Below are 51608 nucleotides of genomic sequence, written 5' to 3'. Positions count from 1 at the left end.
AGGGTGCTGCGGCCGTGAGAACACCTGCTCCGACGGCCCGTCTTCGACCACCTGTCCCCGGTACATGACGACCGTGCGGGCGCAGAGGTTGCGGACAATCGCCAGATCATGGGCAATGAACAGCAGCGTCAGGTTCATCCGGGCCGTCAGCTCGCGGAAGAGCTCGATGATCTGCGCCTGAATGGTCACGTCGAGGGCGGCCACGCATTCATCGGCGATGATCAGGCGCGGATCCACGGCAAGCGCCCGCGCAATCCCTGCCCGCTGGCATTGGCCGCCGCTCATCGAGCGCGGCTTGCGGTTGGCAAATTCCCGGTCAAGTCCCGCAAGGCCGAGCAACTCATCCACCCGCGCGGGGATCCCGGCTTTCGGAACCTTGCCCTGCACGGACAGCACCTCGGCCAGGGTCTGACCGATCGTCAGCCGGGGATTGAGGGCATTGAACGGATCCTGGAAGACCATCGCCGCCTCGCGCCGCAGCTTTGCAAGCGCGGCAACTCTTTGCTGGGCAAGGTCTGTGCCATCAAAGCTGACGTGCCCGGAAGACACCGGAGCCAGGCCGAGGATGGAGCGGGCAAGGGTGCTCTTGCCGCTGCCGGACTCGCCGACGATGCCCACCGTTTCGCCCGGCATGACCCGCAGGCTGACGCCCGAGACAGCGCTGACTGTCTTGAGAAGATCGCCCCTGAACAAGCTCCCCCCAACCGGAAACCGCACATGCAGATCATCGATTTCCAGAAGCGGCCTGACCGCCGTGCCGGCTTGCCGCGCCGCAGGTTGCACCGGCCGGGCCGCATCCGGCAGCGAAGGATGGCTGCGGATCAGCTGGACCGTATAGGGATCCTGCGGGCTGGACAGGACCTGCGTCTTGGCCCCCTGCTCCAGCAGCCGGCCACCGCGCATGACGGCGATCCGGTCGCAGGTTTGTGCCACGATGCCCAGATCGTGCGTGATGAGGATGATCGACAGGCCGTGGCTGGCGCGCAGGTCCATCAGAAGCTGCAGGATCTGGGCCTGGATCGTCACATCCAGTGCCGTGGTCGGTTCATCGGCGATCAGAATTCGCGGCTTGCAGGACAATGCCACACCGATCATCGCCCGTTGCCGCATGCCGCCGGAGAACTCATGCGGATAGCTGTTATACTGGCGCAGCGGATCGGGAAATCCCGTCTGCGCCAGAATGGCCATCGCAGCCTCGCGCGCCTGCCTGCTGCCCAGCCCCTGATGATACCGGATGCCCTCGCAGATCTGGGCACCGATCGTCATCACCGGATCGAGATGGCTTGAAGGGTCCTGGAAGATCATGCCGATGCCGCGGCCGCGCACTTCACGCATGTCCGCATCATTGAGACCCGCAAGGTCACGCCCGTCGAGCAGGATGGAACCGGCCTCCATCTTCAGCCTCGAGGAGGGAAGCAGCCGGATGAGAGAGCGGCAGAACAGGCTCTTGCCGGAGCCGCTTTCACCGACCAGCCCGAGGATCTCGCCCTCGGCAAGATCCAGGGACACATCGTCGAGCAGCCGGCGCGGCGCACCGCCGTCATGCGCCGTAACGGTCAGGCCGCGGACAGACAGAAGCGGGGAGGGAGAGGCCGGAGCGGTCATTCATGCACTCCCAGCATTTCGCCAAGCGCATCCCCCAGAATGCTGAAACCAAAGGCGAGCAGGACGATGGAAAGGCCGGGAAAAAGCGTGATCCACCAGGCCGTCGTGATGAAGCTCTGGCCCTCGGCCACCATGACACCCCATTCGGCAGCGGGAGGCTGGACGCCGAGGCCGAGATAACTGACCGCAGCGCCGCTCAGCAGCACAAGAACCGCATCGGACATGGAAAAGACGATGGAACCGGCAATCGCATTGGGCAGCAGATGGCGGAACATGATGCGCATCCGTCCGAACCCGAGGCTGACGGCCGCAACGGCGTAATCGCTGTTCTTGAGAACCAGTATCTGCGCCCGGATCAGGCGGGCATAGGACACCCATCCCACCAGGGCCATGGCGATGTAGAAGCTGAGCAGGCCCGGCCCCAGAATGGCGATGATCGACAGCATCAGCACCAGGAAGGGAAATGCCAGGATGATGTCGATGATCCGCATGAACACCGCATCAACGATACCGCCAAAGAAGCCGGCAACCGTCCCGGCCACCGTGCCCAGCACGAACGGAAAGAACACCCCGATCAGGGCAATCTGCAGGTCGATCCTTGCGCCCCAGATGATCCTGGACAGGATATCTCGGCCGAAGTTGTCGGTGCCGAGCGGATGCAGCAGGGAGGGTGGCTGCAACCGGGCGCTCCCGTCCTGCAGGATCGGGTCATAGGGCGCAATCAGCGGCGCCAGGACGGCCAGCAGGACGAACATGAGAAGGATCGAGATACCGGCAGCAAACATCGTGCGTCTGCGCAGGAAAACACGCCAGCGGGCAGCCGAGTGGAGAAGGGCGGCGGACTTCATAGCTTCACCCTCGGATCGGCCGCAACCGTGGCAATGTCTGCGAGAAAATTGACGAGCACGGTTGCGCAGGCAAAGACCATGGCAACGCCCTGAACAACCATGTAGTCACGCGAGAAAATGGCGCGCACGAGCAGTTGTCCCATGCCCGGCAGGGCAAAGACACTTTCGACCACGACCGTGCCGCCGATCAGCCAGCCGGTGTTGACGGCCAGCAGGTTGATCGCCGGAACCACCGCATTGGGCACGGCATGGCGCCAGAAGACGATATGTTCCGGCATGCCGCGGGCCCGTGCCGCCGTCGCCAGATCCGATTTCAAGGCCTCGATCATCGCTGCCCTGAGAGAACGCATCAGAACAGCGGAGAGGGACAGGGCAATGGTGAGGCCCGGCAGGATCAGATGCGCCAGCTTCTCGCCCGCCGTTGTGCCGTAACCGGAGACCGGCAGCAGGTCGAGCTTGACGCTGAACAGGATCATCAGCATCAGGCCGAGCCAGAAAGACGGAAAGCCGATGCCAAAGGTCGAGGCGATGCGGACAATATGATCCGGCGCCCTGCCCGCATTGCGCGCGGCCACCGCTGCCATGGGCACCGCGATGAGAAGTGACAGGATGACGCTGAACACAACCAGAGCCAGCGTTGGCTCGATCCGTGTGGCGATGAGTTTCAGAACATCGATCTTGTACAGGATCGACTTGCCCATCTCGCCATTGGCCAGGTTCTTCAGAAAATAGAGATACTGCAGCCAGAGCGGTTCATCGAGCCCGTACTGGGCACGGATATTGGCGATGGCCGCCGGCGTGGCCCTGGTTCCCAGGAGCACCCGTGCCGGATCACCCGGGATCAGCCGCACCAGCACAAAGGTGATGATGCTGATGCCGAAAAGGACCGGCAGGAACTGCAATGGCCGGAAGAGAACGAACCTATAGCGATGCATGCCGGTCTTGCCGCCTCCCCCGCATGATGCTGTCTGCGCCCCGCCTGTGCATCAGCTCATCCTGTTCCGTTCGAGAAAATCGAGAAGCACCGGATAGTAGTCCGCCGGATTCTCGTAAAAGGGCATGTGGCTCGCATTGGCGATCACCTTGAGTTCGGCATCGGGCAAGGCAAGCTTCATCCGCAAGGCGCAGGCCGGTGTCAGTTCGTCATGCTCCCCGCAGATGACCAAGGCCGGAACCGGCAGGCCGGGCAGATCCGGAATGCGGTTCCAGGTCTTCAGATTGCCCGTATAGAGAAATTCATTCGGCCCCTGCATCGTGCCGTAAGGGCCCATGTTCCAGTCATCCAGCGAGCGCTTCACCGGTGCGGGCCATTCCGGCAGCCGGCAGACATGGCGGTAATTCAGGATGGTGATGGCAGCCAGATATTCCGGATGGTCAAACGTGCCCTGCGCCTCATGCTTCTGCATCATTGCGACGGTCTCGGGCCCCAGGGCTGCGCGCAACCGCTCCAGTTCGCTGATCAGATGCGGCATGTCCGCAACCGTATCGGCCAGGATCAGCGTCTGCAGGTTTTCCGGATACGCCAGCGCATAGTCAATGGCCAGCCAGCCGCCCCAGGAATGACCCAGCAAGTGCACCTTGCCGAGCCCGAGCGCCTTGCGTACCGTCTCCGTCTCCTCGACATAGCGGCCGATCGTCCACAGCGCCGGATCGGACGGGCGGCTGGACGCTCCGGTCCCGAGCTGGTCAAAGGCAACCACACGGTATCCCCTGCCCGACAGGCACGAATGGGCTTCGCGCAGATAGTCACAAGGCAGGCCCGGCCCGCCGTTGAGACAAAAAACCGTCTCGGCCCCTTCCCCGAAGCTGTAAACCGCAACCTTGTGGCCATCGACCTCGACCATAAGCCGGGCATCTGGCTCCATCTCACGCCACATTCGCAACTCCGGCAAAGATTTTGCTTGCTCAACATTTGAGCACGGCTAAATTTTTACCCGAAACGCCAGCCGGAACCAGCTATAAGAAGTGATAGGGTCACAACGGCGCGAGCCTGGAGCCAGCAATGATTGACGAGATTGGTGCGATCAGAAGCAAGTTTTCCGCTCAGGACACTCTGGACGGCCGTATAGATCAGATTTTCGAGGCCATGCAGGCCATCGGATTTGAAGCCTTGATCTATGATTACACGCCTGTTCCGTATGATCTCGACGGAAAGATCATGTTTCCCTCGTTGCTCAAGCTGCGAAACATCTCAGATGACATGCACGAGTACTGGTTTGAAAGAGGGTATTTCAGCATAGATCCCGTCCAGCAGGTGGCCTTGCGCACCTCCGCACCCTTCCTCTGGAACTACAGCGCAGATGCGGACACGGTGATCCGCCGCTTCCTGACCGAGGACACGGCGCCCGTCGCCCGCTACCTCCATGAACGGGACATGTCCGCTGGCGTCACCGTGCCTGTGCACATGCCGCGCGGGGACTATGCCACCGTCACCGGCATTCACTTCCGCAGCAGCAAGGCCTTCGAGCGCCATGCCCTGCGTCACATCGCCGACTTCAACCTGCTCGCCCACGTTTTCCATGAAGCCGCCTCAGACCGCTTCGAGGCCGAGACTTTCCGCTCCGGCAAGGTGCGGCTGACGGAACGCGAGCGGGAATGCCTGCGGTATTCGGCCGAGGGATATTCCGCCAAGGAGATTTCGCGCATCATCGACCGCTCGGTCCCGACTGTCGTCATGCATCTGAACGCCGCCGCCCGCAAGCTTGGCGCCAGGAACCGGACGCAGGCGGTGGTGCGCGCCACCCATTACCGGCTTCTCGAAGACCGCCCATCCTATAACTTGTAATAGCTGCCGCAGCCTTTTTGCCAAGGCTATGCTTGTCCATCACCCGGCACAGGATGGAGAAGCACGTGACTGCAATGGCGTCCAGGGAAGCGTTCCTGCCCTTTCGTGAGTACCAGACCTGGTACCGCATCACCGGACCGCTCGGCAACGGCAGGCTGCCGCTCGTCGTCGCCCATGGCGGACCGGGCTGTACCCATGATTATGTTGACAGCTTCAAGGAGATCACGGCAATCGACGGGCGGGCGGTCATTCACTACGACCAGCTGGGCAATGGCAACTCGACACGCCTGCCGGACAAGGGCCCGGACTTCTGGACGCCTGATCTGTTTCTGGAAGAGCTTGATGCCCTGCTGGACCACCTCGGGATCAGCAGCCGCTATGCCTTTCTCGGCCAGTCATGGGGCGGCATGCTTGGGGCCGAGCATGCCGTGCGCCAGCCAAAGGGGCTGAAGGCACTCGTCATCGCCAATTCACCTGCCAGCATGCACACCTGGACCGCAGAAGCGAACCGGCTGCGCAAGGATCTGCCGCAGGAGGTGCAGGACACCCTGGAACGGCACGAGAAGGCCGGCACGATCACCGATCCGGACTATATCCGGGCGGCCCGCGTGTTCTACGACCGTCATGTCTGCCGCGTCTCTCCCTGGCCACCCGAAGTTGCCCGCACCTTCGCCATCATGGACGAGGACAACACCGTCTACCGCAACATGAATGGCCCGACCGAGTTCCACGTCATCGGCACGATGAAAGACTGGACGATCGAGGACCGCCTGCACCTTGTCGAAGCCCCCACCCTGCTTCTGTCCGGCAGGCATGACGAGGCCACGCCGCTTGTCGTCCAGCCTTATGCCCGCAACATCAGAAACTGCGAGTGGATCATCTTCGAAAACTCCAGCCACATGCCGCATGTCGAAGAAAAAATGCCGTGCCTGACGGCCGTTTCAAACTTCCTCTCCCGCTTCGACTGACCGGCAGGTGAACTGCCTCCCATGCCGCCTGAGGGGGCGGTGTTTCTTCCGGCTGAAGCCTCTCATTTCTTCTCCCCTCTTGAGGGGAGGGGGACTGAAACGCCATGCCTTGCGTGAAACCTTGCCAGTTCGCGCGAGGTCGGGGTCTGGCCGGTGAAGATGGTGACATAGGCGGGGATGCGGTGCATGCGGGTGGCGAGGTCTTCGCGGGTCTGCATGGAGATGTAGCCGGTCTGGGTGAGATAGACCGTGCGGGCGCGCACGTCCGCTTCTGCGCCGCTGATGCCGAAGCGGGTGAAGAGGCCCGTCAGCGCCTCCAGCCGCAGGCGGTCGGCCTCCTGCACCTCCCGCAGGATCTCGGGCGATTGCAGCGCCCAGCTGCGCAGCGCAAATTCCAGCCGTGAATCGAACAGCGCCGGGTCGAGCCAGCAGTCGATGACATTCAGCATCGCCTCGGCCAGCGTCTCTGCATAGGCGCCCGTCTGGCGGAGGATGGCGCCGGTGTTCTTCTCCCGCCAGCGCGCCACCAGCGCAGCCAGAAGCGCCTCCCGGTCCTTGAAGAACCAGTAGAAACTGGTGCGCGACAGATTGAGCTTCTTTGCCAGAGGCTGGATCTTCACCGCCTCCACGCCCGCGTCCAGCAGCGCCTCAAGCGCCGCATCCAGCCACAGGTCCGCAGAGCCGCGCCAGCCGGTTTCGCCCGTGATGTCAGTGTCCTGTTTCATCCCGCAAATCTAGCAGATGGCGCAGGCCCGTCAAAGAAAACGACACTCATGCACTGAAACTTGACACCAGTGAACATTTCCACTTTGCTGAAGAAAACCGCCCTTCCAGAGAGGCACAAGACCCATGTCCAGTGACCCGCTTCTTCAGCCGTTCCAGCTCAAGCATCTCACCTTGCGCAACCGGATCATCATCACCTCGCATGAGCCGGCCTATCCGGAAGACGGCATGCCCAAGACCCGTTACCGGGCCTATCACGTGGAGCGGGCGAAGGCCGGGGTGGCCCTGACGATGACCGCAGGTTCCGCCGCCGTATCGCGCGACAGCCCGCCGGTGTTCAACAACATCCTCGCCTGGAAGGACGAGGTGGTGAAATGGACAAGGGAGCTGACCGACGCGGTGCATGAGCAGGGCGCGGCCATCATGATCCAGCTCACCCACCTGGGCCGCCGCACCCGCTGGGACAAGGGCGACTGGCTGCCCGTCGTCTCCCCCTCCCATGCGCGGGAGGCCGCGCACCGGGCCTTCCCCAAGCAGCTGGAAGACTGGGACATCGAGCGGATCATCAAGGACTATGGCGATGCGGCCGAGCGCATGCAGGCCGGCGGCATGGATGGCATCGAGCTGGAAGCCTATGGCCATCTGATGGATCAGTTCTGGTCGCCGCTGACCAACACGCTGGACGGCCCCTATGGCGGCTCCCTCGACAACCGGCTGCGCTTTGCCTTCGACGTGCTGCGCGAAATCCGCAAGCGCACCGGGCCGGATTTCATCGTCGGCATCCGCTACACGGGCGATGAGCGGCTCGACGGCGGGCTGACACCGGAGGACGGGCTGGAAATCTCCCGCCGCCTGAAGGACAGCGGCCTTGTGGACTTCCTCAATGTGGTGCGCGGCCATATCGATACGGATGCGGGCCTGACGGACGTGATCCCCATTCAGGGCATGGCCAGTGCCCCGCATCTGGATTTTGCCGGCAGCATCCGGGCGGAAACAAAGCTGCCGACCTTCCATGCGGCGCGCATTCCCGATGTCGCCACCGCCCGCCATGCGGTGGCCAGCGGCAAGGTGGACCTCGTCGGCATGACCCGCGCCCACATGGCCGACCCGCATCTGGTGCGCAAGATCATCGCCGGGCAGGAAGAGCGCATCCGCCCCTGCACCGGCGCCAACTATTGCCTCGACCGGATCTATCAGGGCGGCCTTGCCTTCTGCATCCACAACGCCGCCACCGGGCGCGAGGAGACGATGCCGCATGACATCGCCCCCGCCGCCCGCCGCCGCAAGGTGGTGATCGTGGGCGCAGGCCCCGCCGGGCTGGAAGCCGCGCGGGTGGCCGGTGAGCGCGGCCATGAGGTGACCGTGTTCGAGGCCGCCGCCCGGCCCGGCGGCCAGATCCGCCTGACGGCGCAGAGCGAACGGCGGCGGGAGATGCTGTCGATCATCGATTGGCGCATGGCCGAATGCGAGCGGCTCGGCGTCTCCTTCCGCTTCAACACCTGGGCGGAGAGCGCCGATGTTCTGGCGGAGGCCGCCGATGTGGTGATCATCGCCACCGGCGGCCTGCCAGATACGGAGGTGCTGAGCACAGGCAATGATCTGGTGGTCTCCGCCTGGGACATTCTCTCCGGCGATGCGAAGCCCGGACGGCAGGTGCTGGTCTATGACGATGCAGGCGACCATACCGGATTGCAGGCGGCGGAACTCATCGCACGGAGCGGCGCCAGCGTCGAGATCATGACCCCGGACCGCAGCTTTGCGCCGGAGGTGATGGCCATGAACCTGGTGCCCTACATGCGCAGCCTGCAGACGCTCGGCACGCGCTTCACCGTCACCTGGCGGCTGCTGGCGGTGGAGCGGCAGGGCAACCTGCTCACCGCCCATCTGGGCAGCGATTACGGCGGGGCCAGCGAGACGCGGACGGTGGATCAGGTCGTCATCAACCACGGCACCCTGCCACTCGCCGATCTCTATTTCGAGCTGAAGCCGCTGTCGTCCAATCTTGGCGAGATGTCGCACGAGGCGCTGATCGCGGGTCAGCCGCAGGACATCACGCGAAATCCGCAAGGCACCTTCCAGCTCTTCCGCATCGGCGACGCCGTCGCCTCCCGCAACACCCACGCCGCCATCTATGACGCGCTCAGGCTGGTGAAGGACATGTGAGGGGTGGAGAACCTGAAATCTGATCATTCCGGCACGGTGTCTCAGCCCCCCTCCCCCTCGTGGGGAGGGGTGAGGGGTGGGGGGAAAGGCCTTACCGTCTGGCAAAGTGTTCAATGATTATGGGCGGCAGCGCCTCCTGATGTGTTTTCAGGTATCTGTCTGTCTCTCATATCGTTCTCGGCCCAGAGCCCCCCACCCCTTACCCCTCCCCACCAGGGGGAGGGGGGCGGAGAGGCTCTGCCACAGATCAGATGCTTCATTGTGGGCTGTGCAGGAAGCTGATGTGTGAACCCAATAACCCCACCAGGGGGATGGGGCTGAAAGGCGGTGCCGTGGACACAACGGCTGCCACTGCAGCCCTCAGGCCTCCCCGCTCCCGTCATTGAACTCCGACAGCCGTTCCAGCCGGTCGAGCAGGTCGGCGATCCAGGCGGCGCCGAAGCGGGCTTCGAGGCTGGCGTAGATCTGGCGGCTTTCCGGGGCCACTTCATCGATGATCCGCAGGCCCTCCTGCGTGAGGCTCAGCATCACGCGGCGGCCGTCGGCCTCGCCGCGCTCCCTGAGGATCAGGCCGCGCTCTTCCAGCGTGCGGATGATGCGCGTCAGCGACGGGGCCAGGATGAAGGCCCGGTCCGCCACTTCGGAGGCATCCAGCGTGCCGCGCTCGCCCAGAACGCGGATCACCCGCCATTGCTGCTCGGTCAGGTCATGCGCTGCCAGCATGGGCCGGAAATGCGCCATCAGCGCCTCGCGCGCCCGCAGCAGGGCGATGGGCAGCGAGCGGCGGGTGTCACGCGGCAGCAGCGCGTCCTGATCAGGGTCGGACGGGGCAGGATCAGCAGGCTTCATGCCCTCTCTATGCGGCAGAAAACCGCCTTTTGCAAACCGGCAGCCGAGTTGCACCGGCACAGCGTTGCAGCTCCCCTCCGCCTCGTGAGGCTATTGCATGCAGACATCGTGCCTGAGGCAGGAGACGGATTGGAGAAAGACTGCAATCTGTGTGGCTGGGCACAGCGTTTCAGCCCCCCTCCCCCTCGTGGGGAGGGGTTAGGGGTGGGGGGAAAGGCCTTTCCGTCTGGCAGGGTATTTATTGATTATGGGCAGCTGCTCCTCCTGATGCCTCATCAGAAAAGGTCAATTTTTCAAATCCTTGCAGACTCAGAGCCCCCCACCCCTTACCCCTCCCCACGAGGGGGAGGGGAGCGGAAGCGTTCTGCCACAGGTCAGATGCTTCATTGCGGGCGGCGTTCAAACCCGATGTGTGCATGCAGTAGCCTCAAGGGCGGAGAGGGGCGCTGCGGCAAGACGAGGGCCCAATCCTGCTCCCTGCACCCGCTGCAAACACTGCCCTGTTGACAGGCACGCAAAATCATTTAACGTGTTAAGTATCAAGCCGGCCGGGAGGAGACCATGCCGCATTTGTCTTTTGACTATTCGGCCAATCTGGAGGCCGGGGTGGATATGCCTGCCTTTGCGGGCTGCCTCTCCGGCGCGCTTCTGGAGACAGGGCTGTTCGAACTGGGGGCCGTGCGTGTGCGCGGGTTCCGCTGCGATGTGCATGTGGTGGCCGACCGGCTGGCTCAGAACGGCTTCATCGACATGTCCCTGCGCATGGGCGAGGGCCGCAGCCTTGAGGACCGGCAGCGCGCCGGAGAGGCCATCTTCGCTGCGGCCTGCGCCTTTCTGGCGCCGCAGTTCGCCAGCCCGCATTTCATGCTGTCGCTGGAAATCCGCGAGATCAGCGCACCCCTCAGCTGGAAGCGCAATGCCATCCACCCCCGCATCCGCCAGATGCAGACCGGAACCGGAGAGTGACAATGCCCTCACTGGAAGACAACATCGCCCGGGCCAGCGCCTTTCTGGCGCGCTTTGAAGCGGGCGTGAAGAACCGCATCGGCGGCGAGGATATGGATGCTTTGGACGGCACGCAGTTCGAGACCATCTCGCCGGTGGATCTCAAGGTGCTGGCCCGCGTCGCCCATGGCAAGGCGGCGGATATCGACCGGGCCGCGAAGGCCGCCAAGGCGGCGTTCCCGGCCTGGGCCGCCCTCTCGGGCGAGGCGCGGCGGGATATTCTCAATCGCATTGCCGCTGCCATCGAGGCGCGGGCGGAGGAAATCGCGCTGGTGGAATGCATGGACACCGGCCAGTCGCTGAAGTTCATGGCCAAGGCGGCGCTGCGCGGGGCGGAGAATTTCCGCTTCTTTGCCGCCCGCGCCCCGGAAGCGCGCGACGGCAAGGCCCTGCAGGCGCCCGGTCAGGTCAACATCACCACCCGCGTGCCGATTGGCCCGGTGGGGGTGATCACGCCCTGGAACACGCCCTTCATGCTCTCCACCTGGAAGATCGCCCCGGCGCTGGCGGCGGGCTGCACCGTGGTGCACAAGCCGGCCGAACTCTCGCCGCTGACCGCCCGGCTGCTGGTGGAAATCGCCGAGGAGGCGGGCCTTCCTGCCGGTGTGTGGAACCTCGTCAACGGCTTTGGCGAAGATGCCGGGCGGGCGCTGACCGAGCATCCGCTGATCAAGGCCATCGGCTTTGTCGGCGAAAGCCGCACCGGCTCGATGATCATGCAGCAGGGCGCGGCGACGCTGAAGCGGGTGCATTTCGAGCTGGGCGGCAAGAACCCGGTGATCGTCTTTGCCGATGCGGATCTGGAGCGGGCCGCCGATGCGGCGGTCTTCATGATCTATTCGCTCAACGGCGAGCGCTGCACCTCCTCCTCCCGCCTGCTGGTGGAAGCCTCGATCCACGACGCATTCACCGCCCGCCTTGCGGAAAAGGCGAAACGCATCAAGGTCGGCCATCCGCTGGACCCGGCCACCGTCATCGGCCCGCTGATCCATCCGGTGCACGAGAAAAAGGTGCTGGACTATATCGCCACCGGCAAGGCGGAGGGCGCAACCCTTGCCGCAGGGGGAGAGAAGGCGGAAGGCCCCGGCGGCGGCTGTTATGTGGCGCCGACGCTCTTCACCCATGCCGCCAATTCCATGCGTATTGCGCAGGAGGAAATCTTCGGCCCCGTGCTGACGGCCATTCCCTTCAAGGACGAGGCGGAGGCGCTGGCGCTGGCCAATGACGTCGCCTATGGCCTCACCGGCTATCTGTGGACCTCGGACGTGACCCGCGCCTTCCGGTTCACTGAGGCGCTGGAAGCGGGGATGATCTGGGTGAATTCGGAGAACATCCGCCACCTGCCCACCCCCTTCGGCGGGGTGAAAAGCTCCGGCATCGGACGCGACGGCGGCGATTGGTCCTTTGATTTCTACATGGAAACCAAGAACATCGCCTTTGCCACCGGCGCCCACGCCATCCCGAAGCTGGGCGGCTGAGCCGCCCGCCGCCGCCGTTTACGCCAGATATCCGCAAGACCGGGAGGAGACCCGTCATGCCCGTTCCCGCACCCAACCTTTATCCGCCGTTCAACATCGTGCGCCTCAGCCACGTGGAATTCGCCGTCACGGATCTTGCCCGCTCCCGCGCCTTTTACGTGGACACGCTGGGGCTTCAGGTCACCGATGAGGACGCGGGCTGCATCTACCTGCGCGCCATGGAAGAGCGCGGCCACCATTGCATCGTGCTGCGCCAGTCGGACGAAGCCTCGGCCCGGGATCTGGGTTTCAAGGTGTTTTCGGAGGAGGACCTTGACCGGGCGGCACAGTTCTTCAAGGGCAAGGGCCTGCCGGTGGAATGGGTGGAGCGGCCCTACCAGTCCCGCACCTTCCGCACGCGCGATCCCTTCGGCACGCCGCTGGAATTCTACGCCCGCATGGACCGGCTGCCGCCGATCCACCAGAAATATGCGCTCTACCGGGGCGTGAAGCCGCTGCGCATCGACCATTTCAACTGCTTCTCGCCCGATGTGGACGCCTCCGTCGCCTTTTACAACGAGCTGGGTTTCCGGGTGACGGAATATACCGAAGACGAGGAGACGGGCCGGCTCTGGGCCGCCTGGACGCACCGCAAGGGCGGCGTGCATGACATGGCCTTCACCAATGGCCGCGGCCCGCGCCTGCACCACACCGCCTTCTGGGTGCCGACGCCGCTCAACATCATCGATCTTCTCGACCTCATGTCCACCACCGGCTGGGTGTCCAACATCGAGCGCGGACCCGGCCGCCACGGCATTTCCAATGCCTTCTTCCTCTATATCCTCGACCCGGACGGGCACCGCATCGAGATCTACTGTTCCGACTATCAGACGGTTGATCCGGATCTGGAGCCGATCAAGTGGGACCTGAAGGACCCGCAGCGCCAGACCCTCTGGGGCGCCCCCGCCCCCCGCTCCTGGTTCGAACACGGCAGCCTCTTCTCCGGCACCACCCCGCAGGAACCGCTTCTGAAGGCCCAGCCGATCATCGCGCCGTGAAGGCACAGCGCCTCGGCCCCTCTCGTGGGGGCTACTGGATTCACACATCAGGTTCGGACACTGCCCGCAGTGACGCATCTGATCTGTGGCAGGGCCTCTCCGCCCCCCTCCCCCTCGTGGGGAGGGGTGAGGGGTGGGGGGGTGGGGGGTGGGGGGCTCTGAGCCGAAAACGATATGGAAGACAGTTAGATACCTGAAGAGGCATCGGAGGATGCAGCTGTATGAAATCAATGAATACTCTGCCAGCCGGAAAGTCCTTCCCCCCACCCCTAACCCCTCCCCACGAGGGGGAGGGGGGCGGAGGCGCCGTGCCAGAACGACCGGACTTCAGGCTCTCCCCTCAAATACGATCTGTTCATGCAGTAGCCACCAGGGAGAGGGGCAATACACTCGCCTTTTGCCGCAGCGCCCCTCTCCCCCCTTGAGCTACCGGATCACACATCGAGCTCGGACACCGCCCGCAGTGATGCATCTGGTTCAGAGCACAGCGTCTCAGCCCCCCTCCCCCTCGTGGGGAGGGGTGAGGGGTGGGGGGCTCTGAGCCCACAAACGGCTGAGAGATAAACAGTTTCCAGAAACGCCATCAGAACAAAGCGCCACTGGAAATCGGCCACTTCTCTGCCAAACCGGGAGGCCTCCCCCCACCCCTACCCCCTCCCCACCAGGGGGAGGGGGGCGGAGAGGCCTCAGTTCAGCAGCCAGCAACACCATGACCAGAACCACGAGGACAAACCAGCCATGACCCAGCCGCGTTTTCTGAGTTTCCGCACCGCAGGCAACCGTGAGGGCTTCGGTCTTGTAGCCGGAGATGGGGTGATTGATCTGTCCGCGCGGCTGAAGGGCCGGTTTTCCAGCCTGATGGACATCATCGCGCAGGGCAGCCTGACGGAGATTGCCGAAAGCTACGGCGGGTTCTCGCCGGACATGAGCCTTGCAGAGATCACCTTCACCATTCCGGTGACCCGGCCGGAGAAGATCATCTGCACCGGCGTCAATTTTCCCGACCGCAACGAGGAATACAAGGACGGCAAGGAGGCCGCCGCCTATCCCTCGCTGTTCGTGCGGTTCGCCGGGTCCTTCACCGGCCACGGCCAGCCGCTGGTGCGCCCGCCGGAGAGCCATCAGCTCGACTATGAGGGCGAGATCGCCGTGGTCATCGGCAAGGCGGGGCGGCGGATTGCGGAGGCGGACGCGCTGGCCCATGTGGCGGCGCTGACCCTGTGCAACGAGGGAACCTTGCGCGACTGGGTGCGCCATGCGCGTTTCAACGTCACGCAGGGCAAGAATTTCGATGCCTCCGGCTCCATGGGCCCCTGGCTGGTGCCCCTCACCTCCCCCGCCCAGATCGAGGACATCAGCCTGCAGACGCGGGTGAACGGGGAGTTGCGGCAGGAGGACAGGACGGGGCGGATGCTGTTCCCGGTGCCCCGGCTCATCAGCTACATTTCCACCTTCACCACGCTGGCGCCGGGCGATGTGATCGTGACCGGCACGCCGACGGGCGCAGGCGCGCGGGCCGAGCCGCCCGTGTGGCTGAAGCCGGGCGATATGGTGGAGGTGAGCGCAGACGGGCTTGGCACGCTGCGCAACACCATCGCGGATGAAATGCCGGATGCGGCAAGGGAGGCGTGAGATGCTGAGCGCAACACAGATTGAGGAGGCCGCCACAAAGCTGGACGAGGCCGAGCGCAGCCGCATCCAGACCGGGCTGCTGTCGCTCGCCCATCCGGGCATGACCATGGATGATGCCTATGCCATTCAGGCCGCCTGGGTGCGGCGCAAGCTGGCGGCGGGGCGGCGCGTCATTGGCTGGAAGATCGGCCTCACCTCCAAGGCCATGCAATATGCGCTCAACATCAACATCCCCGATTCCGGCGTGCTGCTGGATGACATGCTGTTCGAGGATGGGGCGCAGATCCCGCCAGAGCGCTTCATCCAGCCGCGCATCGAGGCGGAAATCGCCTTCATCATGAAGGCGCCGCTGAAGGGGCCGGGCGTCACCGTCTTCGATGTGCTCAACGCCACGGATTACGTCACCCCGGCCATCGAGATCCTCGACACCCGCATCCTGAGGATGGACCCGCAAACGAAACAGACGCGCAATGTCTGCGACACCATCGCCGACAATGCGGCGAATGCGGGGATCGTCACCGGCGGGCGGGCGCTGCGGCCGGACCAGACCGACATGCGCTGGATGGGCGCCATCGTCAGCCGCAACGGCGAGGTGGAGGAAACCGGCCTTGGCGCGGGCGTACTCAACCAGCCTGCGCGCGGCGTCGCCTGGCTCGCCAACCGGCTGGCGCAGTATGGCGAGGGCATCGAGGCCGGGCAGATCGTGCTCGCCGGCTCCTTCATCCGCCCGGTCGAGGCCCGGCCCGGCGACACGGTGAGCGCAGATTTCGGCCCGCATGGCAGCGTCAGCCTGCATTTTGCCAAGGGAGACGCCTGATGCCCGCGCCCGTCAACCCGTTCAAGAAGGCCCTCAGCGAAGGGCAGTTGCAGACCGGCCTGTGGCAGGCGATCGGCAGCGAGGCCGCCGTCGAGATCTGCGCCGGCACCGGCTATGACTGGCTGCTGCTGGATGCCGAACACGCGCCCAATGACGTGCCACGGCTCGCCGCACAGCTGCGCGCCATGCGCGGTTCGCCCTCCCATGCGGTCATCCGCCCGCCCATGGGAGAGGCCTGGATGATCAAGCAGATGCTCGACATCGGCGCGCAGACCCTGCTCATCCCCATGGTGCAGGATGCGGATCAGGCCGCTGCCCTCGTGCAGGCTGTGCGCTATCCGCCGGCCGGCATCCGGGGTGTGGGCGCGGCGCTGGCGCGGGCCTCGGATTACAACCGGGTCGAGGGCTATCTGGAAACCGCCAATGACGAGATCTGCCTGCTGGTGCAGGCCGAAAGCGTGATGGCGCTCAAAAATCTCGAAGCCATCTGCGCGGTCGAAGGGGTGGACGGCGTCTTCATCGGCCCGTCGGATCTGGCCGCAGACATGGGGCTTCTCGGCCGCCCCGGCGCGCCGCAGGTGCAGGCGGCGGTGTCCGATGCCATCGCCCGCATCGTCGCCTGCGGCAAGGCCGCCGGCGTGCTGAGCACCGACCTTGCCCTTGCCCGCACCTACCGGCAGATGGGCGCCAGTTTCATCGCCATCGGCCACGACGTCGGCCTGCTCGCCACCGGCGCCCGCCAGCTGCTTGAGCGGTTCAAGGAAGAGGCGGAGGGATAAGCCTCCCTCAAACGCAAGGCGCCCCGCTTGTGGCGGGGCGCTGCGTGGTGTGGCCTGATGGCTTGATCAGCCGCCGAAGCCGAAGCCCTCGGGCATGTCGGTCAGGGTGATGCCGAAGGGCTCAAGGCTCTTCAGGATCCAGGTCTGGTTGTTGCCGATGCGGCGGTTGTATTCGGCCCAGGCGGAGACGAAGCTCTTGAAGGTTTCGTCGGTGCCATAGTTCAGCGCGATCACGGAAGGGGTCGAGAGCACCGGCACCGGAACCTTCACGGTGCCGACAGCCGGGGCCTTCTTCGAAATCACCAGACCGTTCAGCATGGTGTTGACGAGGCCATCCGCCTTGCCGGTGGTGACTGCGATGATCGCCTCATCGCGCGTCTTGAAGCGCAGAATATTGGCATTGGGCAGATACTGCTGGGTAATCAGGTCCTGCGCCGATCCCATGTCCACCGCGAAGGTGTACTGGGGGTCGTTGAGATCCTGCCAGGTCTTGCCCGTCAGCTCGTCCTTGGCCGACACGATGATGAAGCTGTTGTAATAGGTCGGGTCCGAGAAGGACACGGACATGGCGCGGACCGGCGTTGCGGTGACGGCGAAAGCCATGTCCACCTTGCCGCTCTGCACGTCAAGGATGGCGTTGGACCAGCTCGATTCCACCACTTCCAGCTTCACGTCCAGCGTCTTGGCGATGTCGCTGGCCATGTCGATGACGAAGCCCTGCCATTCACCGGTGCGCGGGTCCTTGTTGAAATAGGGCACCTCATTGAGGATGGCCGGAATGCGCAGGACACCGCGGGCGCGAATATCGTCAATCGTACCGGCACTGGCTGCTGCGGTTCCCGCTGCCAGCGCCATGGCGGCGATGCCGCAGAGTTTTGCAAGAAAGTTCATGTTGTCGGGCCTCCGTTGTTCCCCTGGAATTGCTTTTGCCTGCTCCACATCTTCTAGTGGAACGGCAGCACTACTGGCCGGGTTTCAGCCTAGCCGGGGCGCGGAATTGAACAATGCTAAGGAAGAGGCCGCCCTTATCCTGTTTTTTATATGTGCAGCGCTGCCTGAGCCAGAGCCTCACCATATATTCAGCGCCGTCCCGGACGAAGCGGAGCGGAGATCCGGGAACCACTCGCTTGCAGAGCGGAAAGGTTGAAGCGCAGCGCGGATGCTTGCTCCGGGCCGGGAGCCTGCCGCCGCACTCAGGACAACGGAATCCCTCTGCAAACGAGTAGGCCCCGGCTCGCGCTGCGCTTGGCCGGGGTGACCCAGTGCCAGTTACCCGGTTGTGGGGCTTGCCGCCAAAGCCAGAGCTGCGTCAGTGACCAAGGCGAAGCCAGCGACAGAAACACTGTCCTCACCACCCCCTCGGCGTCGTCCCGGACGAAGCGGAGCGGAGATCCGGGAACCACTCGCTTGCAGAGCGATGAGGTTGAAACACAGCGCGGAGGCTTGCTCCGGGCCGGGAGCCTGCCGCCGCACTCAGGACAACGGCATCCCTCTGCAAACGAGTAGGCCCCGGCTCGCGCTGCGCTTGGCCGGGGTGACCCAGTGCCAGTTACCCGGTTGTGGGGCTTGCCGCCAAAGCCAGAGCTGCGTCAGTGACCAAGGCGAAGCCAGCGGCAGAAACACTGTCCTCACCACCCCCTCGGCGTCGTCCCGGACGAAGCGGAGCGGAGATCCGGGAACCACTCGCTTGCAGAGCGGAAAGGCTGAAGCGCAGCGCGGCGGCTTGCTCCGGGCGGGGAGCCTGTCGCCGCACTCAGGACAACGGCATCCCTCTGCAAATGAGTAGGCCCCGGCTCGCGCTGCGCTTGGCCGGGGTGACTCTGTGCCGTTTACCGGCCACAGTGCCCAACGGAGAGGCTGAAGCGCAGCGCGGAGGGGCGGCGCGGAGAGGTGGATCTGCCGCAGCGTGGCGCGGGCGCCCTGAATGCCGGTCCGTCCTACGGCACCGGATAGTTGAGCTCGCTGCCGCGCGGCGCCTCCAGGATCGGGCCGACCAGTTCCTTGCGGCAGTCATCAAACAGCTGCTGCACGGCCTGATGTTTCTGCAGGAAACCGGCCGTGCCGAAATAGACCCGCACCTCCGGCAGGTTGGTGAGGCGCAGGCTGGTGATGCCCTGGTCCTCGGGCAGCAGGCACCATTCGGGGATGATCGAAAAGCCCAGCCCCTCCTCCACGCAGCGCTTGACGCTGGAACTGCCGGAGGCGGTGATCGTGGGCTGGACGTTGGCCCCGTCGCGGCTGAGAAAATCCATCGTCAGATTGCGCAGGGTCTGGCCCGGCTCGAAGGTGATGAAGGGCTTGTCCCGCGCCCAGCGGGGAATGTCGCGCACCTCGGGCGGGGCGCCCCAGGACTGCGGATAGACCAGACTGAGCCGGTAGGTGCCGAGCTGCCGCTGCGGCACGACGGGATCGCCGAAGTAGCGTTCGGAGATGCAGATGTCGAGACTGCCGTTCTTCACCAGCTCGGCAAGCACCGTATCGCGCTCGTAGACGGCGAATTCCATGTCGGGGAACTGGGCGCGGAAGCGGCTCAGCACCTTCGGAAACAGGTAGAAGAAGATCGCCTGCGGCATGCCGACCCGCAGCGCGGTCCGCTGGTTCTCGATCAGCTTCGTCAACCGCTCCAGCATGATGTCGAGTTCCGGATAAAGCAGGTTGTAGAGCATCACCCCCCTTGGCGTGAGGATGATCCGCTTGGCGCCCTGCTCGGTCTCGATCAGCCGTCCGTTCAGCAGCTGCTCCAGCCGCCTCACATGATTGGCGGCGGACTGATAGCTCAGATTGAGCTCCCGCGCTGCGCCCGAAAACGAGCCATGGCGGGCGACTTCGTAGAATGTCTGAATGAGTGTCAGGCTGATCTTGGCCATGCTGGTCTACCTCTCTCTCTCCGCCATAATGGCCGGAAATGAGTTAGCCGATACAAAATTCAGGAACAGGGAATGCTGTGTTCTTGTATCGACGCTGCCCCGTCTGCCGCCTCACACTTGGGCGCAAGTCAGAACAAGGGGACCAGACGGTGGACACGCCGCTCGCGCAGACTTCTCCCATCATCATCGCCGGGGCCGGCATTGCCGGGAGTGCGGCTGCCTATTTTCTCGCCCGGCAGGGCCTGAACGTCGAAGTTCTCGACGCGGCAATGCCTGCGGCCGGAGCCTCGGGCGCGTCGGATGGTGCGGTCTCCGTCGCCAGCAAGCGGCCGGGCCCGCTGATGAGCGCGGCCCTCAAAGGCATCGCGCTCTACCGGTCACTGGCGCAGGAAGGGCTGCTGGCCGCCGAATTCCACGAGCGCTCCACCTTCATCGTGGCCTCCACCGCCGAAGAGGAAGCCGTGCTGGAGCGGCACGGGGCCGCCCTTGCCAGCGCCGGGATCAGGGTCACTGCCTTCTCCGGCCCCGCGATCGTCCGCCGGTTCCCCGCGCTTTCGCCCGCTGCCTGCCTTGTGCTGGAAGTGCATGGCGAGGGCCACGCCATCGGCTATCAGGTCGTCCACCGGCTGCTGAGCGCATCGCGGGCCACGGTTCACCGCAATTGCAAGGTGGAAGGCCTCCTGACCTGCGCCGATGGCAGCCGCATCACCGGCGTGCACACCAGCAAGGGCACCCTGGATGCCGGGGCGCTGCTGATCGCCACCGGCAACGGCACTTCCGCCCTGCTCGGCCTTTCCGGTGTGCTGACCCCGCGCAAGGGCCAGCTTCTGGTCACCGAGCGGGACCGGGCTTTGAGTGCCGGCATGCCGGGCTCGATCATGTCGGGCCGCTATCTCCTGTCGAAAGGCAGCCAGAAGGCGGCAGGCGCCAGGGATCAGCGCGGCTTCGGCCTTGTCATCGACCCGCTGCGGACAGGACAGTTTCTCATCGGCGGCACGCGTGAGGACCACGGCGACACCCGCCAGACGGACCTTGAGGCCGTGAGCACCATGCTGCGGCAGGCCGCAGATCTGGTGCCCGGCCTTGCGCACCTGCGGCTGCTGCGCAGCTTCGCTGGCGCACGCACCGCCGTTGCCGATGCCCTTCCACTTGCCGGGCGCCTGCCCGGCTGCACCAATGGCTACATTCTCACCGGCTTTGAGGGCGACGGCATCTGCCTTGGCCCGGTGGTGGCCAAGGCCATGGCAGCGCTCATCTGCGGCCGGGAGCCGGAGCTGGATCTGGCCCCCTTCGCGCCGGACCGCTTCGCCAGCCTGAGGTTTGCCGCATGAGTGGCCCGAGCTTTTTCTGGTGCGGCGAGACCGTCTCCTTCCGTCCGGGCGAAACCATTGCAGCGGCGCTGACAGCGGCCCGCATTCTGCACCTCGGCACAGACGCAAACGGCCAGCCCGCCCGCTATTTCTGCGGCATCGGTGCCTGTCAGGCCTGTGCCGTGCTGGTTGATGGCACCATCCGCGAGGCCTGCCTGACCCCCGCCCGCAGCGGCAGCGAGGTCCGGCCGGTGACGCCTGCCAGCGCAGGAGGCAATGATGCAGGCTGACGGCCAGTCCTTTCACGATGTCATCGTCATCGGCAGCGGCCCGGCGGGAATGGCCTGCGCCCTCACCGCAGCGCGCGGCGGCGCCAGCGTGCTGCTGGCGGACCAGCGGCCCGGCCCCGGCGGCGCCATCTTCCGCAACGCCATTCCCGGCGTGCGGCCCCTGTCCCTGGCCAGAGCGCAGAAGCGCCTGCGGGACCGGCTGTTTGCGGGTCTTGAAAACACACCCGCGATCCAGCGCCTGCCGGAACACCTCTATCTTGGCCTCGATGCGGACGGCCTCGTCATGCTGGAGGACCGGAAGGCCGGTCAGGTGAAGACCTTCCGCTGCCGCATCCTGTGCCTTGCCACCGGGGCCGTGGAGCGCGTGCTGCCGCGCCCCGGCTGGACGCTGCCCGGTGTGGTGACGGCCGGCGGGCTGCAGGTGATGATGAAGGAAACGGGCAGAGCCCCGGCCGGGCGCACCGTTCTGGCCGGATCCGGCCCGCTGCTGCTGGCCGTGGCCGCCCAGCTTGCCCGCCTTGGCACCCCGCCGCTGGCCGTCATCGAGGCGGGTGATCCCTTGCGGCAACTCAGCGCGGGGCTCGGCCTGCTGCGCTGGCCCGGCCTCTGTCTGGAGGCCGGCGGCTATGTGGCCTCCCTTCTCACCGCCCGTGTGCCCTGGCACCGGGGTGCAAGGCTGACCGGCATCGAAGCGGCGGCAGACGGCCTTGCGGCGCAGTGGCAGGACCGGCATGGCAGGGCGCACACGCTGGCCGCAGACCGCGTCGCGCTGCATGACGGCCTTGCCGAAAACAGCTTCGGCCTTGCTCCTTCAGGCAGTTCGCAAAATGCGCCCGGCCATCCGCTGGTGCTGCATGCCGGGGATTGCCGGGAGGCCCTCGGCGCCCCTGCCGCCGCGTGCAGCGGAGAGACCGCCGGAGAGATCTGCCTTCACGTGCTCGCGGGCCGGACAGAGCCTGCGGAGCGCCTGCAGCAGCGGCTGAAAACCGCGACAAGCCGATACGGGAAGATGCAGGACCTCATCGCCCGCGCCTTCTCGCCGCAAGGCGGAGCACAGCACTTCACCGCCCTGCCGGATGACACGGCGCTCTGCCGCTGCGAAGGCAGGACAATGGGCGATCTGCGCAAGCTTTTCACCGCAGACCCCGGCCTCTCCGGCCGTGAGCTGAAGCTGAACGGGCGCTTTGCCATGGGCGCCTGCCAGGGCCGGTTCTGCGCCGCCAACACCGCTGCCGCAGTGGCCGAACTGACCGGCAGCAGCCTGCCCGTTTCCACGATCACCGGCCACCGCTGGCCTGTCCGCCCCGTTCCCATTTCCAGCCTGATCCGGCTTGAGCCCGGCAAGGCTGACCACGCTGAAGAGGCCACACAATGACACTGCCGGTCCAGACCGCCCCAACCCTCTCTCCAACTCTCTCCTCTGCCAGCGCTGCTGCCATCGAGGTGCGCAACCCCTTTGATGGGGCACTCGCAGGAGAAGTTCCGGTCAGCACCGGGGCGGAGGTTCTCGCCGCCCTCGCCCGCGCCCGCAAGGCACAGGCCGACTTCCGGCACTCCACCCCGGCGCTGCGCCGCAAGCTGCTGGAGGCCCTGGCCGCGCAGATTGCCGCCCATGCGGAGGAACTCGCCCGCACCATCTGCAACGAGATGGGCAAGACGATCACGGAGGCCCGCAATGAAGTGCGCCGCGCCCAGAACACCCTGCGGCTCTCGGGCGATGCAGCCACCTTCCTTGACGGCGAGGCGCTGCATTGCGCCATCGTCGAGGGCGGCGCCGACCGGCTGGCCACCATCACCTATCAGCCGGTGGGCGTTGTCGGGGCCATCACGCCCTTCAACTATCCGCTCAACCTCTTGTGCCACAAGCTGGGGCCGGCCATTGCCGCGGGCAATGCGGTGATCGCCAAGCCCTCGCCCAAAGCCCCGCTGGCCGCTGCCATGCTCTGTGATCTCGCCGCAAAGGCGGGCTGGCCGGACGGGCTGTTCCAGGTGGTGCATGGCGGCGCTGAAACGGCCCTATCGCTGGCCCGCGCGCCCATCGACCTTCTGTCCTTCACCGGCGGCCCGGCGGCCGGGCTTGCGCTGAAGGCGGCCAGCGGACTGGTGCGGTGCCTGATGGAACTGGGCGGCAATGACCCCTTGTTCGTGCTGCCGGATGCGGATCTCGACCAGGCCGTGGCGACGGCCATCGGCCACCGCTTTGAAATCGCCGGTCAGAGCTGCGCTGCGGTGAAGAAGCTCTACCTGCATGAGGACATCGAAGAGGAATTCACCGCCCGGCTGCTGGGCGAAGTCGCACGCATACGCACAGGCGATCCCCGGCTGGCGGACACGGTGATGGGCCCGGTCATCGACGAGGCAGCTGCCGCTCTGGTGGAGAGCCGGATCAGCCAGACACTTGCAGGCGGCGCAAAGCTTCTGGCCGGTGGCACCCGTGAGGGCACGCTCGTGGCCCCAACGGTCCTGCGCAATGTGGCTGCCGATGCTCCGGTCATTGCCGAGGAAACCTTCGGGCCGGTCATCGCCATCCGCAGCTTCCGCGATCCGGCGGCCGCCATCTGCGAGGTGAATGCGGGCGACTATGGCCTGCAGGCCGGGGTCTTCACCAATGATCATGCGCTGGTGAAGCTGTTCTCCCGCGAGCTGGCGGTGGGCGGTGTCATGATCAACGAGGGACCGGACTTCCGCGCCGAACATGTGCCCTTCGGCGGCATCAAGCGCAGCGGGCTGGGCCGCGAGGGGGTGCGCATCACCTTGCGGGAGATGTCCGAAACCAAGGTGGTGATCGACTGACGCCAGCCCGCGCGAGGCATGAGCAATTTCAAGGCATGATGCGCCAGCATCGCCAGAGCTGGCAGGAGGAGCAGGAGCAATGCGGATCTCGATCTTCGGAGCATCCGGCCGTGTCGGCACACAGCTGGTGGAACTGGTGCTGGCCAGTCCGGGGCTGGAGCTGGTGGCCGCGCTTGTCTCGCCCACCTCACGCCATGTGGGGCAGCCGGTGGCGGGCGGCGCATTGGAATACCGGCCCGCAGAGGCGGCCATGAACACCCGCTGCGATGTGATCATCGACTTCTCGGCCCCTGCCGCCTCGCTCTGGCTGCAGGAGCAGATCGGCCGCAGCCCGCTGCCCTGCGTCATCGGCACGACGGGCTTTTCCAAGGCGCAGGAGGATCAGCTGACCGGCTGGTCCGCCCACCGGCCGATGGTGATCAGCGCCAATTTCGCCCTTGGCTTTGAGGCTTTCCGCCAGTGCGCGGCACGCTTTGCCAGCACCATGCCGGGCGCCGAGGCCACGGTGCGGGAGGTCTATCACGCCCGCAAGAAGGCCGAACCGTCCGGCACCTCCCGCTGGCTGGCGGAAACCGTGCGAAAGGCGCGGAGCAAGGCCATGGGCTTTGCAGCGAGCGAACCGGACATCACCGTCAACCGCGAGGGCGATGTCACCGGCATCAACGAGGTGCGCTTTGACCTGGGGTCCGCCGGGCTGACGCTCTCCTATCAGGTTCACACACTGGCAGCCTATGCCGAAGGCGCAATGGCTGCCGCCAGCTGGCTCCGCACGGCCAGACCAGACTGCGGGCGTTACACGCTCGCCGACACCCAGACCACATGACGTCCACGGGAGAGCCCCATGACACAGCTTTCTGACCGTTTCCGCGGTGTCTTCACCGCCCTCGTCACCCCGTTCCGCAACGGCGGCATCGACCATGATGCCTATGCCGCCCTGGTGGAACGCCAGCTTGCAGCCGGGGTCACGGGCCTTGTGCCCGTGGGCACCACCGGCGAAGCGGCAACCCTGTCCGATGCGGAAGCCGAAGACCTGATCCGCCGGACGGTGGAACTGGCCCGGGGCCGCGCCTTCATCCTCGCGGGCGCAGGCGCCAATGACACGGCAAAGGCCGTGGAAAAGGTGCGCCGGGCGGAAGCAGCCGGGGCCGATGGCGTGCTCGTCGTCACCCCCTATTACAACAAGCCGGGACAGGCCGGGCTCACCGCCCATTACAGCGCCGTGGCGAAGGCAACCTCCCTGCCGGTGGTGCTCTATTCGGTGCCCGGCCGCTGCGGCGTCGAGATTGCCCCGGAAACCTGCGCCGGGCTGATGGACATGCACGCCAACATCGTCGCGATCAAGGAAGCGGGCGGGTCACCGTCACGCGTCACGGAGCTGCGGCAGGCCTGCGGCAGCCGCCTCATCATTCATTCGGGCGACGATGGCCTGACGCTGCCATTCCTGTCGCTCGGCGCCTGCGGTGTCACCAGCGTCGTCTCCAACATCGCCCCGCGCGAGATGGTGGAACTGGTGAAGGCGTGGGAACAGGGCGACACGGCCCGTGCGCTGGCGGTGCATGAACTGGTCGCGGAGCTTGCCGGCAGCATGTTCATCGAGTCCAATCCCGGTCCGGTGAAGGCGGCGCTCGCCCTCGCCAATCTCGCCGGACCCGAGATGCGCCTGCCGATGGTGCCCGTCTCCGACCGGAGCCGCCAGACCATTGCCGCCGTTCTGAGCCGTTTCGGCTCGGCATCCGGCAGCTTTTCCGGCAGCACCTGCTGACCCGGCAAAGCGCCTGCCATGCCCGGCGGCGGAAAGACCGCCAGGCGGCCAAGAAACACAAGAACCGGAAGAACCAGAGGGACCAGAATGACTGACACATCACATGCGCCGGCCCCCGGCAGAACAGGAGGCGGATCGTGACCTACACCTGGGATTTTCACTCCGCCTGGCAATACAGGGATCTGTTCCTGTGGGGGCTCTGGATCAGCGTCCTCTACACGGCAGGCTCCATCCTGTTCGGGGTGCTGATCGGCTTTCTCACCTGCGCCATGCGCCTGTCCGGCTGGAAGGTGCTAGACCTCACCGCCCGCACCTATCAGGAAATCTTCCGCTGCACGCCGCTTCTGGTTCAGCTGCTGTGGTTCTACTACGCCTTCCCGCTGCTGGTGGGCGGAACCATCGACAACCGGGTGGCCGCCATGCTGACCCTGTCGCTCTATGTCGGGGCCTTTTATGCGGAGATCTTCCGGGGCGGCATCGTCTCGATCGACCGGGGCCAGCGCGAGGCGGCCGCCGCGATCGGCATGAGCCCCTGGCAGTCGATGCAGCGCATCATCCTGCCGCAGGCGCTGAAGCGGATGCTGCCGTCCTTCATCAACCAGTCCGTCATCCAGTTCAAGAACACCTCGCTGGTGTCGGTGATCTCGGTGGCCGACCTGGCCTACATGGCGGCCGTCGTCAACGGCCAGACCTACCGCCCGCTCGAATCCTACACGGTCATGGCCGTCCTCTACATCGCGGTGCTGCTGCCCGTGACGCAGATCGCCGACCGGGTGGAAAAGCGGCTGCGCGTGAGCGATTGAAGGAGAAGGGCATGACCAGCGAAATCAGCCGTGCCGCCGCAGGCCCGGTGATCGAAGCCTCCGGGCTGCAGAAGAGCTATGGCAATCACCACGTCCTCAAGGGCCTTGATCTCAGCCTCAGCCGCGGCGAAGTGGTGGCCCTGATCGGGCCGTCAGGCTCGGGCAAATCCACCTTCATCCGCTGCCTCAACCGCATGGAGCATCCGACCGGCGGCGAGATCCGTTTCCGTCAGCAGCCGGTGGGCGACAGTTTCCGCGACAGTGCCGGCAAGATCGGCATCGGCACCTTGCGCCGCCATGTCGGCATGGTGTTTCAGCACTTCAACCTGTTTCCGCACATGACCGTGCTGCAGAACGTGACCGAAGGGCCGGTCACCGTCTGCCGCAGGCCGCGCCGGGAAGCCGAAGAGCTGGCCATGGACCTGCTGGCGAAGGTCGGCCTTGCCGAAAAACACGCGGCCTACCCCAACCATCTCTCGGGCGGGCAGAAGCAGCGGGTGGCCATTGCCCGGGCCCTGGCCATGGAGCCGGAGGTTCTGCTGCTGGACGAGGTGACCAGCGCCCTTGATCCGGAACTCGTCAGCGAGGTTCTGGCCGTCATCCGCTCGCTCGCCGAACAGGGCATGACCATGGCCATCGTCACCCACGAAATGGCCTTCGCCGCCGAAGTTGCCGGACGGGTGCTGTTTCTCGACCAGGGCGTCATCGCCGAAAGCGGCACGCCGGACAGCGTCATCCTCAACCCGGAAAATCCCCGTCTCCAGGCGTTTGTGGCCCGTTTCCGGCCCTGACAGAAAGGCAAGAAAGCCATGTCCGGCTTCAAGATCTCTATCGTGGGTGCAGGGCGGGTGGGCACGGCCCTTGCCGCCCTGCTGGCACAGGATGCCGGCTTCCGGGTGCGGGTGCTTGACCGCTCCGAGGATGCGCTCGACGGCTTGCGCCACGCAACTGCGCCGCTGGAAACACGCCTCCTGTGCCATGGGGAGGAGCTGCACACGGTTCTGGCGGGCGAGGATCTCGTGGTGGCCGCCGTGCCGGACAGCGCCGTCGCCGCCGTGGCAGAGGCTGCCCGGCGCGCCCGCGTCCACTATCTCGATTTCATCGCCACGCCAGCAGCGGCCCGCCAGCCGCTGGAGGAGCTGGCGGCAACCCGCGCCGTGCTGCCCGGCTGCGGCGTGTCGCCCGGCCTTGCCGGAACCCTCGCCTGCGCCCTGCTGAAACGCTATGCGCCGGTGTCCGATCTCATCATCCGCGTCGGCGCCCTGCCCCGCTATCCCGCCAACCGGCTGGGCTATGGCCAGATCTGGCATGTGGACGGGCTGATCGACGAATACACCCGCCCCTGCACCGCCCTGCGCGAGGGCCGCAGCACGGAACTGTCGCCGCTGGAGGATTACGAGCGCCTCAACATCGATGGCGTCGCCTTCGAGGCCTTCACCACGTCGGGCGGGCTGGGGGATCTGGATGCGGTGGCCCGGTTCTCCCCGCGCAGCGTCACCTTCAAGACCCTGCGCTATCCCGGCCATCTGGACTACATGCGCTTTCTGCTGGATGACCTTGGCCTGCGCCAGCGCCGCGACATGCTGAAGTCGCTGCTCTGCAACGGGCTGCCGGTGGTGGAGGATGACGTGCTGCATGTGATGCTGACAGTGAAGGCCATGCGCGGCCGCCAGCCGGTGGAGCGGACCCAATGCCTGCGCTTCGGCCCCCCGCATGGCCCCCTGTTTGGCCCCGCAGGCTTCGGCACACGTGAAGGGACAGACAGCGGCACCCGCCCTGCAATGGTCAACGCCCTCACCGCCACGGCCACCGCCTATGCCGCCACGCTGATCAGCGGCCTTGCCAGCGGCAAACTGGCCGCAACGGGCATGCTCGACCCGGCCTCCCTCGACGTGGACACCATGCTCACCGGCCCCTACCTCGCCCCGCTGCTCAACGGCAGCGCTGCCGGGTCATATTAGCGGTCAAGCGTGACATGGGTGACGACGGCGCGCGCCCGTCCCGCTCCGTGATGCTGCCTGCCAGATGACGCTCGTAGAAAAGCTGCAAGGCTCAGCTCCTCACAAGGGCGGAAGCGGACTGGGGGAGGTTTGCAGCGGGCCTGCCAGCAGCGCGCCGATGCGCAGGCCGAGCGCTTCGGCGGCGGCCAGCGCGGGGCCGAGATGGCTGGTGCCCTTGCCCCGCTCCAGCTCGCTGATGAAACGGCGGTTGGTGCCGATCATGCCGGCAAGATCTGCCTGCGTATACGCCAGCGCCTTGCGCCGCGCCCGGATGGCTGCGCCAAACTCCCGTGCCAGCCGCTCTTCTGCCGGAGACAATGCCATCTGCACCTCACCAATCTGCTACACATCTGTAGCATCATGAGCTGAGCACCACAAGATGATACCTTTCTGTAGCATTGATGTGGGATATGCAAAAAAGATACAGAAAGGTATCTTTCTTCTGCTCTACATCTTCAACGATACCGTTCTGTACCATCACCCGCGCAAGCGGCCGGTTTGACAGCGGCGGGCAAAATTGGCAGCACTGTCGCCAGAGACGGGGAAAGCTTTCATGGCGAAACGTGGCGAAGGGCAGACGAGGCTGGATGATGCGGCAAGGGCCGGCTGGCTCTATTACGTCGCGGGCCGCACCCAGGACGAAATCGCCGCCGCCATGGGCATCTCGCGCCAGAGCGCGCAGCGGCTGGTGTCGCTGTCGGTGGCCGAACGGCTGATCAAGGTGCGCCTCGATCACCCGATCGCCGCCTGCCTGGAACTGGCCGAAGCGGTGAAGGCGCGCTGGGGCCTCAAGGATGTGGAGATCGTGCCCACCGATCCGGCCGCAGAATCGGCCACGGTCGGCGTTGCCGAGGCCGGTGCCGCCCAGCTGGAGCGCTGGCTGAAGCAGAGCGAACCGCTCGTCATTGCCATGGGCACGGGGCGGACACTGCGCGCCGTGATCGATCAGCTGCCGCCGCTGGACTGCCCGCAGCACAAGATCGTCTCGCTCACCGGCAACATCAGCCCGGACGGCTCGGCCGCCTATTTCAACGTCATCTTCTCCATGGCCGATGCGGTGAAGGCACCGCATTTCCCCATGCCGCTGCCGGTGATCGTTTCCTCTCCGGCAGAACGCAAGCTGCTGCACAGCCAGCCCCTCGTCGCCCCGACCATCGCCCTCGGGCACTGCAGCGATGTCACCTTCGTCGGCATCGGCGAAATGAACATGAGCGCACCGCTGCTGGTGGACGGTTTCCTGAAACCGCAGGAGATGGAAGACATCCTGCGCGCGGGCGCTGCGGGCGAGATCTGCGGCTGGATCTTCGGCGCGGATGGCAAGCTGCTGGATCACCCGGTCAACGAACGGGTCGCCAGCCTCGAAATCCCCTCGCGCCAGACCTCCACCGTCACCGGCATCGCCCGGGGCAAGCGCAAGCATGCGGCGATCCTCGCCGCCGTGCGGGGCGGGCATATCAACAGCCTCATCACCGATGAAGAGGCCGCCCGGCACCTTCTTTCCCGGACGTAAGATTTTTTTCCCAAGCCATATCAATTTCTTACCTGATCCTTGCGGCATCGCAGCATGGAATCCGGATTGACATTTTGCGCGCTCAAAGTGAGTAATTGCCCACGAGCAAGGCGAATGCTCATTTTCTTCTGGGAGGAAGACATGCACTTGAAGACGATTCTGCTGGGCGCGGGCTCGCTGCTGGCCCTTGCCGGCATGGCCTCGGCCGAAACCCTGACGATTGCGACGGTCAACAACGGCGACATGATCCGCATGCAGGGCCTCACCTCCGAATTCACGGCGCAGAATCCGGACATTCAGGTCCAGTGGGTGACGCTGGAGGAGAATGTCCTGCGCGAGCGTGTCACCACCGACATCGCCACCCGGGGCGGCCAGTATGACATCATGACCATCGGCACCTACGAGGTGCCGATCTGGACGAAGCAGGGCTGGCTGCTGCCGCTGGAAAACCTCGGCGCGGACTATGACGTGGACGACCTCTTGCCGGCCATCCGCTCGGGCCTGACCGGCGAGGACGGCAAGCTCTATGCCGCACCCTTCTATGGCGAGAGCTCTTTCGTCATGTACCGCAAGGACCTGATGGAAAAGGCCGGGCTGACCATGCCGGACGCCCCCACCTGGGACTTCATCGCCGATGCGGCGCGCAAGATGACCGACCGGGCCAATGGCATCAACGGCATCTGCCTGCGCGGCAAGGCGGGCTGGGGCGAGAACATGGCCTTCCTGACGGCCACGTCCAATGCCTTCGGCGCCCGCTGGTTTGACGAGAACTGGCAGCCGCAGTTCGATCAGCCGGAATGGAAGAACACCCTCGACTTCTATGTGAAGCTGATGAATGACGCCGGTCCGCAGGGCGCCTCCTCCAACGGCTTCAACGAGAACCTGGCGCTGTTCCAGCAGGGCAAGTGCGGCATGTGGATCGACGCCACCGTCGCCGCCTCCTTCGTGACGAACCCGCAGGACTCCACCGTTGCCGAACAGGTGGGCTTTGCCCTGGCGCCCGACACGGGCCTCGGCAAGCGCGGCAACTGGCTCTGGGCCTGGAACCTCGCCATCCCGGCCGGCACGCAGAAGGCGGAAGCGGCGGAAAAGTTCATCGCCTGGGCAACCGGCAAGGCCTATCTGGAGCTGGTCGCCTCGAAGGAAGGCTGGGCCAACGTTCCCCCCGGCACCCGCACCTCGCTTTATGAAAATGCCGAGTACCAGGCCGCAGCGCCCTTTGCGAAGATGACGCTGGACTCCATCAACGCCGCCGACCCGAAGAACCCCACCGTCAAGCCGGTGCCTTATGTGGGCGTGCAGTTCGTGGCCATTCCCGAGTTCCAGAGCCTCGGCACCTCGGTCGGCCAGCTCTTCTCGGCAGCCCTCGCCGGCCAGATGTCCGTCGATGACGCGCTCGCCCAGGCCCAGACCATGACCGTCCGCGAAATGACCCGCGGCGGCTACATCAAGTAAGCAGCGGGGGTTCTGCCACGTGACTGCAGTGAGGCCTCAGCTTTCCGGCACGGCCTTTCAGTCCCCCTCCCCCTTGAGGCCACCGGATTCACACATCAGGTCCGGACACCGCCCGCAACGATGCATCTGCTTTCCGGCAGAACCTCTCCGCCCCCCTCCCCCTCGTGGGGAGGGGTAAGGGGTGGGGGGCTGAGCCTGCAAGGGTTTGAAAAATGGAACTTTTCCTGAATAGGCACCGGAGGGGCAGCTGTATGAAATCAATGAATGCCCCGCCAGACGGAAAGGCCTTTCCCCCCACCCCTAACCCCTCCCCACGAGGGGGAGGGGAGCTGAAAGACCGTACCTGAGTGACCAGACTTCAGGCTTTCCCCAAGCTGTCTCCGGCTTCAAACACGATGTGTGCATGCGGTAGCCCCCTCAAGGGGGGAGAGGGGCACTGCAGTGAAAGGAGGGAGCTTGCCTCCTCCTTGCAGCCGTCAAGAAACACTGGCGGCAGAGCTTAACAAGACAGGCTCAGCCCCCATCGTCCACTCCCCCGTCCGGGCCTCTCATGAGGGGTCCGGGCGGGCTCCCCGGGTCCTTGCGGCCTCTGGCGCAGCGCTCATCAGGGCAAGATTTCATCATGGCTACTCAGAACACACGCACACTGGCACGTCTGATGATGGCACCCTCCGTCGGGCTGCTGCTGATCTGGATGATCGTGCCGCTCACGATGACGCTGTGGTTCTCGTTCCAGAACTACAATCTGCTGAACCCGGCCAATGTCAGCTTCGCCGGGCTGTTCAACTACCGCTATTTCTACACGGATCCGGCCTTCTTCCAGTCGGTCTGGAACACGCTGCTGATCGTCGGCGGCGCGCTGTTCATCACCATCGTGGGCGGCCTGCTGCTGGCGCTGCTGCTGGATCAGCCCATGTTCGGGCAGGGCATTGTCCGCATTCTGGTGATCTCGCCCTTCTTCGTCATGCCGCCGGTGGCGGCGCTGGTGTGGAAGAACATGATCATGCATCCGGGCTACGGCGTGCTGGCGGATATCAACCGGGCGCTGGGGCTCGATCCGGTGGACTGGTTCGCACAATATCCGCTGCTGTCGATCATCATCATCGTCGCCTGGCAGTGGCTGCCCTTCGCAACGCTGATCCTGCTCACCGCGCTGCAGTCGCTGGATGTGGAGCAGAAGGAAGCGGCGGAGATGGACGGGGCGAATGCCTTCAACCAGTTCCTCTATCTGACGCTGCCGCATCTGGCCCGCGCCATCACCGTGGTGATCCTGATCGAGACGATCTTCCTGCTCAGCGTCTATGCCGAGATCCTCGTCACCACCAATGGCGGGCCGGGCTATGCCTCGACCAACCTTGCCTTCCTGATCTACCGCACGGCGCTGCTTGGCTATGACGTGGGCGGCGCATCAGCAGGAGGCATCACCGCCGTCATCCTCGCCAATATCGTCGCCATCTTCCTGATGCGCGCCGCCGGCAAGAACCTGGACCGGTAAGGAGACACGCACATGGCCCGCGCCACCAGCACCCGCCGCAAGATCACGGTCACGCTCATCGCCTGGACGGTGGCACTCGTGATCTTCTTCCCCATCCTCTACACGCTGATCACCAGCCTGAAGACCGAGACCGAAGCCATCCGTGGCTTCAGCCTGATCCCCAGCTTCACGCTGGAGAACTATGTCACGGTGCAGACCCAGCGCGACTACATCAAGCCCTTCCTCAATTCGGTGGTCCTCGCCGTGGGCTCGACGGTGCTGGCGCTTCTCGTTGGCATTCCCGCCGCATGGGCCATGGCGTTTTCGCCGACGAAGCGCACCAAGGACATCCTGATGTGGATGCTCTCCACCAAGATGATGCCGGCCGTCGCCGTGCTGGTGCCGATCTACCTCATATTCCGCGACTTCGGCCTGCTCGACACGCGCACCGGCCTCACCGTGATGCTGACGCTGATCAACCTGCCGATCGTCATCTGGATGCTCTACACCTATTTCCGCGAGATCCCGGGCGAAATCCTGGAGGCGGCGCGCATGGACGGGGCCTCGCTCTTCAACGAGATCGTGCATGTGCTCACGCCCATGGCCCTGCCGGGCATCGCCTCGACGCTGCTGCTCAACATCATCCTGGCCTGGAACGAAGCCTTCTGGACGATCCGGCTGACCACGGCCAATGCGGCACCGCTCACGGCCTTCATCGCCTCCTTCTCCAGTCCGCAGGGCCTGTTCTGGGCAAAGCTTTCCGCCGCCTCGACCATGGCCATCGCGCCGATCGTGATCCTCGGCTGGTTCAGCCAGAAGCAGCTCGTGCGCGGTCTCACCTTTGGCGCCGTCAAGTAAGGAACCCCGCTGATGGGCAGCATCAAACTCGAACAGCTTTCCAAGTCCTTCGGCGAACATGCCGTCATTCCGGGGATCGACCTTGAGATCAACGATGGCGAGTTCGTGGTCTTCGTCGGCCCCTCCGGCTGCGGCAAGTCCACGCTGCTGCGGCTGATCGCAGGCCTTGAGGATGCCTCCGGCGGTCGCATCCTCATCGACGGCAAGGACCAGACCCGCACCCCGCCCGCGCAGCGCGGCCTGGCGATGGTGTTCCAGTCCTACGCGCTCTATCCGCACATGAGCGTGCGCTCCAACATCGGCTTTCCGCTGAAGATGGCGAAAGCCGATCCGGCGGAAATCAAGCGCAAGGTGGAGGAAGCCGCGCGCATCCTCAATCTCACCGACTATCTGGAGCGCCGTCCCGGCCAGCTGTCCGGCGGCCAGCGCCAGCGCGTCGCCATTGGCCGCGCCATCGTGCGCAATCCGCGCTGCTTCCTGTTTGACGAGCCGCTGTCGAACCTCGATGCGGCGCTGCGCGTCGCCATGCGGCTGGAAATCACCGAGCTGCACCAGAAGCTGAAGGCTACCTCGATCTATGTCACCCACGACCAGGTGGAAGCCATGACCATGGCCGACAAGATCGTGGTGCTGAACAAGGGCCGCATCGAACAGGTGGGCTCACCGCTGGAGCTGTACCGCACCCCCGCCAATCTCTTCGTCGCCGGCTTCATCGGCTCGCCGAAGATGAACCTGATCAGCGGCCCCACCGCCGCTGAGCACGGGGCCCATACCATCGGCATCCGGCCCGAGCATGTCACCCTCTCGCTCGACAGCGGGCTGTGGCAGGGCAAGGTCACCGTGGCCGAGCATCTGGGCTCCGACACTTTCCTGCATGTGGAGGTGGAGGGCGCGGGCACCATCACCACCCGCACCGGCGGCGAATTTCCCGTCCGCCACGGAGATACCGTGCATGTGACGCCGGATCTCACACGCCTGCACAGGTTCAACGGCGAGGGACAGGCCCAATGAGCGGCAGACTGGAGGGCAAGTCCGCCCTGATCACCGGATCGGCGCGGGGCATCGGCCGGGCCTTTGCCGAAACCTATGTGCGCGAGGGCGCAACCGTTGCCATTGCCGACATCGACTTCCTCCGCGCCACCGAAACCGCCGCGGAAATCGGCAGCGCCGCCTATCCGGTGAAGCTTGATGTGACCAGTCAGGCCTCGATCGACGCCGCGGTACGGACGGTCGAGGAGCGGCAGGGCGGGCTGGATATCCTCATCAACAACGCCGCCCTGTTCGATCTTGCCCCCATCACGGAGATCACGCGGGAAAGCTATGACCGGCTTTTCGCAATCAACGTGGCCGGCACGCTGTTCATGCTGCAGGCGGCGGCGAAGTCGATGATTGCACGCGGCAAAGGCGGCAGGATCATCAACATGGCCAGCCAGGCCGGGCGGCGCGGCGAGCCGCTGGTCGCCGTCTATTGCGCCACCAAGGCTGCGATCATCTCGCTCACCCAGTCCGCCGGACTCGACCTCATCAAGCATGGCATCAACGTCAATGCCATTGCCCCCGGTGTCGTCGATGGCGAGCACTGGGACGGGGTGGATGCCCTGTTTGCGAAATACGAGAACCGGCCGCTTGGCGAGAAGAAGAAGCTGGTGGGCGAGGCCGTGCCCTTCGGCCGTATGGGCCGGGCGGAAGACCTGACCGGCATGGCGGTGTTCCTCGCCTCGCCCGAGGCCGCCTACATCCTCGCCCAGACCTACAATGTGGACGGCGGCAACTGGATGAGCTGAGGGCCGCATGGCCCTCCCGCCCCTCCCCCGCCAGTCAAGGACTGCACTCATGACGACGAAGCTCTCGCTCGCAACGCTCGCCAGCCTCAAGGGCCGGGCCGCCCTGCCCGCCTACCGCCGCGAAGACCTCACGCCCGGTATCCTGCATTTCGGCACCGGCAACTTTCACCGCGCCCATATGGCGGTCTATCTGCATGAGCTGTTCAACACGGGCCGGGATCTGGGCCGGGATCTCGGCTGGGGCATCATCGGCGCCGGGGTCATGCCCTCCGACCGGCGCATGCACGAGGTGCTGAAGGGGCAGGATTTCCTCACCACCGTGGTCGAGCAGGATGCGGACCGTTCCGGCGCCACCGTCACCGGGCCGATGCTGGACATGATCACCGCACCGGACTTTGCCCGCATCATCGACACACTGGCCTCCCCGCAGATCCGCATCGTCTCCATGACGATCACCGAAGGGGGCTATTTCATCGACCCGGCCACGGGGACGTTCGATGCCGCCCATCCGGCCATCATCGCCGACGCAAAGGACCCGGAGCACCCGCAGACCGTGTTCGGGCTGATCATCGCCGGGCTGAAGGCGCGGCGGGCGGCGGGCATTCCCCCGTTCACCGTGATGTGCTGCGACAACATCCCCGGCAATGGCGAGGTGACGGAGGCCACCGTCTGCGGGCTGGCGCGCCTCTCCGACCCCGGTTTCGCGGACTGGATCCACGAAAACGTCGCCTTCCCCAATTCGATGGTGGACCGCATCACCCCGGCCACGGGCGAGCGGGAAATCCGCATGACGGCGCAGGCCTATGGCATCGAAGACGGCTGGCCGGTGTTCTGCGAGGGCTTCAAGCAATGGGTGCTGGAGGACCGGTTCCCGCTGGGCCGCCCGGCGCTGGAGCTGGCGGGCGTCACCTTCGTGCCCGATGTGGCGCCTTACGAGCTGATGAAACTCAGGATCCTCAACGGCGGCCACGCGGCGATTGCCTATCCGGCGGCGCTGATGGACATCCATTTCGTCCATGAGGCCATGGAAAACCCGTTGATCCGCAGCTTCCTTGCCAAGCTGGAGCATGAGGAAATCATCCCCGTGGTGCCGCCCGTGCCGGACACACGCCTTGAGGATTATTTTGCGCTGATCGAGAGCCGCTTCTCCAATCCCAAGATCGGCGACACCATCCCGCGCCTCGCGCAGGACGGATCGAACCGGCAGCCGAAATTCATCCTGCCCTCCACCGCCGACCGTCTGGCACAAGGGCTCGACGTGCAGGGCCTTGCCCTCGTCTCCGCCCTGTGGTGCCGCTATTTCGAGGGCACCAGCGATGGCGGCAAGCCGATTGCCTTCAATGATCCGGCCGCAGAGCGGCTGCATGCCGCAGCCCTTGCCTCGCGCACCGATCCGGACGCCTTCACCGGCCTGGCCGATATCTTCGGGCCCGTGGGTCTTGATCCGCGCTTCCGCCAGCGCTTCGGCGAGGCGCTGGCCAGCTTGCGGGCGCATGGCACGGCAGATACGTTGCGGCGCTATCTGAATGGAACCCTTGCGAGCTGACTATCCATGACCACGCAGCAGATCCGGCTGGTGATTTTCGATTGTGACGGCGTGCTTGTCGACAGCGAGGCCATTGCGCTCGACGTGCTGATCGGGGCCCTTGCGGAAAAGGGCATCCGCCTTGATGCGGATGGCGCCGCCCGCCGGTTTCTGGGCCGCAGCCTCGGCTCGCTGAGCGAAACGGTTGCGGCCGAATTCGGCGTGGAGATCGATCCGCCGTTTCTCAGCCGCATGCGCGAGGTGCTGTATGACCGCTTCCGGCAGGAGCTTCAGCCCATCGCAGGGGTGGCGGCGCTGATCGGCGCGCTGAAGGACAATGGCATCGCCTGCTGTGTCGCCTCGTCCAGCCAGCGCGAGCGCATCGAGTTCTCCCTCTCCCTCACCGGCCTCCTCGGCGGGCTCGCGCCGCATATCTTCAGCGCCACCATGGTTGAGAATGGCAAGCCCGCGCCGGATCTTTTCCTGCATGCGGCCGCCGCCATGGGCGTGGAGCCGCCGGCCTGCCTTGTCATCGAGGACAGCCCCGCCGGAATCATGGCTGCACAGGCCGCGGGCATGGGCGTGATTGCCTTCACCGGCGGCGCCCACACCCGCCACCCCTCCTACACCGCCGCGCTGAAGGACCTTGAGCCCGATGCACGGTTTGACGGCATGCCGGAATTGCTTCAGTTTGTGCTCCCAGCGAGGAGACCGGAAGACATAACGGATGCCTGACCACATCTTGGCCGTGGACGTTGGTACGGGGAGCGCGCGTGCCGGTGTGTTCGATCTTCGCGGCCAGCAACTCGCCCGCTGCGTTGTGCCGGTGTCGCTGCACACACCCCAGGCCCGGCACATGGAGCAGGACAGCGGAGAGATCTGGTCCGCCGTCTGCCGCGCGGTCCGCGCTGCCTTGAACGAAGCCGGTCTTGCGGGCGCAGATATTCTCGCCATCGGCTTTGACGCCACCTGCTCGCTGGTGGTGCGGGACACACAGGGCCAGCCGCTTTCCATCTCCACCACGGGCACGGCCACCCGCGACACCATTTTGTGGATGGACCACCGCGCCATCGCGGAGACGGACCAGTGCAACGCCATCGAAGATCCGCTTCTGGCCCGGTTCGGCGGCAGGCTTTCGGTGGAAATGCAGATCCCGAAGCTCCTCTGGCTGAAGCGGAACCTGCCGGAGATCTGGCGCCGGGCCGGTCTCATCTTCGATCTTGCCGATTACCTGACCTGGCGGGCCACAGGCGCCACCACCCGCAGCCATTCGCCCATGGCCTCCAAATGGGGCTACAGCCCGGAAGCGCCCGGCACGCCGCCGCAGGGCTTTCTGGTACAGGCGGGCCTTGAGGATCTGATGGAGCGCGCGGGCCTGCCGCCGCAGTCGCAGCCCATCCATCAACCGGTGGGCCATCTCTCAGTGGAAGCGGCGGAAGCCCTCGGCCTCACCACTGCCTGCCTCGTGGCGCCGGGGCTGATCGATGCCTATGCGGGCGCCCTCGGCCTTTTTGCCGCCGGGGAGCGCGAGCCAGCGCCGCTTGCGCAGGAAGCGGCCTTCATCGCGGGCACATCCAGCTGCATCATCCGGCTGACGCAGGCGCCCGTGTCCGGCCCCGGCTGCTGGGGCGGCTTCGAGGGCGCGGCCACTCCGGGGCTGTATCTGCTGGAATCGGGGCAATCGGCCTCCGGTGCCTTTCTCGACCATGTGCTGAAAACACACCCCGGCGGCGGCGAACCCTCGCAGGCGCGGCACCGGGCCATTCTGGATGCCATCGGCGCGCGGCTGCAAAGCCAAGGCCGGGATTTCGGCCTGCCCATCGCCGTGCTGCCGGATATCCACGGCACCCGCTCGCCCGTCTCCGATCCCCGCCTGACGGCCAGCCTCGCCGGGCTGGATCTGGACTCCTCGGAAGAGGGCCTGCTGCGGCTTTACTGGCGCAGCTGCGTCGCACTCGCCTGCGGCATCAGCCATATTCTCGACCATCAGCCCACTGACGCAGGCAGGCCGGAGCGGCTTCTGCTCGGCGGCGGCTTTGCCGGGCACGCGCTGCTGGCCCAGCTCCATGCCGATGCCACGGGCGCAAGCGTGCATGTTCCGGCGAACTGCGATGCGGTGCTGCTCGGCACCGCCCTGCATGCCGCCGTCGCCGCCGGGGCTTTCCCCTCTGTCCATGAGGCGGGAGAGGCGATGCGCTTTGCCATGCGGATCTTCACGCCGCAGCCGGAAGCCGCCGCCGCGCTCCACCGCGACAAGGCCCTCCACACCACCATGATGCGCCACCGCGCAGAACTCACCGCGATCATGGCCGGATGACAAAAAAGGCCGCAGGGGTGATGCCTGCGGCCTGTGTCTTTTTGCGCCGTTTTGCGGTTACTGGACCGAGGCGATGAAGGCGTCGACGTCTTCGAGCGGGATGTAGCGCTCTTCCTTCGTGCCTTCGGCGGTGAAGCCCCAGATGACCGCCGGGGCGGAGACGTCGCCGTTCTTGTCGAACTTCACGTTGCCGGTTGCGCCCTGGTAGAGCACGGTGCCGCCGCCTGCGAGGATCTTCTTCGCTTCCGCAAAGCCTGCGGCATCGGCCGTGACGGGCGTGCCGGCCGGGTCCGTGACCTTGGCCACCGCTGCGGCGATTTCGGGGCCCTTGGCGTCCTTGCCGGCCGCTTCCATTGCCAGCAGGGCGATCATCGCCGCGTCATAGCTGTTGGCAAGGCCGGGGCCGTTGGGCTGGCTGCCGAATTTCTCCTGATAGCGGGTGACGAAGGCAGCAGCCGACTCGGTGCGCGGCGAGGCGGTGTCCGTGCCCGACGCATTGGCGAGATATTCCAGCCCGACATTGTTGCGGAAGTCATCGGACTTCAACGAGTTGGCGAGGATCATGTTCTGCGTGCCGCCCAGCGACAGCCATTCGCGCACCACCGCCGTGCCTTCGGTGGGGTAGAGCGCCAGATAGACCGCTTCCGGCGCGCCGGAGAGCGCTTCGGTCACTTCGGCGCGGAAGGAGGGCTGAGCGTCGTTGATGGCAACGAGGCCCGTCACCTTGATGCCGAGCTTTTCGAGGTTGGCGGCAACGATGCGGCCGATGTCCTGGCCCCAGTCGTCATTCTTGTAGAGCACGGCAACGGACTTGTAGCCCTTGTCGCGGGCGACCATGGCGCCCACGGCGGCCTGAACGCCGGAGGTGGCGAAGGTGCGGAACCACAGGCCGTCCGTCTTGCCCTCTTCCGCCAGCTTGGTGAAGGCGGAGGAGGACGAGCAGCAGGACATCTGCATCACCTTGCCCGGCACGGTGACCGAGGTGAGGATGGGCATAGAAACGCCGCTCGACACGGAGCCCAGCAGCACCGGCACCTGATCGATATCCACCAGCGCCTTGGCCGCATCGACGCCGACCTTCGGGTCGGTCTGGTCATCGCGCAGCACCATGTCGATCTGGCAGCCCTGCACGCCGCCCGCTTCGTTCACCTGCTCGACCACGAATTTCGCCGTCTCGGCAATGGGGCGGCCCCAGTCCACGGAGATCGGCAGCACCGCGCCGATCTTGCGGGTGCAGGCCTGCGCTGCCGCATCGCCGGCAAATTGCGGGGCGGCCAGAGCGCCCATTCCGAGGGCCAGACCGAGGCCTGCCCGCTGCAAACTCCGCTTCATCGTCATTTCAATCCCCTCTGGTTATACCAAGGCTTTCGATGCTGACGCATCGCGCCTTGAACTTGCTCATGCGCCGCACCGGCTTGACCAGCACGCAAGGAGGCAAGCTCCTTGCGTGCTGGTTTCAGTGCCCGGGTTTTCCCGATTGCGATACGGTCAGCCGCTCCGCGAAGAGCCCCTGCGGGCGCCAGAGCAGCATGCCGACGATGACCAGCCCGATCAGGATGAACTGAATGGAGCCGGTATAGAGTTGCGCCTCGGCGGGCGCGAAACGGGACAGGGCCCAGCCGCTGGCCGTCCAGGCGGCCCAGATGAGGAAGGCCCCGGCGATGGCGCCCCGGTTGTTGCCCGCCCCGCCGACGATCAGCATGGCCCAGATCTGGAACGTCAGCGTCGGCAGCACATCCTGCGGGCTGACGAAGGCATAGAAGGTGCCGTAAAGCCCGCCCGCCAGCCCCATGATGGCCGAGCCGGTGACAAAGGCGGTGAGGCGCACCCGCGACGGCTGCTTGCCGAGCGAGCGGGCCGCCTCCTCATCCTCGCGGATGGCGCGCAGCAGCCGCCCGAAGGGCGAGGCCGTCAGCCGCTCCAGCATCAGATAGACCAGCACCAGCAGCGCCAGCACGAAGGCGAGATAGGCCAGGTTGTAGGTGAAGCCATCGCCCAGCAGGCCGCGCAGGGGCCGCTCGAAGCCGCGCACGCCCTTGGCCCCACCGGTCAGCCATTCCGCATTGCGCATGACGTTTTCAAAGGCGACCGCAATGCCGAAGGTGGCAATAGCCAGATAATCATGCCGCAGCTTCAGCGTCAGCACGCCCGCAATCCAGGCCAGAAGCGCCGCCGCGCCCACGCCGCCCGCCAGCGCCAGAAGATATGGCAGGGCAAAGCCGCCCAGATGATCGTCCTGCGGCAGGCCGCCGAGGATCAGCGTGGCATAGGCCCCTGCCCCGAAGAAGGCCGCCACCCCGCCGTTGAACAGCCCCGTGTTGCCCCATTGCAGATTGAGGCCCATCACCGCGATGGCGAGAATGGATGCCAGCGTCGTGAAGAAGACGAGATAGGAGATGACCCCGATCATGACCGCGCCTCGCCGAAAAGACCGTTGGGGCGGACCAGCAGCACCGCCAGAATGATGAGGAAGGGCATGGAGGGCGAGTAACCCGAGGGCACGATCAGCAGCGCAAGGCTGGAGGCAATGCCGACCAGAAAACCGCCGAGCGCCGCCCCGTGGATGCTGCCGATGCCCCCGGCAATCGCCGCTGCAAAGACCGGCAGCACCATGTCGCGGCCCATGACGGGCGAGAGGTGATTGGTCATGGCATAGAACACACCGGCGAGCGCCGCCAGACCGCCGCCGATGACCCAGATCAGCGTCACCATGCGCTTCAGCGAAATGCCGTTAACCTGTGCCAGCGACGGGTTTTCCGCCACCGCCCGCAGCGCAAAGCCGAAGGTGGTGCGCGTCAGCACCAGATGCAGCACCACCATCACCAGCAGCGTGGCGCAGAGGACGAAGACCTGATCCGGCTTGATCATCAGCAGCGGATCGCGGCTCAGCACCACGGCAAAGGCGATGCCCCTGGAGTAAAGCTCCGTATGCAGGCCGAAGCTGAGGCCTATGACGCTGCGCACGATCAGCGCCACGCCGAAGGAGGCGAAAACCATGGACAACTCGCCGCCCTTCTCCCGCACCCGGCGGAAGATCAGCCGGTCGATCAGCACCGCGCTTGCCGCCGTAACCGCCATCGCCAGCACCATGGCCAGCAGCAGGGAGAGCGTGAGCGACAGCGGCGCAAGCTTCTGCCCCAGAGAGCCATGGATCGCCTGAAACAGCCGGTCGAAGACCAGCGCCACATAGGCGCCGATGGTCAGCAGCTCCGCGTGGGCGAAGTTGGCAAAGCGCAGCATGTGCATCACCATGGTGAGGCCGATGGCGCCCAGCGACAGCACCGATCCGACGAGAATTCCGTCCACGAGCGCCTGGATCATGATGCCCTCAACCTCTTGCCGCCGAGATAGATTTCCCCCACCACCGGGTCCGCCCGCAGGGCCTCTGCCGCCCCGTCAAGCTGGTTGCGCCCGTCGGCGAGGATGTAGCAGTGATCGGCGATGCGCAGTGCCTGCTTCACGTTCTGCTCCACCAGCAGGATGGTGACACCCTGCTGCGTCAGGTCCCTTGCCAGCCCCAGCACCTCTTCCGCCGCCCTGGGCGACAGCCCGGCGGAAGGCTCGTCCATGAGAATGAGCGAGGGCTTCACCGCCAGCGCCATGGCGACGGCCAGAAACTGCCGCTGCCCGCCGGACAGGGCCCCGGCCCGCTCCTTCTGCTTGGCGGCAAGCGGGGGAAAGCGGGTGAACAGCTCGTCCAGCCGCGCCTTCGCCGCGCTGCCTGCATTGCGCAGCGCCAGTTCCAGGTTCTGGCGGATGGTCAGCGTGCGGAAGATGTTGTCCGTCTGCGGCACATAGGCGATGCCGTGGCCGGCCATCCGGTCGGGCCGCAGCCCCGTGATGTCCTGCCCCCGGTAACGCACGCTGCCACCGCTGACCGGCACCAGCCCGGCCACCGCCTTGATCAGCGTCGATTTGCCCGCGCCATTGGGGCCGATGATGACGGTGACCTTGCAGGCCTCCGCCGTCAACGCCACGTCCTTCAGGATCGGCAGATCGGGCACATAGCCGGCGAAAAGCCCGCGGATGACGAGTTCGCCGTCACGTCCGGCTTGATCTGGTTGGGTCACGTCAGGCATCGGCCATGCTCCCCAGATAGGCATCCAGAAGCACCGGATTGGCCTGCGCTTCCTGCGCCGTTCCCTCGAACACCACCTTGCCCTCGGCAAGCGCTATCACCGGATCGCAGTGGCGCATGATGAAATCCATGTCATGCTCGATGATGACGAAGGTCTTGCCCTGCCGGTTCAGCTCCTCGATCTTTTCGATGAGAACGCCGGTCAGCGTTGGGTTGACGCCCGCCGCCGGTTCGTCCAGCAGGATGATGGCGGGATCGCCCATCAGCACCCGCGCCAGTTCCAGCAGCTTCATCTGCCCGCCGGAGATCTTGCCCGCCGGATGATCGGCGAGCTTTGCCAGCGTCACGAATTCCAGCACCGCCATCGCCCGCTCCCGGTTGCGCCGTTCCTGCGCGGCGACACGGCCAGAGGCGAAGAGCGGGCCGAAGAGGCTTTCCCCCGTCTGGGCGGGCGGGGCCATCATCACGTTTTCCAGCACGCTCATGCGCGCAAAGGGGCGCGGGATCTGGAACGTGCGCCCCAGCCCCTTGCGGAACAGGGCATCGGGCGCAAGGCCGGTCACATCCCTGCCCGCCAGCGTCACCGTGCCGGAGGTGGGCTTCAGCGTGCCGGTGAGCAGGTTGAACAGGGTGGACTTGCCCGCCCCGTTCGGCCCGATGAGGCCGGTGATGGTTCCCGCCCGGATGTCCAGCGATACGCTGTCCACCGCGCGGAAGCCGTTGAAGTCGCGGGTCAGACCCTTGGTGGACAGCAGCACCTCAGCCATGGGCAGCCGCCGCCAGCACCTGATCATCAGGCTTGGTGTTGAGATTGTACTTCATGATGCGGCCATGGCGGCTGGTGCGGTCGCCCTCAAGGCCATAGACCGGCCCCTGCGGCCCGCCCGCCTGCGCCAGCACCGCGCCGATGGCTGCCCGGTCCGCCGCGTCCAGCTCGAAGCCGAAGACTTCCATCGTCTTGGGCAGATGCCGCGCATAGCGCGCCCCGACGATGCCCGCCGCCACCTGCGGCTGGTCCAGCACCCAGCGGGTGGCAACGCTGGAGAGGGACACACCATGCCGCTCGCCCACTGCCTTCAGGGTGGAGAGCAGCGTCTGGAACAGGTCCCAGGAGCCGAACTCGTCAATGATGAGCCGGTATTTGATCAGCGAGCGGTTCTCGAAGGCAAAGCCCGGATCGGCCTGGCCCAGCCAGTTTTCTGTCAGGAACCCGCCCGCCAGCGTGCCGTAGCACAAAAGCTGCACATCATGTTCACGCGCCCAGTCCGAGAAGGCCCCGGCGGGGCGCCGGTCCAGCACGGAATATTGCACCTGCGCCGAAACCACATCAAAGCCTGCATCCGTGAAGAGGCTCATCTGCGCCTCGTTCCAGTTGGTGGTGCCGAGGTTTGCTATCTTGCCCTTCTCCTGGCAGCGCTTGAGCACTTCCAGCGCGGACACCGCGTTGCCGATGGTCAGATCCCACCAGAAGAACTGCACCAGATGCAGCCGCTCGATCTGCAGCCGCTTGAGCGAGCGGTCGATGATGGCTTCCACCTCGTCCGGACGGATGTCGGCAAGGCGGGAGAGGTCCGGCACCAGCTTGGTGTGCACGATCACCCGGTCTGCCCCCTCCCCGCCCCGGCGGCGGCGCACATCCGCGATGAAGTTGCCGATCATCTCCTCCACGCCGGTGTAAATGTCGGCGCAGTCGAAGGTGGTGATGCCCGCATCGAGGAAGGCTTCCATATCCGCGATGGCGGCCTCGCGCTCCACCGGGCCATGGTCGCCGGCAAGCTGCCAGCCGCCCTTGATGACGCGGGAAATGCGGTGGCCGGAGCGCAGGTCTGCGGTTTCAGCGGCGGTCATTCGGCAGGGCCTCCCTCGGCCTTTTTCCAGTATGGGGTGTCGCGGGCCTCGGGCAGGCCGGTGGTTTCGCTGTGGCGGAAGTACCGCTTGCCAAGGCGGGTGACGCGGAACCGGCCGCCGCAATGGGGGTCGGGGCAGGCAATCTCCGCGTCGGTGGACATCCAGTCATTGGCATGGGTTTCGCGCTGCTTGGCCGGCAGCAGCGGCAGCAGCGCGGCCAGCGCATACATGGACACCCGCTGCCCGGCGCCGAACACCAGCGCCTCGCCTTCCACGGTGAAGGCCTCGCCCTCCACATGGCGGCAGACGGGGGTGCGCCCGCCCAGCACGGTCTCGACCTTCAGGTCGTAGAGCCAGAAGCCGTCTTCCCTCTTCGCTGTCTCATCCGCACTCATGTCCGGCTCACGCTCATCTGGAAGGCTCCTTTGAAGGAGGCTTGTTATCTGTGATATTTGATCATAGGTTTGGGATATTCCGATTGTCAATCAGCCTAAGGTGGTTAAACTTCAGGCAGGTTTAACATGCAGGCAGCACGCCGGGACAGAACCATGACCGCCCCACGCATTGCGCGGATCGACCAGTCGAAACTGCGGGAAAACGTCTATTTCGCCCTGCGCGATGCCTTCACCAGCGGCGGATTTGCGCCGGGCGACACCGTCAGCCTGCGCGACCTTGCCGAACAGCTGGGCACCTCGATGACGCCGGTGCGCGAAGCGGTGCGCCGCCTTGTGGCCGAGGGCGCGCTGGTCGATACCCCCAGCCGCACGCTGCAGGTGCCGCCCTTTGATGCCAACCGGATGCAGGATCTGAAGCGAGCGCGGCTGGCGCTGGAAACGCTGGTGCTGGACCTCGCCATGGACCGCATGACGGCGGAAACCGTTGCGGAGCTGGAAGCCGTGCTCAACGCCCCGCCCGCGCCGGACAGAACACTTCCGGACCTGAAGCAGAATTACGATTTCCACTTCACCCTCTACCGCGCCAGCCAGTCCGAAGTGCTGGTGCCGCTGGTGGAGGGGCTGTGGGTGCAATACGGCGCCTATCTGAACCTCATCATCAAGACCGAAGATGCCCTGCGCATGCCCGAGCACAAGCACCACGAGGAAATCATCGCTGCGCTGAAGGCCGGGGACCGGGAAGCGGCAAAGGCCGCCCTTGTCAACGACATCGAACGCAGCTTCCGCGTCATCATCCCCTCCGCATGACCCGGGATTCCTATTCCGCCAGCGACTGGATTGAGGCGCCGGGCGCGGAGACATTCAGGGCTTGTTCCTTCCTTTCGCCGCAGCGCCCCTCTCCCCCCTTGAGGGGGAGATGTCAGCGCAAGCTGACAGAGGGGGGTGGCAGCACCTCCGCACGGCATCACCTTTCGTATGAAAGGACAGTCCCTCACCCCCCTCTGCCCCCTGACGGGGGCATCTCCCCCTCAAGGGGGGAGAGGAATTGGTGCCTCACTGCCCAGTCAACCAGACTGCAGTCCTTCCCAAAACCCTGAACCTCGTCCAGCACGATCCGTGCATCCAGCAGCCGCGAAACCCGAGAGCCAGCCGATGACCGCACCCCTTTCCCGTCCCGACCGCTTCCGCCTGTCGCCCCGCCTTGAGATCAGCCGGGCGCTGACGGGGCTGTGGCAGGTGGCCGATATCGAACGCAAGAGCGGCGCCATCGACCCGGAGACCGGCGCGGACTGGCTGGACGCCTATGTGCAGCAGGGCTTCGACACCTTCGACATGGCCGACCATTACGGCACCTCGGAAATTCTGGCAGGCCGGATGCTGTCCCGCCACGCAGGCAAAAGCCCCCGTCCGCTTGCCTTCACCAAATGGTGCCCGGAGCCGGGGCCGATGACGGCGGAGATTGTCCGCGCCGGCGTGCAGGAGCGGCTGGACCGGCTGGGATTAGCCAGCGTCGATCTGCTGCAATTCCACTGGTGGAGCTTCGAGCATCCCGGCTGGCTGGACGCACTGCATGAACTGGCGAAGTTGCAGCAGGAAGGGCTGATCGGCGGCATCGGCGTCACCAATTTCGATGCGGCGCATCTGCATCTGGCGCTGGCCGACGGGGTGCCGCTGCTGACCAATCAGGTTTCCTTCTCGCTGGTGGACCGGCGCGCCGCCGGGCCGCTGGCGGAAGTCTGCGCCGCGCACGGGGTGCATCTCTTCGGCTATGGCACGCTCTGCGGCGGCTTCCTGTCGGACAGGTGGCTGGGCCAGCGCGAGCCGCTGGACATCGATGACTGGAGCAAGATGAAGTACAAGCGCTTCATCGACGTGACCGGCGGCTGGGATGCCTTCCAGACCCTGCTGTCCGCCGCCCGGCAGATCGCGGACCGGCACGGCGTGTCCATTTCCAATGTTGCCACCCGCTGGGTGCTGGAGCAGCGGCAAGTGGCGGGCGTGATCATCGGCGCAAGGCTGGGCGAGGCCATGCACACGGATGGCAACCTCAGGCTCTTCTCCTTTGCCCTCGATGCTGAGGATCATGGCAGGCTGGCGGAGGCTTTTGCACGGATGCAGGCCGTTCCGGGCGATTGCGGTGATGAATACCGCAAGCCGCCGTTCCTCACCGCCTCGGGCGATCTCAGCCATCATCTCGACCAGATGCCGCTGGCCAATACGACCGAGGCCGTGCCCCATCGCCCCGGCGCAACGCGGGTGCTGACCGGATCGGAGTGGGAGGATATCGCGGGCTATTGCCGGGCGCAGCGCATCGGCGACCGCATTCTGGTGTCCGGTACCACCGCCACCGCCGGCAGCAGCCGCCCGGTGGCACCGGGCGATGCCGCCGCGCAGACGACCTATATCCTCGACAAGATCCTCGCCGCGCTGACAGCCCTTGGCGCCAGCGCCGAGGACGTGGTGCGCACGCGCGTCTATCTCACCGACCCGGACGACGCCCTGCCCGTCTCCCGCGCCCATGGCCGCATCTTCGGCCCCATCAAACCCGCCAACACCCTGCTGGCGGTGGCAAAGCTCATCGGCGACTACAAGGTGGAAATCGAAGCCGAAGCCATCCTGCGCGGCTGAGCGGCGCCCCCTCGCCTGCACCCCCAGCTTCACTCCAGCCGCGCGCTGAAGGCCGGGCGGGGGACGGGGCCGGTGACGGCGGGCCAGAAGGCGCAGGTGAAGCAGGCCCAGCCGAGGACCCAGGCGAGCGCGGCCGCTTTCACCGCCCCGTCAAACGCGATGCCCGCAGCCAGAACCCGCAGCAGCGCCGAGATCTGCACCAGCATCAGGGCGGCGGTCATCAGCGGTGTCATGAGCAGGCGCCGGTCATGCCGCCGCATTGCCGGGCGCAGCATCACCGCCATCATCATGCCACCCATGGCGCCCATCGTCAGGGCATGGCGGGCAGAAGCCGGATCAATCAGCTCCGGCCACCAGATGGCCAAAGCCTGAAGCAGGAAGGCGGCCGGGAGCCAAGCATAGGCAATGTGCAGCCAGAAGAGCGCCGGATAGCGGAAGGTTCTAAAGGTCTTCCAGGACGGCAGGCGCACCAGCACGAGCCCCGCAGCGGCGAGCCACAGCGAGCCTGCCGCCACCCGCCAGCCGGACCATTCGAGCAGGCTGGCGGCGGCGATGACGGGCAGCAGGGGAACCGGGGCGAGGAGCTGAGGCGGGGCAGCGGCGGCGGATATCCGCGCCAGCCAGACGCCCGTGAAGGCAGGCACCGCCCTGCCGCCCACGTGGGCCAGCAACAGGGTGAAGGGCAGTATCAGGATGGCGGCAGGCCCGTGCCCGAAGCCGGAGAGGCCTGCACCTGCCGCAGCCGCCAGCATCAGCCCCGCCGCAATCCAGCCCCGGCCCGCCACTCCGGCGCGGGCCAGCGTTCCGGCACGGGCCAGCGGCACCGCCACAGCCATGGCCACGAACAGAAAGTAAAGCGCATTGGCAAGGCCCGCGATCCGGCCGCCTGCGGGTAGCACGGCCATCAGCTCCAGGCCCGCCGCCCCCCGCGCCAGACACCACAGGAGCACGGCGCCCGCTGTCACGCGGAGCGGGGCAAGCGGCCCCTGTGTCCAGGCGGGCAGGGATGTCAGCAGATAGCCGCCCGCCGCTGCCCCTGCCATGCCCAGAAGAAGCTCGCGCGCATGCCAGATCCCGCGCTCCGGCAGCCATCCGGCCGGAAGCAGCCAGACCAGCGGCACGAGCGCTGCCCAGAGACCGGCCAGCAGAAACAGCGGCTGGCACGGCAGCAGGGGTGCAGAAGCGGGCGTGAGTTCGGGAGAAGGCGGCGCAACGTCACGGGACATGCGCCGGACTTTAGCAGCGCCCGCGCCTCCCGAGTTTGTGCCCGCACAAAGAAGCAGCGCCCCGGCCCTGTCAGGATCTGCCTGATTCTGCAAGACAATGCCCGGAGGCCCGCATGACCGTTCCGCAGTTCGAGACCATCCCCGCCATCGATGTCTGCGGCCTGCCCTGCGTCATCCGCCGTGCGCTTGTGTGCGAGACCTTCGACGCCCTGCAGCCCGGCGGCTGCTTCGACCTCGTCAACGACCGCGACCCCTCGCCCCTCAAGGCGCAATTCGCCCAGCGGTCCGTCGCGGGCTTCACCTGGGACATTCTGGAAAGCGGCCCGCAGATCTGGCGGGTGCGGATCGGCAGGCCATGACCTATCAGATCATTCCCCCCGTCACAGGTAAGCCAATAGCTGCAAAGCCAATCCCAGCAAGGCCGCCCCGGCCGCAGGGCCTGCCCGCCGCAAATGGCACCCGCGTCATTCCGCAGGCGGTGAAGGGCAAGTTCCGCACGCTGAAATGGCGGCTGCTGGTTCTGTGCCTTGCGGTCTATTACGTGCTGCCCTTCCTGCGCTGGGGGCGCGGGGCCGGCCAGCCGGATCAGGCCATCCTGTTTGATCTCGCCAATCTGCGCTTCTACGTGTTCTTCATCGAGATCCGGGCGCAGGAGTTTTATTACCTCACCGGCCTTCTGGTGCTGGCAACCCTCGTTCTGGTGCTGATGAATGCGCTGGCCGGGCGCGTCTGGTGCGGCTTCTTCTGCCCGCAGACCATCTGGACGGATCTTTTCCTGCTGGTCGAACGCAAGTTCGAGGGCGACCGCCGCCAGCAGATGCAGGCGCTGAAGCAGCCGCTCACCCTTTCGAAGCTTTGGCGCAAGACGGCCAAGCACGTGGTCTGGCTGGGCATTGCGGCGGCCACGGGCGGTGCCTTCGTGCTCTATTTCGCCGATGCCCCCACCCTGCTGCGCAGTCTTGCTTCGGGCGACGCGCCGCTGCTCGCCTACAGCATGGTGCTGACGCTCACCTTCACCACCTATTGCCTCGCGGGCCTTGCGCGGGAAAAGGTCTGCACCTTCATGTGCCCCTGGCCGCGCCTGCAAGGGGCGATCTGGGATGCGCAGGCGCTGACGGTGAACTACCGCCCGCAGCGGGGCGAGCCGCGCATGTCGGCCAAGAAGGCCGTCACCGCCCGCGAGATGGGCCTTCCGGCGGGCGATTGCGTTGACTGCAATGCCTGCGTTGCCGTCTGCCCCATGGGCATCGACATCCGCCAGGGGCCAAGCATTGCCTGCATCAACTGCGGCCTGTGCGTCGATGCCTGCGACAGCACCATGTTCCGCCTCGACCGGCTGCGCGGGCTGATCGACTACGAGAGCTGGACCAACATCGAGCGGGAGATGCAGGGCAAGCCACGCCAGCCCGTGCGCCTGCTGCGGCCCAAGGTGCTGGCCATTGCGCTGGCCGCGCTGGCGCTGGCCGCCGGCATGGCCATCCACCTGTCGGGCCGTGCCACGCTGGCCCTTGCCGTGATCCACGAGCGCACCCCCGCCGCCGTGCAGCTCAGCGATGGCCAGATCCGCAATGCCTATGAGCTGCGCATCACCAACACCACGGGCGAGGCAGCACTCATCCGCCTGTCAGCCACGGGCACTGCCCCTCTCACCCTCGCCTCCCCCGGACTTGAGCCGGATGAAGACGGCAGCCTCGCCGTGGACCTTGCCGCCGATGGCAGCCGCAAGCTGCGGGTGACGCTGACCGCAGGGCCAGAGCTTGCCGGAAACATCCGCTTCACCCTGCAGAGCCTGACGAGCGGCGGGGAAGCGGCAACGCAGAGCCGGTTCTTCCTGCCATGAGCCGGGTTTGCAGTGGAGGCAGTGAGGCATTCGGCCTGTGGCAAGTCCTCTCCGTCCCCCTCCCCCTCGTGGGGCAGGGTTCACAACGGACTGCCAGTCAGGCTCCCCGGTTATGGTTTGAGGAAAGCCTGCGTTCTGGTCATTCTGGCACGGCGC

48 protein-coding genes are annotated in these 51608 nt (G+C 65.7%); 31 read left to right on the top strand and 17 right to left on the bottom strand.

Going from position 1 to position 51608, the window contains the following annotated elements:
- From AC0CMF_RS23780 to AC0CMF_RS23765, 4 genes are all read right to left on the bottom strand, one after another.
- Nucleotides 1-1605 (bottom strand): dipeptide ABC transporter ATP-binding protein (locus AC0CMF_RS23780; RefSeq protein WP_472482493.1); only part of this gene is annotated, 1605 nt, incomplete at its 3' end.
- A complete protein-coding gene (locus AC0CMF_RS23775; protein ID WP_058900973.1) occupies nt 1602-2453 on the bottom strand; it encodes an ABC transporter permease in 852 nt (283 codons plus the stop codon). The genes AC0CMF_RS23775 and AC0CMF_RS23780, both read right to left, overlap by 4 nt.
- Complete coding sequence (locus tag AC0CMF_RS23770) at nt 2450-3388, bottom strand: ABC transporter permease (RefSeq protein WP_472482492.1); 939 nt, start codon at nt 3386-3388, stop codon at nt 2450-2452. Before AC0CMF_RS23770 ends, AC0CMF_RS23775 begins: the two co-directional genes overlap by 4 nt.
- A gap of 51 nt (nt 3389-3439) precedes the next feature.
- Nucleotides 3440-4330: a proline iminopeptidase-family hydrolase gene (locus AC0CMF_RS23765; protein ID WP_058900971.1), complete on the bottom strand. Its 891-nt coding sequence runs from the start codon at nt 4328-4330 to the stop codon at nt 3440-3442.
- 125 nt (nt 4331-4455) lie between these two features.
- Here AC0CMF_RS23765 and AC0CMF_RS23760 point away from each other — a divergent pair, with 125 nt between their 5' ends.
- Both AC0CMF_RS23760 and AC0CMF_RS23755 read left to right on the top strand, forming a co-directional pair.
- Nucleotides 4456-5238 carry a LuxR family transcriptional regulator gene (locus tag AC0CMF_RS23760; protein WP_050473755.1) on the top strand — a complete coding sequence of 261 codons (783 nt, stop codon included), beginning with the start codon at nt 4456-4458 and terminating at the stop codon, nt 5236-5238.
- A gap of 53 nt (nt 5239-5291) precedes the next feature.
- A complete protein-coding gene (locus AC0CMF_RS23755; RefSeq protein WP_050473754.1) occupies nt 5292-6206 on the top strand; it encodes a proline iminopeptidase-family hydrolase in 915 nt (304 codons plus the stop codon).
- Between the two features lie 62 nt (nt 6207-6268).
- Here the strand turns inward: AC0CMF_RS23755 and AC0CMF_RS23750 are convergent, their stop codons facing one another.
- On the bottom strand, nt 6269-6931 hold the full coding sequence (locus AC0CMF_RS23750) for a TetR/AcrR family transcriptional regulator (protein ID WP_472482491.1): 663 nt from the start codon (nt 6929-6931) through the stop codon (nt 6269-6271).
- A 124-nt stretch (nt 6932-7055) separates the two neighbouring features.
- On the opposite strand from AC0CMF_RS23750, the gene AC0CMF_RS23745 reads away from it, so the two are divergent.
- Nucleotides 7056-9092, top strand: coding sequence for an oxidoreductase (locus AC0CMF_RS23745; RefSeq protein ID WP_472482490.1), 2037 nt, complete (start codon nt 7056-7058; stop codon nt 9090-9092).
- 360 nt (nt 9093-9452) lie between these two features.
- Here AC0CMF_RS23745 and hpaR read toward each other — a convergent pair whose 3' ends face one another.
- Nucleotides 9453-9941 carry a homoprotocatechuate degradation operon regulator HpaR gene (hpaR, locus tag AC0CMF_RS23740; protein WP_374630151.1) on the bottom strand — a complete coding sequence of 163 codons (489 nt, stop codon included), beginning with the start codon at nt 9939-9941 and terminating at the stop codon, nt 9453-9455.
- Nucleotides 9942-10502: 561 nt separating this feature from the next.
- On the opposite strand from hpaR, the gene AC0CMF_RS23735 reads away from it, so the two are divergent.
- The 6 genes from AC0CMF_RS23735 (at nt 10503) to AC0CMF_RS23710 (ending at nt 16689) form a co-directional block, all read left to right on the top strand.
- Complete coding sequence (locus AC0CMF_RS23735) at nt 10503-10907, top strand: 5-carboxymethyl-2-hydroxymuconate Delta-isomerase (protein ID WP_374630150.1); 405 nt, start codon at nt 10503-10505, stop codon at nt 10905-10907.
- Between the two features lie 2 nt (nt 10908-10909).
- Nucleotides 10910-12424, top strand: coding sequence for a 5-carboxymethyl-2-hydroxymuconate semialdehyde dehydrogenase (gene hpaE / locus AC0CMF_RS23730; RefSeq protein ID WP_374630149.1), 1515 nt, complete (start codon nt 10910-10912; stop codon nt 12422-12424).
- Nucleotides 12425-12480: 56 nt separating this feature from the next.
- Nucleotides 12481-13461: a 3,4-dihydroxyphenylacetate 2,3-dioxygenase gene (hpaD, locus tag AC0CMF_RS23725; protein ID WP_123195904.1), complete on the top strand. Its 981-nt coding sequence runs from the start codon at nt 12481-12483 to the stop codon at nt 13459-13461.
- A gap of 738 nt (nt 13462-14199) precedes the next feature.
- A complete protein-coding gene (locus AC0CMF_RS23720; RefSeq protein WP_472482489.1) occupies nt 14200-15093 on the top strand; it encodes a fumarylacetoacetate hydrolase family protein in 894 nt (297 codons plus the stop codon).
- 1 nt (nt 15094) lies between these two features.
- The gene (gene hpaH, locus AC0CMF_RS23715) at nt 15095-15910 is read left to right on the top strand and encodes a 2-oxo-hept-4-ene-1,7-dioate hydratase (protein WP_472482488.1); all 816 of its coding nucleotides are present in this window, start codon (nt 15095-15097) and stop codon (nt 15908-15910) included.
- On the top strand, nt 15910-16689 hold the full coding sequence (locus AC0CMF_RS23710; protein WP_472482487.1) for an aldolase/citrate lyase family protein: 780 nt from the start codon (nt 15910-15912) through the stop codon (nt 16687-16689). Before hpaH ends, AC0CMF_RS23710 begins: the two co-directional genes overlap by 1 nt.
- Before the next feature lie 66 nt (nt 16690-16755).
- On the opposite strand, the gene AC0CMF_RS23705 is transcribed toward AC0CMF_RS23710, so the two are convergent.
- Nucleotides 16756-17580, bottom strand: a complete 825-nt coding sequence (locus tag AC0CMF_RS23705; protein ID WP_472482486.1) for a transporter substrate-binding domain-containing protein — start codon at nt 17578-17580, stop codon at nt 16756-16758.
- 1046 nt (nt 17581-18626) lie between these two features.
- Nucleotides 18627-19556 (bottom strand): LysR family transcriptional regulator, encoded by a 930-nt coding sequence (locus AC0CMF_RS23700; RefSeq protein ID WP_050473744.1) that lies wholly within the window; start codon nt 19554-19556, stop codon nt 18627-18629.
- A gap of 149 nt (nt 19557-19705) precedes the next feature.
- On the opposite strand from AC0CMF_RS23700, the gene AC0CMF_RS23695 reads away from it, so the two are divergent.
- The 9 genes from AC0CMF_RS23695 (at nt 19706) to AC0CMF_RS23655 (ending at nt 28475) form a co-directional block, all read left to right on the top strand.
- Nucleotides 19706-20887: an NAD(P)/FAD-dependent oxidoreductase gene (locus AC0CMF_RS23695; protein WP_374630930.1), complete on the top strand. Its 1182-nt coding sequence runs from the start codon at nt 19706-19708 to the stop codon at nt 20885-20887.
- Nucleotides 20884-21156, top strand: a complete 273-nt coding sequence (locus tag AC0CMF_RS23690) for a 2Fe-2S iron-sulfur cluster-binding protein (protein WP_374630928.1) — start codon at nt 20884-20886, stop codon at nt 21154-21156. The genes AC0CMF_RS23695 and AC0CMF_RS23690 overlap by 4 nt, the downstream gene beginning before the upstream one ends.
- Entirely contained in the window at nt 21146-22531 is a 1386-nt protein-coding gene (locus tag AC0CMF_RS23685; RefSeq protein WP_472482485.1) for an FAD-dependent oxidoreductase, read from the top strand. Before AC0CMF_RS23690 ends, AC0CMF_RS23685 begins: the two co-directional genes overlap by 11 nt.
- Nucleotides 22528-23949, top strand: coding sequence for an aldehyde dehydrogenase family protein (locus AC0CMF_RS23680; RefSeq protein WP_374630924.1), 1422 nt, complete (start codon nt 22528-22530; stop codon nt 23947-23949). Before AC0CMF_RS23685 ends, AC0CMF_RS23680 begins: the two co-directional genes overlap by 4 nt.
- A gap of 79 nt (nt 23950-24028) precedes the next feature.
- Entirely contained in the window at nt 24029-24772 is a 744-nt protein-coding gene (locus tag AC0CMF_RS23675) for a 4-hydroxy-tetrahydrodipicolinate reductase (RefSeq protein WP_374630922.1), read from the top strand.
- 18 nt (nt 24773-24790) lie between these two features.
- On the top strand, nt 24791-25711 hold the full coding sequence (gene dapA, locus AC0CMF_RS23670; protein ID WP_374630920.1) for a 4-hydroxy-tetrahydrodipicolinate synthase: 921 nt from the start codon (nt 24791-24793) through the stop codon (nt 25709-25711).
- Between the two features lie 137 nt (nt 25712-25848).
- Nucleotides 25849-26514 carry an amino acid ABC transporter permease gene (locus tag AC0CMF_RS23665; protein WP_058900953.1) on the top strand — a complete coding sequence of 222 codons (666 nt, stop codon included), beginning with the start codon at nt 25849-25851 and terminating at the stop codon, nt 26512-26514.
- Between the two features lie 11 nt (nt 26515-26525).
- Nucleotides 26526-27305: an amino acid ABC transporter ATP-binding protein gene (locus AC0CMF_RS23660; protein WP_374630918.1), complete on the top strand. Its 780-nt coding sequence runs from the start codon at nt 26526-26528 to the stop codon at nt 27303-27305.
- Nucleotides 27306-27323: 18 nt separating this feature from the next.
- Complete coding sequence (locus AC0CMF_RS23655; RefSeq protein ID WP_374630916.1) at nt 27324-28475, top strand: saccharopine dehydrogenase family protein; 1152 nt, start codon at nt 27324-27326, stop codon at nt 28473-28475.
- A 99-nt stretch (nt 28476-28574) separates the two neighbouring features.
- Here the strand turns inward: AC0CMF_RS23655 and AC0CMF_RS23650 are convergent, their stop codons facing one another.
- Nucleotides 28575-28838: a helix-turn-helix domain-containing protein gene (locus AC0CMF_RS23650; protein ID WP_186392322.1), complete on the bottom strand. Its 264-nt coding sequence runs from the start codon at nt 28836-28838 to the stop codon at nt 28575-28577.
- 229 nt (nt 28839-29067) lie between these two features.
- Between AC0CMF_RS23650 and AC0CMF_RS23645 the strand changes: the two genes are divergently transcribed.
- From AC0CMF_RS23645 to AC0CMF_RS23605, 9 genes are all read left to right on the top strand, one after another.
- On the top strand, nt 29068-30024 hold the full coding sequence (locus AC0CMF_RS23645; RefSeq protein WP_374630914.1) for a sugar-binding transcriptional regulator: 957 nt from the start codon (nt 29068-29070) through the stop codon (nt 30022-30024).
- Nucleotides 30025-30165: 141 nt separating this feature from the next.
- Complete coding sequence (locus AC0CMF_RS23640) at nt 30166-31479, top strand: ABC transporter substrate-binding protein (protein ID WP_374630912.1); 1314 nt, start codon at nt 30166-30168, stop codon at nt 31477-31479.
- Between the two features lie 622 nt (nt 31480-32101).
- Nucleotides 32102-32974 (top strand): carbohydrate ABC transporter permease, encoded by an 873-nt coding sequence (locus AC0CMF_RS23635; protein WP_374630910.1) that lies wholly within the window; start codon nt 32102-32104, stop codon nt 32972-32974.
- A gap of 12 nt (nt 32975-32986) precedes the next feature.
- The gene (locus tag AC0CMF_RS23630) at nt 32987-33811 is read left to right on the top strand and encodes a carbohydrate ABC transporter permease (protein WP_050473731.1); all 825 of its coding nucleotides are present in this window, start codon (nt 32987-32989) and stop codon (nt 33809-33811) included.
- 12 nt (nt 33812-33823) lie between these two features.
- Nucleotides 33824-34822 carry an ABC transporter ATP-binding protein gene (locus AC0CMF_RS23625; protein WP_374630908.1) on the top strand — a complete coding sequence of 333 codons (999 nt, stop codon included), beginning with the start codon at nt 33824-33826 and terminating at the stop codon, nt 34820-34822.
- On the top strand, nt 34819-35595 hold the full coding sequence (locus AC0CMF_RS23620; protein ID WP_374630906.1) for an L-iditol 2-dehydrogenase: 777 nt from the start codon (nt 34819-34821) through the stop codon (nt 35593-35595). The genes AC0CMF_RS23625 and AC0CMF_RS23620 overlap by 4 nt, the downstream gene beginning before the upstream one ends.
- Nucleotides 35596-35644: 49 nt before the next feature.
- Nucleotides 35645-37141, top strand: coding sequence for a mannitol dehydrogenase family protein (locus tag AC0CMF_RS23615; RefSeq protein WP_374630905.1), 1497 nt, complete (start codon nt 35645-35647; stop codon nt 37139-37141).
- 6 nt (nt 37142-37147) lie between these two features.
- Nucleotides 37148-37855 carry an HAD family hydrolase gene (locus AC0CMF_RS23610; protein WP_374630903.1) on the top strand — a complete coding sequence of 236 codons (708 nt, stop codon included), beginning with the start codon at nt 37148-37150 and terminating at the stop codon, nt 37853-37855.
- Complete coding sequence (locus tag AC0CMF_RS23605) at nt 37848-39437, top strand: FGGY family pentulose kinase (protein ID WP_374630901.1); 1590 nt, start codon at nt 37848-37850, stop codon at nt 39435-39437. Before AC0CMF_RS23610 ends, AC0CMF_RS23605 begins: the two co-directional genes overlap by 8 nt.
- A gap of 57 nt (nt 39438-39494) precedes the next feature.
- On the opposite strand, the gene AC0CMF_RS23600 is transcribed toward AC0CMF_RS23605, so the two are convergent.
- The 7 genes from AC0CMF_RS23600 to AC0CMF_RS23570 form a co-directional block, all read right to left on the bottom strand.
- Nucleotides 39495-40775, bottom strand: coding sequence for an ABC transporter substrate-binding protein (locus AC0CMF_RS23600; protein ID WP_374630899.1), 1281 nt, complete (start codon nt 40773-40775; stop codon nt 39495-39497).
- 118 nt (nt 40776-40893) lie between these two features.
- A complete protein-coding gene (locus AC0CMF_RS23595; RefSeq protein ID WP_374630898.1) occupies nt 40894-41847 on the bottom strand; it encodes a branched-chain amino acid ABC transporter permease in 954 nt (317 codons plus the stop codon).
- Nucleotides 41844-42758, bottom strand: a complete 915-nt coding sequence (locus AC0CMF_RS23590; protein ID WP_122521661.1) for a branched-chain amino acid ABC transporter permease — start codon at nt 42756-42758, stop codon at nt 41844-41846. Before AC0CMF_RS23590 ends, AC0CMF_RS23595 begins: the two co-directional genes overlap by 4 nt.
- Nucleotides 42755-43516, bottom strand: a complete 762-nt coding sequence (locus AC0CMF_RS23585; protein ID WP_122521659.1) for an ABC transporter ATP-binding protein — start codon at nt 43514-43516, stop codon at nt 42755-42757. Before AC0CMF_RS23585 ends, AC0CMF_RS23590 begins: the two co-directional genes overlap by 4 nt.
- Nucleotides 43509-44282: an ABC transporter ATP-binding protein gene (locus tag AC0CMF_RS23580; protein WP_122521658.1), complete on the bottom strand. Its 774-nt coding sequence runs from the start codon at nt 44280-44282 to the stop codon at nt 43509-43511. Before AC0CMF_RS23580 ends, AC0CMF_RS23585 begins: the two co-directional genes overlap by 8 nt.
- Nucleotides 44275-45363: an aldo/keto reductase gene (locus AC0CMF_RS23575; RefSeq protein ID WP_374630895.1), complete on the bottom strand. Its 1089-nt coding sequence runs from the start codon at nt 45361-45363 to the stop codon at nt 44275-44277. Before AC0CMF_RS23575 ends, AC0CMF_RS23580 begins: the two co-directional genes overlap by 8 nt.
- The gene (locus AC0CMF_RS23570) at nt 45360-45758 is read right to left on the bottom strand and encodes a TIGR04076 family protein (protein ID WP_122521653.1); all 399 of its coding nucleotides are present in this window, start codon (nt 45756-45758) and stop codon (nt 45360-45362) included. Before AC0CMF_RS23570 ends, AC0CMF_RS23575 begins: the two co-directional genes overlap by 4 nt.
- Before the next feature lie 153 nt (nt 45759-45911).
- Between AC0CMF_RS23570 and AC0CMF_RS23565 the strand changes: the two genes are divergently transcribed.
- Together AC0CMF_RS23565 and AC0CMF_RS23560 are read left to right on the top strand one after the other, a co-directional pair.
- Entirely contained in the window at nt 45912-46565 is a 654-nt protein-coding gene (locus tag AC0CMF_RS23565) for a GntR family transcriptional regulator (RefSeq protein WP_122521874.1), read from the top strand.
- Nucleotides 46566-46910: 345 nt separating this feature from the next.
- The gene (locus tag AC0CMF_RS23560) at nt 46911-48386 is read left to right on the top strand and encodes an aldo/keto reductase (protein WP_374630892.1); all 1476 of its coding nucleotides are present in this window, start codon (nt 46911-46913) and stop codon (nt 48384-48386) included.
- Between the two features lie 29 nt (nt 48387-48415).
- Here the strand turns inward: AC0CMF_RS23560 and AC0CMF_RS23555 are convergent, their stop codons facing one another.
- Entirely contained in the window at nt 48416-49612 is a 1197-nt protein-coding gene (locus AC0CMF_RS23555; RefSeq protein WP_374630891.1) for an NnrS family protein, read from the bottom strand.
- A 113-nt stretch (nt 49613-49725) separates the two neighbouring features.
- Here AC0CMF_RS23555 and AC0CMF_RS23550 point away from each other — a divergent pair, with 113 nt between their 5' ends.
- Complete coding sequence (locus tag AC0CMF_RS23550) at nt 49726-49971, top strand: DUF2249 domain-containing protein (protein ID WP_374630890.1); 246 nt, start codon at nt 49726-49728, stop codon at nt 49969-49971.
- Complete coding sequence (gene ccoG, locus AC0CMF_RS23545) at nt 49968-51452, top strand: cytochrome c oxidase accessory protein CcoG (RefSeq protein WP_374630888.1); 1485 nt, start codon at nt 49968-49970, stop codon at nt 51450-51452. The genes AC0CMF_RS23550 and ccoG overlap by 4 nt, the downstream gene beginning before the upstream one ends.
- The last annotated feature ends 156 nt before the right edge of the window (nt 51453-51608 follow it).

Source organism: Pannonibacter sp. CBAS1226 (genome assembly GCF_055685825.1).
Note: the sequence above shows the minus strand (reverse complement) of the source record. Positions and strands in the feature narration are given on the sequence as shown.

Coding starts and splice junctions, on each gene's coding strand:
- AC0CMF_RS23705 (WP_472482486.1), bottom strand. CDS start 17,580: ATGAACTTTCTTGCAAAACTCTGCGGCATCGCCGCCATGGCGCTGGCA.
- AC0CMF_RS23630 (WP_050473731.1), top strand. CDS start 32,987: ATGGCCCGCGCCACCAGCACCCGCCGCAAGATCACGGTCACGCTCATC.
- AC0CMF_RS23575 (WP_374630895.1), bottom strand. CDS start 45,363: ATGACCGCCGCTGAAACCGCAGACCTGCGCTCCGGCCACCGCATTTCC.
- AC0CMF_RS23675 (WP_374630922.1), top strand. CDS start 24,029: ATGCGGATCTCGATCTTCGGAGCATCCGGCCGTGTCGGCACACAGCTG.
- AC0CMF_RS23660 (WP_374630918.1), top strand. CDS start 26,526: ATGACCAGCGAAATCAGCCGTGCCGCCGCAGGCCCGGTGATCGAAGCC.
- AC0CMF_RS23590 (WP_122521661.1), bottom strand. CDS start 42,758: ATGATCCAGGCGCTCGTGGACGGAATTCTCGTCGGATCGGTGCTGTCG.
- AC0CMF_RS23735 (WP_374630150.1), top strand. CDS start 10,503: ATGCCGCATTTGTCTTTTGACTATTCGGCCAATCTGGAGGCCGGGGTG.
- AC0CMF_RS23615 (WP_374630905.1), top strand. CDS start 35,645: ATGACGACGAAGCTCTCGCTCGCAACGCTCGCCAGCCTCAAGGGCCGG.
- hpaD (WP_123195904.1), top strand. CDS start 12,481: ATGCCCGTTCCCGCACCCAACCTTTATCCGCCGTTCAACATCGTGCGC.
- AC0CMF_RS23640 (WP_374630912.1), top strand. CDS start 30,166: ATGCACTTGAAGACGATTCTGCTGGGCGCGGGCTCGCTGCTGGCCCTT.
- AC0CMF_RS23710 (WP_472482487.1), top strand. CDS start 15,910: ATGCCCGCGCCCGTCAACCCGTTCAAGAAGGCCCTCAGCGAAGGGCAG.
- hpaE (WP_374630149.1), top strand. CDS start 10,910: ATGCCCTCACTGGAAGACAACATCGCCCGGGCCAGCGCCTTTCTGGCG.
- AC0CMF_RS23775 (WP_058900973.1), bottom strand. CDS start 2,453: ATGAAGTCCGCCGCCCTTCTCCACTCGGCTGCCCGCTGGCGTGTTTTC.
- AC0CMF_RS23700 (WP_050473744.1), bottom strand. CDS start 19,556: ATGGCCAAGATCAGCCTGACACTCATTCAGACATTCTACGAAGTCGCC.
- AC0CMF_RS23585 (WP_122521659.1), bottom strand. CDS start 43,516: ATGCCTGACGTGACCCAACCAGATCAAGCCGGACGTGACGGCGAACTC.
- dapA (WP_374630920.1), top strand. CDS start 24,791: ATGACACAGCTTTCTGACCGTTTCCGCGGTGTCTTCACCGCCCTCGTC.
- AC0CMF_RS23600 (WP_374630899.1), bottom strand. CDS start 40,775: ATGACGATGAAGCGGAGTTTGCAGCGGGCAGGCCTCGGTCTGGCCCTC.
- AC0CMF_RS23755 (WP_050473754.1), top strand. CDS start 5,292: ATGGAGAAGCACGTGACTGCAATGGCGTCCAGGGAAGCGTTCCTGCCC.
- AC0CMF_RS23645 (WP_374630914.1), top strand. CDS start 29,068: ATGGCGAAACGTGGCGAAGGGCAGACGAGGCTGGATGATGCGGCAAGG.
- AC0CMF_RS23720 (WP_472482489.1), top strand. CDS start 14,200: ATGACCCAGCCGCGTTTTCTGAGTTTCCGCACCGCAGGCAACCGTGAG.
- hpaH (WP_472482488.1), top strand. CDS start 15,095: ATGCTGAGCGCAACACAGATTGAGGAGGCCGCCACAAAGCTGGACGAG.
- AC0CMF_RS23570 (WP_122521653.1), bottom strand. CDS start 45,758: ATGAGTGCGGATGAGACAGCGAAGAGGGAAGACGGCTTCTGGCTCTAC.
- ccoG (WP_374630888.1), top strand. CDS start 49,968: ATGACCTATCAGATCATTCCCCCCGTCACAGGTAAGCCAATAGCTGCA.
- AC0CMF_RS23760 (WP_050473755.1), top strand. CDS start 4,456: ATGATTGACGAGATTGGTGCGATCAGAAGCAAGTTTTCCGCTCAGGAC.
- AC0CMF_RS23620 (WP_374630906.1), top strand. CDS start 34,819: ATGAGCGGCAGACTGGAGGGCAAGTCCGCCCTGATCACCGGATCGGCG.
- AC0CMF_RS23765 (WP_058900971.1), bottom strand. CDS start 4,330: ATGTGGCGTGAGATGGAGCCAGATGCCCGGCTTATGGTCGAGGTCGAT.
- AC0CMF_RS23770 (WP_472482492.1), bottom strand. CDS start 3,388: ATGCATCGCTATAGGTTCGTTCTCTTCCGGCCATTGCAGTTCCTGCCG.
- AC0CMF_RS23555 (WP_374630891.1), bottom strand. CDS start 49,612: ATGTCCCGTGACGTTGCGCCGCCTTCTCCCGAACTCACGCCCGCTTCT.
- AC0CMF_RS23610 (WP_374630903.1), top strand. CDS start 37,148: ATGACCACGCAGCAGATCCGGCTGGTGATTTTCGATTGTGACGGCGTG.
- AC0CMF_RS23685 (WP_472482485.1), top strand. CDS start 21,146: ATGCAGGCTGACGGCCAGTCCTTTCACGATGTCATCGTCATCGGCAGC.
- AC0CMF_RS23655 (WP_374630916.1), top strand. CDS start 27,324: ATGTCCGGCTTCAAGATCTCTATCGTGGGTGCAGGGCGGGTGGGCACG.
- AC0CMF_RS23550 (WP_374630890.1), top strand. CDS start 49,726: ATGACCGTTCCGCAGTTCGAGACCATCCCCGCCATCGATGTCTGCGGC.
- hpaR (WP_374630151.1), bottom strand. CDS start 9,941: ATGAAGCCTGCTGATCCTGCCCCGTCCGACCCTGATCAGGACGCGCTG.
- AC0CMF_RS23750 (WP_472482491.1), bottom strand. CDS start 6,931: ATGAAACAGGACACTGACATCACGGGCGAAACCGGCTGGCGCGGCTCT.
- AC0CMF_RS23690 (WP_374630928.1), top strand. CDS start 20,884: ATGAGTGGCCCGAGCTTTTTCTGGTGCGGCGAGACCGTCTCCTTCCGT.
- AC0CMF_RS23635 (WP_374630910.1), top strand. CDS start 32,102: ATGGCTACTCAGAACACACGCACACTGGCACGTCTGATGATGGCACCC.
- AC0CMF_RS23605 (WP_374630901.1), top strand. CDS start 37,848: ATGCCTGACCACATCTTGGCCGTGGACGTTGGTACGGGGAGCGCGCGT.
- AC0CMF_RS23650 (WP_186392322.1), bottom strand. CDS start 28,838: ATGGCATTGTCTCCGGCAGAAGAGCGGCTGGCACGGGAGTTTGGCGCA.
- AC0CMF_RS23560 (WP_374630892.1), top strand. CDS start 46,911: ATGACCGCACCCCTTTCCCGTCCCGACCGCTTCCGCCTGTCGCCCCGC.
- AC0CMF_RS23680 (WP_374630924.1), top strand. CDS start 22,528: ATGACACTGCCGGTCCAGACCGCCCCAACCCTCTCTCCAACTCTCTCC.
- AC0CMF_RS23625 (WP_374630908.1), top strand. CDS start 33,824: ATGGGCAGCATCAAACTCGAACAGCTTTCCAAGTCCTTCGGCGAACAT.
- AC0CMF_RS23565 (WP_122521874.1), top strand. CDS start 45,912: ATGACCGCCCCACGCATTGCGCGGATCGACCAGTCGAAACTGCGGGAA.
- AC0CMF_RS23745 (WP_472482490.1), top strand. CDS start 7,056: ATGTCCAGTGACCCGCTTCTTCAGCCGTTCCAGCTCAAGCATCTCACC.
- AC0CMF_RS23595 (WP_374630898.1), bottom strand. CDS start 41,847: ATGATCGGGGTCATCTCCTATCTCGTCTTCTTCACGACGCTGGCATCC.
- AC0CMF_RS23580 (WP_122521658.1), bottom strand. CDS start 44,282: ATGGCTGAGGTGCTGCTGTCCACCAAGGGTCTGACCCGCGACTTCAAC.